Source organism: Halobaculum sp. MBLA0143, assembly GCF_041361465.1.
Lineage (GTDB): Archaea > Halobacteriota > Halobacteria > Halobacteriales > Haloferacaceae > JAHENP01.
The window spans coordinates 1,695,670-1,752,744 of record NZ_JBGKAC010000001.1; the positions used below are offsets into that span (position 1 = coordinate 1,695,670).

The 57,075-nt window shown below is 68.4% G+C and carries 53 protein-coding genes (2 of these 53 cut by a window edge); 26 read left to right on the forward strand and 27 right to left on the reverse strand.

What is annotated here, in order from left to right:
• The 4 genes from pstB to RYH79_RS08760 all read right to left on the reverse strand — a co-directional run.
• A protein-coding gene (pstB, locus tag RYH79_RS08745; protein ID WP_370900827.1) for a phosphate ABC transporter ATP-binding protein PstB crosses the window boundary here: on the reverse strand, positions 1–678 show its 5' portion. Its footprint begins 261 nt before the window's first position; the window shows 678 of its 939 coding nt (coding positions 1–678); its start codon is at positions 676–678; the stop codon falls past the left edge of the window.
• An 86-nt stretch (positions 679–764) separates the two neighbouring features.
• Positions 765–2,372, reverse strand: a complete 1,608-nt coding sequence (gene pstA / locus RYH79_RS08750; protein ID WP_370898213.1) for a phosphate ABC transporter permease PstA — start codon at positions 2,370–2,372, stop codon at positions 765–767.
• Positions 2,369–3,457, reverse strand: coding sequence for a phosphate ABC transporter permease subunit PstC (pstC, locus tag RYH79_RS08755; RefSeq protein WP_370898215.1), 1,089 nt, complete (start codon positions 3,455–3,457; stop codon positions 2,369–2,371). Before pstC ends, pstA begins: the two co-directional genes overlap by 4 nt.
• Positions 3,458–3,751: 294 nt before the next feature.
• A complete protein-coding gene (locus RYH79_RS08760; protein ID WP_370898217.1) occupies positions 3,752–4,819 on the reverse strand; it encodes a PstS family phosphate ABC transporter substrate-binding protein in 1,068 nt (355 codons plus the stop codon).
• A gap of 302 nt (positions 4,820–5,121) precedes the next feature.
• Between RYH79_RS08760 and RYH79_RS08765 the strand changes: the two genes are divergently transcribed.
• Both RYH79_RS08765 and RYH79_RS08770 read left to right on the forward strand, forming a co-directional pair.
• A complete protein-coding gene (locus RYH79_RS08765; RefSeq protein ID WP_370898218.1) occupies positions 5,122–6,138 on the forward strand; it encodes a PhoU domain-containing protein in 1,017 nt (338 codons plus the stop codon).
• 48 nt (positions 6,139–6,186) lie between these two features.
• A complete protein-coding gene (locus RYH79_RS08770) occupies positions 6,187–6,747 on the forward strand; it encodes a DUF420 domain-containing protein (RefSeq protein WP_370898220.1) in 561 nt (186 codons plus the stop codon).
• On the opposite strand, the gene RYH79_RS08775 is transcribed toward RYH79_RS08770, so the two are convergent.
• The 3 genes from RYH79_RS08775 to RYH79_RS08785 form a co-directional block, all read right to left on the reverse strand.
• Positions 6,741–7,175, reverse strand: coding sequence for a disulfide bond formation protein B (locus tag RYH79_RS08775; RefSeq protein ID WP_370898222.1), 435 nt, complete (start codon positions 7,173–7,175; stop codon positions 6,741–6,743). The two genes, RYH79_RS08770 and RYH79_RS08775, sit on opposite strands and share 7 nt — an antisense overlap.
• 81 nt (positions 7,176–7,256) lie before the next feature.
• Positions 7,257–7,913, reverse strand: coding sequence for a J domain-containing protein (locus tag RYH79_RS08780; protein WP_370898224.1), 657 nt, complete (start codon positions 7,911–7,913; stop codon positions 7,257–7,259).
• Between the two features lie 68 nt (positions 7,914–7,981).
• Entirely contained in the window at positions 7,982–9,922 is a 1,941-nt protein-coding gene (locus tag RYH79_RS08785) for a DEAD/DEAH box helicase (RefSeq protein WP_370898226.1), read from the reverse strand.
• Between the two features lie 263 nt (positions 9,923–10,185).
• Between RYH79_RS08785 and RYH79_RS08790 the strand changes: the two genes are divergently transcribed.
• Entirely contained in the window at positions 10,186–10,881 is a 696-nt protein-coding gene (locus tag RYH79_RS08790) for a diphthine--ammonia ligase (protein WP_370900829.1), read from the forward strand.
• A gap of 57 nt (positions 10,882–10,938) precedes the next feature.
• Here RYH79_RS08790 and RYH79_RS08795 read toward each other — a convergent pair whose 3' ends face one another.
• A complete protein-coding gene (locus RYH79_RS08795; protein ID WP_370898228.1) occupies positions 10,939–11,907 on the reverse strand; it encodes a nucleotidyltransferase family protein in 969 nt (322 codons plus the stop codon).
• A 105-nt stretch (positions 11,908–12,012) separates the two neighbouring features.
• Here RYH79_RS08795 and RYH79_RS08800 point away from each other — a divergent pair, with 105 nt between their 5' ends.
• A complete protein-coding gene (locus tag RYH79_RS08800) occupies positions 12,013–12,813 on the forward strand; it encodes an HD domain-containing protein (protein ID WP_370898230.1) in 801 nt (266 codons plus the stop codon).
• Here the strand turns inward: RYH79_RS08800 and RYH79_RS08805 are convergent, their stop codons facing one another.
• Entirely contained in the window at positions 12,814–14,166 is a 1,353-nt protein-coding gene (locus RYH79_RS08805) for a hypothetical protein (protein ID WP_370898232.1), read from the reverse strand.
• A gap of 208 nt (positions 14,167–14,374) precedes the next feature.
• Positions 14,375–14,854: a PadR family transcriptional regulator gene (locus RYH79_RS08810; protein WP_370898234.1), complete on the reverse strand. Its 480-nt coding sequence runs from the start codon at positions 14,852–14,854 to the stop codon at positions 14,375–14,377.
• Positions 14,855–14,982: 128 nt separating this feature from the next.
• Here RYH79_RS08810 and RYH79_RS08815 point away from each other — a divergent pair, with 128 nt between their 5' ends.
• Entirely contained in the window at positions 14,983–16,302 is a 1,320-nt protein-coding gene (locus RYH79_RS08815; RefSeq protein WP_370898236.1) for an MFS transporter, read from the forward strand.
• 1 nt (position 16,303) lies between these two features.
• Here the strand turns inward: RYH79_RS08815 and malQ are convergent, their stop codons facing one another.
• A complete protein-coding gene (malQ, locus tag RYH79_RS08820) occupies positions 16,304–17,794 on the reverse strand; it encodes a 4-alpha-glucanotransferase (protein WP_370898238.1) in 1,491 nt (496 codons plus the stop codon).
• Positions 17,795–17,845: 51 nt separating this feature from the next.
• Positions 17,846–19,072 (reverse strand): FAD-dependent oxidoreductase, encoded by a 1,227-nt coding sequence (locus RYH79_RS08825; RefSeq protein WP_370898240.1) that lies wholly within the window; start codon positions 19,070–19,072, stop codon positions 17,846–17,848.
• A 288-nt stretch (positions 19,073–19,360) separates the two neighbouring features.
• Between RYH79_RS08825 and glpK the strand changes: the two genes are divergently transcribed.
• From glpK to RYH79_RS08840, 3 genes are all read left to right on the forward strand, one after another.
• The gene (glpK, locus tag RYH79_RS08830) at positions 19,361–20,899 is read left to right on the forward strand and encodes a glycerol kinase GlpK (protein WP_370898242.1); all 1,539 of its coding nucleotides are present in this window, start codon (positions 19,361–19,363) and stop codon (positions 20,897–20,899) included.
• Positions 20,896–21,987, forward strand: a complete 1,092-nt coding sequence (locus tag RYH79_RS08835) for a DUF7973 family transport facilitator (protein ID WP_370898244.1) — start codon at positions 20,896–20,898, stop codon at positions 21,985–21,987. The genes glpK and RYH79_RS08835 overlap by 4 nt, the downstream gene beginning before the upstream one ends.
• 121 nt (positions 21,988–22,108) lie before the next feature.
• A complete protein-coding gene (locus tag RYH79_RS08840; protein ID WP_370898246.1) occupies positions 22,109–23,278 on the forward strand; it encodes a Cdc6/Cdc18 family protein in 1,170 nt (389 codons plus the stop codon).
• 145 nt (positions 23,279–23,423) lie between these two features.
• Here RYH79_RS08840 and RYH79_RS08845 read toward each other — a convergent pair whose 3' ends face one another.
• Positions 23,424–26,132: a phosphoenolpyruvate carboxylase gene (locus RYH79_RS08845; protein WP_370898248.1), complete on the reverse strand. Its 2,709-nt coding sequence runs from the start codon at positions 26,130–26,132 to the stop codon at positions 23,424–23,426.
• Positions 26,133–26,216: 84 nt separating this feature from the next.
• Complete coding sequence (locus RYH79_RS08850) at positions 26,217–26,972, reverse strand: DUF2797 domain-containing protein (protein ID WP_370898250.1); 756 nt, start codon at positions 26,970–26,972, stop codon at positions 26,217–26,219.
• Positions 26,973–27,071: 99 nt separating this feature from the next.
• On the opposite strand from RYH79_RS08850, the gene RYH79_RS08855 reads away from it, so the two are divergent.
• A complete protein-coding gene (locus tag RYH79_RS08855; protein ID WP_370898252.1) occupies positions 27,072–27,203 on the forward strand; it encodes a hypothetical protein in 132 nt (43 codons plus the stop codon).
• A gap of 185 nt (positions 27,204–27,388) precedes the next feature.
• Complete coding sequence (locus tag RYH79_RS08860; RefSeq protein ID WP_370898254.1) at positions 27,389–27,793, forward strand: ribbon-helix-helix domain-containing protein; 405 nt, start codon at positions 27,389–27,391, stop codon at positions 27,791–27,793.
• Here RYH79_RS08860 and RYH79_RS08865 read toward each other — a convergent pair whose 3' ends face one another.
• The 4 genes from RYH79_RS08865 to RYH79_RS08880 are packed head-to-tail and all read right to left on the reverse strand — an operon-like array spanning position 27,794 to position 32,797.
• Positions 27,794–28,975, reverse strand: a complete 1,182-nt coding sequence (locus RYH79_RS08865; protein WP_370898256.1) for an ABC transporter permease — start codon at positions 28,973–28,975, stop codon at positions 27,794–27,796.
• On the reverse strand, positions 28,972–30,138 hold the full coding sequence (locus RYH79_RS08870) for an ABC transporter permease (RefSeq protein ID WP_370898258.1): 1,167 nt from the start codon (positions 30,136–30,138) through the stop codon (positions 28,972–28,974). The genes RYH79_RS08865 and RYH79_RS08870 overlap by 4 nt, the downstream gene beginning before the upstream one ends.
• Entirely contained in the window at positions 30,135–30,995 is an 861-nt protein-coding gene (locus tag RYH79_RS08875) for an ABC transporter ATP-binding protein (RefSeq protein WP_370898259.1), read from the reverse strand. Before RYH79_RS08875 ends, RYH79_RS08870 begins: the two co-directional genes overlap by 4 nt.
• A 5-nt stretch (positions 30,996–31,000) precedes the next feature.
• Entirely contained in the window at positions 31,001–32,797 is a 1,797-nt protein-coding gene (locus RYH79_RS08880; protein WP_370898261.1) for a COG1361 family protein, read from the reverse strand.
• A gap of 135 nt (positions 32,798–32,932) precedes the next feature.
• Here RYH79_RS08880 and RYH79_RS08885 point away from each other — a divergent pair, with 135 nt between their 5' ends.
• Positions 32,933–33,169, forward strand: a complete 237-nt coding sequence (locus RYH79_RS08885; protein ID WP_370898263.1) for a DUF8145 family protein — start codon at positions 32,933–32,935, stop codon at positions 33,167–33,169.
• A 444-nt stretch (positions 33,170–33,613) separates the two neighbouring features.
• Here the strand turns inward: RYH79_RS08885 and RYH79_RS08890 are convergent, their stop codons facing one another.
• From RYH79_RS08890 to acs, 3 genes are all read right to left on the reverse strand, one after another.
• Complete coding sequence (locus RYH79_RS08890) at positions 33,614–33,745, reverse strand: hypothetical protein (protein WP_370898265.1); 132 nt, start codon at positions 33,743–33,745, stop codon at positions 33,614–33,616.
• A gap of 59 nt (positions 33,746–33,804) precedes the next feature.
• Entirely contained in the window at positions 33,805–33,969 is a 165-nt protein-coding gene (locus RYH79_RS08895; RefSeq protein ID WP_370898267.1) for a hypothetical protein, read from the reverse strand.
• A gap of 157 nt (positions 33,970–34,126) precedes the next feature.
• On the reverse strand, positions 34,127–36,100 hold the full coding sequence (gene acs / locus RYH79_RS08900) for an acetate--CoA ligase (RefSeq protein ID WP_370898269.1): 1,974 nt from the start codon (positions 36,098–36,100) through the stop codon (positions 34,127–34,129).
• A gap of 131 nt (positions 36,101–36,231) precedes the next feature.
• Here acs and RYH79_RS08905 point away from each other — a divergent pair, with 131 nt between their 5' ends.
• Positions 36,232–37,158, forward strand: coding sequence for an aminotransferase class IV (locus tag RYH79_RS08905; RefSeq protein WP_370900831.1), 927 nt, complete (start codon positions 36,232–36,234; stop codon positions 37,156–37,158).
• Here RYH79_RS08905 and RYH79_RS08910 read toward each other — a convergent pair.
• The 3 genes from RYH79_RS08910 to RYH79_RS08920 all read right to left on the reverse strand — a co-directional run bounded on the left by RYH79_RS08910 (position 37,140) and on the right by RYH79_RS08920 (position 38,076).
• On the reverse strand, positions 37,140–37,289 hold the full coding sequence (locus RYH79_RS08910) for a hypothetical protein (RefSeq protein ID WP_370898271.1): 150 nt from the start codon (positions 37,287–37,289) through the stop codon (positions 37,140–37,142). The genes RYH79_RS08905 and RYH79_RS08910 overlap by 19 nt on opposite strands.
• A 43-nt stretch (positions 37,290–37,332) precedes the next feature.
• A complete protein-coding gene (locus RYH79_RS08915) occupies positions 37,333–37,764 on the reverse strand; it encodes a universal stress protein (protein ID WP_370898273.1) in 432 nt (143 codons plus the stop codon).
• Positions 37,765–37,866: 102 nt separating this feature from the next.
• Positions 37,867–38,076, reverse strand: coding sequence for a DUF7511 domain-containing protein (locus RYH79_RS08920; RefSeq protein ID WP_370898275.1), 210 nt, complete (start codon positions 38,074–38,076; stop codon positions 37,867–37,869).
• Between the two features lie 439 nt (positions 38,077–38,515).
• Here RYH79_RS08920 and RYH79_RS08925 point away from each other — a divergent pair, with 439 nt between their 5' ends.
• From RYH79_RS08925 to RYH79_RS08945, 5 genes are all read left to right on the forward strand, one after another.
• The gene (locus RYH79_RS08925) at positions 38,516–39,577 is read left to right on the forward strand and encodes a glycosyltransferase family 4 protein (RefSeq protein WP_370900833.1); all 1,062 of its coding nucleotides are present in this window, start codon (positions 38,516–38,518) and stop codon (positions 39,575–39,577) included.
• Between the two features lie 186 nt (positions 39,578–39,763).
• Positions 39,764–41,326, forward strand: a complete 1,563-nt coding sequence (locus tag RYH79_RS08930) for a methyl-accepting chemotaxis protein (protein ID WP_370898277.1) — start codon at positions 39,764–39,766, stop codon at positions 41,324–41,326.
• The gene (locus RYH79_RS08935; RefSeq protein WP_370898279.1) at positions 41,323–42,078 is read left to right on the forward strand and encodes a bacteriorhodopsin; all 756 of its coding nucleotides are present in this window, start codon (positions 41,323–41,325) and stop codon (positions 42,076–42,078) included. Before RYH79_RS08930 ends, RYH79_RS08935 begins: the two co-directional genes overlap by 4 nt.
• Positions 42,079–42,254: 176 nt before the next feature.
• Positions 42,255–45,464: a carbamoyl-phosphate synthase large subunit gene (carB, locus tag RYH79_RS08940; RefSeq protein ID WP_370898281.1), complete on the forward strand. Its 3,210-nt coding sequence runs from the start codon at positions 42,255–42,257 to the stop codon at positions 45,462–45,464.
• 214 nt (positions 45,465–45,678) lie between these two features.
• On the forward strand, positions 45,679–46,155 hold the full coding sequence (locus RYH79_RS08945) for a DUF5793 family protein (RefSeq protein WP_370898283.1): 477 nt from the start codon (positions 45,679–45,681) through the stop codon (positions 46,153–46,155).
• Between the two features lie 18 nt (positions 46,156–46,173).
• Here the strand turns inward: RYH79_RS08945 and RYH79_RS08950 are convergent, their stop codons facing one another.
• On the reverse strand, positions 46,174–46,875 hold the full coding sequence (locus RYH79_RS08950) for an SDR family oxidoreductase (protein WP_370898285.1): 702 nt from the start codon (positions 46,873–46,875) through the stop codon (positions 46,174–46,176).
• Between the two features lie 711 nt (positions 46,876–47,586).
• Here RYH79_RS08950 and RYH79_RS08955 point away from each other — a divergent pair.
• Genes RYH79_RS08955 through cruF form a run of 4 tightly spaced genes read left to right on the forward strand, consistent with a single transcriptional unit; the run spans position 47,587 to position 51,053 of the window.
• Positions 47,587–49,107 (forward strand): phytoene desaturase family protein, encoded by a 1,521-nt coding sequence (locus RYH79_RS08955; RefSeq protein WP_370898287.1) that lies wholly within the window; start codon positions 47,587–47,589, stop codon positions 49,105–49,107.
• Positions 49,108–49,126: 19 nt separating this feature from the next.
• Positions 49,127–49,264: a hypothetical protein gene (locus tag RYH79_RS08960; protein WP_370898289.1), complete on the forward strand. Its 138-nt coding sequence runs from the start codon at positions 49,127–49,129 to the stop codon at positions 49,262–49,264.
• Entirely contained in the window at positions 49,261–50,142 is an 882-nt protein-coding gene (locus RYH79_RS08965; RefSeq protein ID WP_370898291.1) for a prenyltransferase, read from the forward strand. The genes RYH79_RS08960 and RYH79_RS08965 overlap by 4 nt, the downstream gene beginning before the upstream one ends.
• The gene (gene cruF / locus RYH79_RS08970) at positions 50,139–51,053 is read left to right on the forward strand and encodes a bisanhydrobacterioruberin hydratase (protein ID WP_370898293.1); all 915 of its coding nucleotides are present in this window, start codon (positions 50,139–50,141) and stop codon (positions 51,051–51,053) included. Before RYH79_RS08965 ends, cruF begins: the two co-directional genes overlap by 4 nt.
• Before the next feature lies 1 nt (position 51,054).
• Here the strand turns inward: cruF and RYH79_RS08975 are convergent, their stop codons facing one another.
• Complete coding sequence (locus tag RYH79_RS08975) at positions 51,055–51,585, reverse strand: hypothetical protein (RefSeq protein WP_370898295.1); 531 nt, start codon at positions 51,583–51,585, stop codon at positions 51,055–51,057.
• A 19-nt stretch (positions 51,586–51,604) separates the two neighbouring features.
• On the opposite strand from RYH79_RS08975, the gene RYH79_RS08980 reads away from it, so the two are divergent.
• From RYH79_RS08980 to RYH79_RS09000, 5 genes are all read left to right on the forward strand, one after another.
• Positions 51,605–52,393, forward strand: a complete 789-nt coding sequence (locus RYH79_RS08980) for an RNA methyltransferase (protein ID WP_370898297.1) — start codon at positions 51,605–51,607, stop codon at positions 52,391–52,393.
• 71 nt (positions 52,394–52,464) lie between these two features.
• Positions 52,465–53,523, forward strand: coding sequence for a phosphoribosylformylglycinamidine cyclo-ligase (gene purM / locus RYH79_RS08985; RefSeq protein WP_370898299.1), 1,059 nt, complete (start codon positions 52,465–52,467; stop codon positions 53,521–53,523).
• Between the two features lie 101 nt (positions 53,524–53,624).
• Positions 53,625–54,164, forward strand: coding sequence for a DNA-3-methyladenine glycosylase family protein (locus RYH79_RS08990; RefSeq protein WP_370900835.1), 540 nt, complete (start codon positions 53,625–53,627; stop codon positions 54,162–54,164).
• A 180-nt stretch (positions 54,165–54,344) separates the two neighbouring features.
• Positions 54,345–55,055 (forward strand): TetR/AcrR family transcriptional regulator, encoded by a 711-nt coding sequence (locus tag RYH79_RS08995; protein WP_370898301.1) that lies wholly within the window; start codon positions 54,345–54,347, stop codon positions 55,053–55,055.
• Positions 55,052–56,581: an MATE family efflux transporter gene (locus RYH79_RS09000; protein WP_370898303.1), complete on the forward strand. Its 1,530-nt coding sequence runs from the start codon at positions 55,052–55,054 to the stop codon at positions 56,579–56,581. Before RYH79_RS08995 ends, RYH79_RS09000 begins: the two co-directional genes overlap by 4 nt.
• A gap of 34 nt (positions 56,582–56,615) precedes the next feature.
• Here the strand turns inward: RYH79_RS09000 and RYH79_RS09005 are convergent, their stop codons facing one another.
• Positions 56,616–57,075, reverse strand: the 3' portion of a protein-coding gene (locus RYH79_RS09005) for a nucleoside deaminase (RefSeq protein ID WP_370898305.1). The gene runs 41 nt beyond the window's last position; the window shows 460 of its 501 coding nt (coding positions 42–501); its start codon lies beyond the right edge, outside the window; its stop codon occupies positions 56,616–56,618.

The following is a 57,075-nucleotide window of genomic DNA, read 5'->3' on the forward strand; positions in this document are numbered from 1 at the left end:
CGGGTCGACAGCCAGACACCGAGCGATACACAGTCGTTGTTGCTGGCCGCCCGACAGCCCGAGCGCGTTGTCGTCCAACCGGTCGCTCACCTCGTCGTACAGCGCCGCCTGCTTCAGTGACCGCTCCACGAGCCGTCGTTCCCGTTCGGAGTCGTCACGGCCCAGGAGCCGGGCGACCAGCCCGGTGTCGATCTCCCCGTGTTTCCGCGGGCCGTAGCTGATGTTCTCCCGGATCGACTTCGGGAACGGGTTGGGGTGTTGGAACACCATCCCCACCCGTTTGCGGAGTTCGACGAGGTTGACACCGTCCTGGTAGATCTCCTCCCCGTCCACCGTCACGGAGCCATCGATACTGGCACTCTTGATCCGGTCGTTCATCCGGTTGAGCGACCGGAGGAACGTCGACTTCCCGCAGCCGGAGGGGCCGATCAGTGCCGTGACGCTCTCTCGTGGAATGTCCACCGACACGCTGTCGATTGCCTGTTCGTCACCGTAGTGTACGTCCAGGTCCGTCGTGGAGATCGCCGCCGATCCGTCGAACTCGTACTCCGTCCACTCCGCCCGGGACTCCTCGTGACTCTCGCCTTCGGTCGTGACCCGACCCCCAGCGCTCGTCTCGACGCTCGGTGACTCCGTCTCCGTGACGGTACTGTCGCTGGTGGTGCCGCCGTCTGCCATCGCGTCCGTGTCGGTGTCAGCGTCGGTGTCACCCGGCGTCCCCGGGGTGTCGGTGCCCGTCGTGGTGCGTGTGTCGTCTGTCATAGTTACTGGTCTCTGTCGAGCTTCCGCCGGAAGTAGACGCGCGACGCGATACCGATCGCGTAGAAGCCGAGAACGACCAACAGCAACACGAGCGCCGTCCCCCAGCCGAACGCCTGGGTCTCGCCGACTCCGGCGGTGATGACGGCGTACAGCTGGTACGGCAGCGCCGACCCCGCCTCCAACAACGCCGGGTTGGTGACGAACGGCGGCGACGCCTGGAGCTGGAACGAGCCCAACACCGCCGGTGCGCTGGACGGGAACGTCGCCCCCGCCGCGACCAGGAGGATCGGAGCCGTCTCGCCGGCGATCCGGCCGACCCCGAGGATGACCCCCGTGATGATCCCCGGCATCGCCGCCGGCAACACCACAGACCGGATCGTCTGCCACCGGTTGACGCCCAAGGCGACGCTGGCGTCGCGGTACTCGTCCGGCACGCTCTTGATCGCCTCCCGGCTCGTGATGAGACACAACGGGAGGAGCATGAATCCGAGCACCAACTGCCCGACCAACAACGACCGCGTGTCGTTGAACCGGGGGACGAGGAAGGCGAGTCCGAAGAGTCCGTACACGACGCTCGGTGTGCTCCAGAGCCCGTTCGTCGCCACCTCGACGCCCTGGGTGAACCGGCCCTGCTCGGCGTACTCCGTGAGGAACACCGCCGCGCCGACTGCCAACGGGACGGAGAAGCTCACGGCGCCGACGACGAGCCAGACCGTGCCGACGATCGCCGGGAACACCCCGGGCTGAATCCCCAGCCCCTGTGAGGGGTTGGTGACGAACGGCCAGTCGATCCCGGAGAGACCCACGGTGAACCCCTCCATCATCGGACCGAAGCCGCGGATCGCGACGAACCCGATCAGCGCCGCCAACACGGCGATCATCGCGGCCGCGTTCATACTGATCAACAGGAACGACCCCTGTTGGCGGCCGCGGGTGCCGAAGCCGGCGTGCGCCTTCGCACCGCTCCAGGCCGCCAACAGCCCGCCGCCCATCGCGAACACCGGCACGACCGCCTGCGACGGGAACTCCGCGATCAGCGTCTCCGGGTCGTACACCCACTCGGGCCCGATCACGCCCGCCAGCAGCGACAGCCCGACGACCGCGACGAGCGTACCGACCGGAACCGTCGAGCCGACGTCCTCGCCGGCCCGGAGCCCGATCACGAACGCCGCGACGGCGGTCACGACCCCGAGCGCGACGCCACCGACCGCGCCCAGCCCCAAGACGGCGCTGCCCAACACCGACCCGGTCGCCAGCCACAGCAGACTGACGATCGCCATCGGCACCGCTCCGGTGTACGGGTCCGGCGCCGTGTCGGCGATCCCGGCCCGCGACACCAGCCCGAGGGCGGCGACGCCGACGCCGGCGACACCCATCGCCAGCCCGAACGACTGGTACAGTCCGAGTCCGAGGATCCGTGTGCTGCCGGTCTCCGTCACCCGGAACAACGTCGTCACGCCCAACGAGAAGGTGACGACGCTCAGCCCGACCAGACTCGCCGCCACCCGTTCGTACACCGTGGTGTCGCCGGTGACGAGTGCCGACTGTTCTTCGCCGTCCGTGACGCCCAGCGTCCCGCCGTCCGTTCGCGTGTCGTCTGGGTCGCTCATCCGTCACCCTCCAGGTTGCGCTTCATCCGCCACTCGACGAGCTGTGAGACGACGCTGATGACGGCGACCGTGGCGAACAGGATGACGCCCGCGCCGTACAGCGCACTCAACTGCGTCTCCGTCGCGTTGCCGTACTGGCTGGCGATCACACTCGTCAGGGTCTCCCCGTTGAAGAACACGTCGTACAGCGGCGCCGGGAGGTTCTGACTGTGACCCAGCATCACCGTCGCGGCCATCGTCTCGCCGAGAGCCCGACCGACGCCCAACAGGACGGCCGCGGTGATCCCCGAGAACGCCGCCGGCAGGGTGACGCTCTTCATCGTCTGCCAGTCTGTCGCGCCGACCGCCAACGACCCGGACTTCATCGAGTCCGGCACGGAGTCGATGGCGTCCTCGGCGACCGTGACGACCGTCGGCAGCGACATCAGCCCGATCACCAGCCCGACGGAGAACAGACTCCCGTAGCTCGTCCCCAACACGTCGAACGTGTACTGGTTGATGACGACGAAGCCGATGAACCCGTAGACGATCGACGGGATGCCAGCGAGGATCTCGACGCCCGGCTTGACAACCTCCCGGGCCCAGTCGGGGGCGATCTCTGCGATGAACAACGCGCCCGCGATGCCAAGCGGACCCGCGATCGACACGGCCAACAGCGTCGTCACCACGGTCCCGTAGATCATCGGGACCATCGAGAAGACCTTGTCGCGGGCCGCCCAGAACGGCTCCGAGGTCTTCGTCAACATCCCCAGTCCGGGGACGGAGACCCCCAAGACGGTGTCGCTCATCGCCCGTGCCGCCGGGATCGACTCGACGAACACGAACACCGCGATCAGTCCCAAGACGAGCACCGTCGAGACCGTCGCCACGAACGTCAGCGCCCGGGCGGTCGTCGCCTGGTGGCGGCCCCAGCCGTACACCACAGTGGAGACAGTAACGAGCAACGGGACGGCCGTCAGTGACGAGTTCAGTAAGAACAGTACGAGAGTCGCCACCAACGACAGACCACCGACCGCCTGCAACACGGCGCCTCGGTCGGTCACGTCCACGTCGGCGATGCGACGCCCGATCTCAGTCGTTGCCATCCGTTTCCTCCGTACCAGTAAGCTTCATTATGTCTTTCCCTCCGATTCGTGTTCGGGACTCACTCCCGAGTACCCACGGCGGCCCGGGCGACGGCACACGACGCCGGGGACCCGACCGTGTCGAAGCGAGGGTCCGCGAGGACTCGGCCGGTAGAACCGCGAGAACGGTCGCTCGTGACGTGGCAGGTCGCCGTCGATCCGGGTTGTCGTGTGGTCGCACGCACTGTCGCCACGGGTCTCGAGTCGGTTCACCGGGTGTGTGCCCGGGTGGCTGTCCTCGTCGACGACCGGTCGTCAGGACTGGTCCGGCAGCTTCGCCCGTTCCTCCTCGCGGCGGCTCTGTGGCAGCTTGAAGTAGTTGTTGGAGGCGACGAATTTCTCCTGGCCGAAATCAGTCAGGATCATGTTGATGAACGCGGCCTCCTTGTTCGAGGTGTCCTCCCAGGTGTAACAGTGGAGGTCACGCGAGAGCGGGTACCCCTTCGCGCCGAGGTTCTTGCCGTACTCGTACACCGTCCCCTCCAGCTCCAACGAGATCGGCGGGACCGCACCGTCCTCCTCGACGAACGCCAGCGCGATGTAGGCGATCGCGTTGTCCGTGTTGGAGACGAGCGTCTTCACCTGCTGATTCTGACCCTTCCGGACGTCCGGGCTGATCGACGCGTCCGGGCTCCCGTAGAGGTTGGAACGGAACGAAGTGTCCGTCCCGGAGCCTTCCGCACGGCCGATGGCCTGGATCTCCTTGTCCGGGCCACCGACCTCGCTCCAGTTGGTGATCTCCTTCTTGTAGATCGCGCGCAGCTCGTCGCCCGTCAGCCCCGTGACGCCCCCGTCGTAGACCTCCCGAGAGACGACGATCGGCTGGCCGTCGACGCCGACGACGTGGTCGACGAAACTGTCGAGTGTGGACTGCTCGGCCTCCGGCAGCTCGGCCGAGACCGGCGCCGAGGAGTCACCGATGTCGACGCGCCCCTTCTGGACCGCCTCGACGCCCGTCCCGGAGTGAGACAGAGCGACGTTCACGAGGAACGGCGGCGTCGAGCGCTCTCCGGTCGCCTCGAAGCCGTACTGTCCCGCGAAGTAGTCGGCCAGGTTCTGGTCCGTGTCGATGTCGTACTGTCCCGGGCCCCAGTACTCCTCGTCGGCAGCCGGCGGGTTCCCGTTCCACAGGGCGGCCGCGCCGTTGGTGATCGGGTACACCGTAGAGGAGCCGTCGGCCGTCAGCGGGCCCGTGTCTCCGCCACCCCCGCCGCTGCCGCCGGTCTGTGTGCTGGCACAGCCGGCCGCACCGACGACTCCCGCTGCGGTTGCTGTCTGAACGAACCGACGTCGTGACACCGAGTCGGACGCATCTTGCGTCATCGCTCTGACTCTCAGTTGGAATCGTTAAGTAGGCTTGTATGTCTTCTATATATGTCGCTGCGTGACAACTGTTTTCATGGACGCTGGAATCGACTCCGTGCCACTACCACAGGGTCGTACCACTGCATCCCGACAAACCGGCCGCCTCTGCCGGGAAACGAGAGATATCGAGATGTACCGAGACGCCGGCAGTTCCTATCAAGATTATGAAACGCGCGGGGACTGAAGTCTGTGGCCGACCCGGACGGCAGAATATATAGATATTCGGCAGGCTTTTACCCGTGGTCACAGAAGCGGCGGACATGGTCGAGACCCGGAAGGTCCAGGTCACGGGCGGATCGACGTACACGGTGTCGATCCCCAAAGACTGGGCCACCGAGAACGGCGTCAGCGCCGGGAGCGAAGTCGAGTTCTACCCGGAGGGTGACTCGTTGTTCCTCACGCCAGTCTCCGAGGAGGAGCGCACGGAGGGGACGTTGGACGTCGGCGAGCTCGCCGGCGAGGAGCTCACCCGGGCGGTGATGACGATGTACGTCTCCGGATTCGACATCATCGCTCTGGAGTCGTCACGGATCACCAACGACCAACGCCGGACGATCCGGGACGCCGTTCAGGGGCTCGTCGGGCTCGAAGTGCTGGAGGAGACCCGCGACCGGGTCGTCATCCGCGACCTGTTGGACTCCTCGGAGCTGTCGATCCACAACGCCGTCACCCGGATGCGGCTGATCGCCCTCTCGATGCTGGAAGACACCGTCGCGGCGCTCACCGAGGGGGACTCCGACATGGCTCGGGACGTCATCCAGCGCGACGACGACGTCGACCGGCTGTACATGGTGGTCTCTCGGATCTTCCGGTCGACGCTCCGGACACCGAAGGCCGCCGAGGAGCTGGGACTGGACAGAGAGTCCTGTTTCGACTACCACGCCAGCGCCCGGCAGCTGGAGCGCACGGCCGACCACGCCACCAAGATCGCACACCTCACGCTGGAACTGGACACCTCCGAGGACGCCGGACCCGTCCCCGAGGAGCTGACCGACGCCCTGGAGGAACTGCGCGTCAAGGCCGCCGCCGTCGTCAACGACGCGATGGACGCACTGTTCGAAGAGGAGCCGAACGACGCGAACCGACAGGCGAACCGAGCCCGCAGCCGCGTCCGCGAGATCGACCAGCGAGCCCGCGAGATCGACGAACTCCTCCGTGATCTCAATCCCGCACGCGCACAGTTGCTCGGGCTCGTCGTCGACTCCGTCTCCCGAGCGGCCGACTACGGCGGGAACATCGCCGAGACGGCGCTCCAGAAGGCCGCCCCGACGCCGTGACGCGGGGCGATCCCGAGAGGTGAAGTTCACCCCTGGCGTACGCCGAGTATGCGACTCCAGGTCCGCGATCACGTCCCGGCGGTCACGGCGATCCTGACGGTCGTGTCGCTGGCGCTCGTGTTCGGTGCCGCGCTCCAGGTGTTTCCCGCTTCTGCGATCCCCCGGCTGTCCGAGCGAGGGTTCGACCTGATCCCACACGTCAACGCCGTCGTCAGCACGGCCGCGATCGTGACGATCCTGGGAGGTGTTCGCGAGATCCGCCGCGGCAACGTCTCTCGCCACCGTGCGCTCATGCTCGCCTCGCTCGGTCTGTTCGCCGTCTTCCTCGTGTTGTACCTCTACAAGGTGACGGTCCAGGGTCCCGCCGACTTCCCCGGACCGGAGACGATCTACCAGTTCGTCTACCTCCCGGTGTTGGCGATCCACATCCTGCTCGCCATCGCGTGTATCCCGTTGCTGTACTACGTCGCCCTACTGGGGCTGACCCGCCCGATCGCCGAGATCTACGAGTCGAGTCACCGCCAGTTCGGCCGGGTCGCCGCGTCGCTGTGGCTCGTCTCGTTCGTGTTGGGTAACGTCGTGTACGCGATGATCTACGTGGTCTACTGACCCAGCCACGCTAGCAAGCTCCCGGCGCCGATCAGGAGAAACGCCGTCAGCGCCAGGTTCGGCACGGACAGCCCGAGCAGTTGGTACTGTACCGCGCCACACGACACGGCGCCGCCACAGGTCGTACTCGTCGTCGTCGCCTGGAGGTACGAGTGGTACGCGGCCGTCGCCGCTCCCAGCGTCGACAGGGGGAGCACGCTCCGCACGACGGTCGCTCGGCCCTCTACGGTCGCCACACCCAAGACGACGACCAACGGGTACGCGAAGATTCGCTGCACCCAACAGAGCTCACACGGGACCAACCCCAGCACCTCGCTGAGGTAGAGACTCCCGCCGGTGGCCGCGAGCGCGACGAGCCACGCCGCCCCGAGCAACGGCCGCGTGCCGAGTCGGTCGGTCAGTCCGGTTCCCGCCTGGAGTGTACTCACAGTGTATAGTTCATCGTATGCGTGTGAATAGTTCTGTCGCCCACGGCGGGTTCTGTCGCCCGTTCGCAGCCGGCAGCGTCGTCAGCCGCCGTCGGCGTGGTTGAGTGCGGTCGTGTACGCCTCCCGAACCTCGGTGAACGTCTCCCGGTCTCCTCCCTGGTCCGGGTGGACCTCCTTCACCCGTTCGCGGTAGGCCGCCTCCACCCGCTGGCTGTCCGCGGTCGTCTCCAGCCCCAGGGTGTCGAACGCCTCGGCGACCGGGTCGGGCGCCGACTCCGGGCCGAGGTGGACGTTCGGCACGTCGAACGGCAGCCGGCGACCGAGGTGGTGGCCCGGCATCTCCTCTTCGATCAGGACGACGAACAACCCCTCCGGGTCCGGCTCCGCGTCGAACTCCACGTTGCCGGTCGCGTCCGGGTCGGCGTTCGTCAGCCCGAAGTACGTCTGCGGGTCGAACGTGATCGCCACCTCCCGGTCCGGGAGGTAGAACGCGACCCGTCGGTCGAACAGTTCCACCTTCTCGGCGTAGCGTTCGTCGATCTGGCCGAGGTAGTCTCTGATCTCGGCGTGGCGACGCGTCGTCCCGTCGACGCGCCGGCCGTCCGTCCGTGACTCCGTCGCCGGCGACAGCCGGACGCCGACCGCGAACAACAGCGCGACCCCCGCAGACAGCGCAGCCCCCAAGACGAGCCCGGTGACGAGCCAGCCCGGGAGCGCGGCGAACAACTCGGCGAGCACACTCCCCCCTGTGTGCCCGGCGGATTTCAATTTCCCGGGAACGGCGGCGCCGTCGTCTCGGGAACGACTCAGAGCTGCCCGCGGAGCCGAGTGATCTCGGGGACGGACACTCCTTCCACGTCCGCCAGTGCCGCCGCGGCCCCCAACAGCCACTCTGCGCGTTCGACCCGCGACTCCAGGTCACCCGGGCCGATCCGGTACTCCGCCACCAACTCCTCGGCGCTCGCTCCCTCCGTCCACGCCAGGAGAATACGGGCGGTCTTGACCGACTCCAGCCAGGACTCGAACGCGTCGGGCTCGTCCATCCCGGTCGTCAACTCGTCGGCGTGTCGCCTGGCGAACTGGTACAGCGACGCCCGTTCGCTGTTGCCCAGGTACGTGTCGTCCATGTCCGGCGTGTCACACACCACCTCCAACACGGTGAGCGGGGTGACGCTGTCTGCCGGCCGGTCAGCAATCTGACGGAGTCCGTCGACGATCCGGCGGCCCGTCTCCGGGGTGACGTACTGGCGAGACACCTGTCGGCCCAACGCCGTCGCCGACAGTTCTACGCCCGGCTCGTCGACGGGCGCGAGGAACTCCGCCTCGATCAGCTCCGCGATCACGTCGCCGACGACGCCGCCCAGGTCCGGGTTCGGCGTGCGGTGGGCGTAGAACGTCTCCCCCAACAGTTCCAGGATCTCGGCCTGTGAGTCGGCGAAGCCGGCCGCGACGACCGCGAGGACGTGGGTCCGCAGCGCCGCCCGGTCTCGCAGTTGGCTCTCGACGGCCTCCGGGTCGGCGTCGACGTACCGCTCCCACAGCTCCTCGCGGCTGTCCGGGCTGCCGACGAGCACCGCCTCGCCGTACGGGTCCAGGCCGGGACGGCCGGCCCGCCCGGCCATCTGGTGAACTTCGAGCGTCGGGAGCCACTCCGTGCCGGAGCCGGTGTAGCGGCGTTGGTCGCGGACGACCACCCGCCGGGCGGGGACGTTCACGCCCGCGGCCAGCGTCGGGGTGGCGCAGATCACCGCCAGTTCCCGGTCGCGGAACGCCGTCTCGACGGTCGACCGGTGGTCCGAGCGGAGCCCGGCGTGGTGGAAGGCGACGCCCCAGGCGGCGGCCTCCGCGAGGCGGCGCCCCTGCTCCGTCGTCCCGGTCTGGCGCAGTTCCTCGGCGACCGCCGCCGCTTCCATGCCGATGCCGGCCGTCTCGGCGAACCGTTCTTCGGCGAGCCGCTCTGCCAGCTCCTCGGCCTCCCGGCGTGACCTGACGAACGCCAGCGCCTGCCCGCCGTCGGCGACGGCGGCGTCGACCAGGTCCGCCGTCGCCACCGTGTCGTCGGCCGGCTCGCTCGTCTCGTCGGACGGGAGTCGCCGACGCTCGCCGTCGTCGAACGTCACGAGGCCGTCGGCGTACACCCCGGTCCGGAGTTCGATCGGTCGCCACTCGGACTCTACGAGTTCGGCGTCCAGCCAGCCGGCGATCGCGGCCGGGTTGTCCACCGTCGCCGACAACGCCACCACCTGCGGGTCGTCCGTCCGGCGGCGGAGCGTCGCCAGCGTCACCTCCAGTGTCGGTCCGCGACCGGGCGACCCGAGGAGGTGGACCTCGTCGACGACGACACACGCCAGGTTCTCGATCCAGCCCGCACGGTTCCGGATCGCAGAGTCCACCTTCTCGGAGGTGGCGACGACCACGTCGTGGTCGGCCAACTCCGCGGCCGCAGAGTCGTAGTCACCGGTCGCGATGCCGGCGCTCACGCCCGGGAGTTCGGCGAACTCCTCGTACTTCTCGCGGGCCAGCGCCCGCAGCGGACAGACGTACAGCCCCGGACCGTCGGCCGACAACAGCGCCAACTGCGCGACGAGCGTCTTGCCGGAGGCGGTCGGGATCGCACACACCAGGTTCTGTCCGTCACAGACGCCGCCCTCGACCGCCGCCGCCTGCGGGGGGTACAGCTCCTCGATTCCCGCGGCCGCGAAGTGGTCCGTGTACCGCTCCGCGAGCGGGAGTTCGCCGACGTGCACGTTACTCACTGGGGCGTGATCGTACAAAAACCCGGGGTACGCCGGGGTTGGAGGCGACTTCCGGGTCGGCCGCGTGTGCTGCCGTTCGTCGGTGACTCCCGGGTCGGCCGTGTGCGCTGCCGTGCGTCAGCGACTTACCGGCCGACCGCGAACCGTCCGGCGTGACAGACGAGACGGACGCCGCGACCGTGGCGACGGACGGCGGGAGCGACGAGAGCGAGGCGGACGACGGAGACGGCACGCCCCAGGCGGACGGCGCCTGGATCTCCTTGTTCTCCGGGGGCAAAGACTCCTCGTGGGCGCTGTACCGAGCGCTCGAACGCGGCCTCCCGGTCGAGCGACTGCTCACCGTCCACCCGGGCGACGACTCGTACATGTACCACGTCCCGGAGACGGGGCTGACGACGCTGGCGGCCGAGAGCGTCGGCGTCCCACTGATCGAGGTGGACCCCGGGTCGTTCGACGCCGAGGAGGCGACGGACAGCGGCGCCCAGGGTGACCGGGAGCTGGAGCCGATGGAGGAGCGACTGGCGGCGTTCGCCGACGAGCGAGGGCTCGCGGGCGTCACCGCCGGGGCCGTCGAGTCGGAGTTCCAGACCAGCCGCATCCAGGCGATGTGTGACCGGCTCGACATCGACCTGTTCGCGCCGCTGTGGCAGCGAGACCCCGTCGAACTGGGCGAGTCGATGCTCGCGGCCGGCTTCGAGATCACGGTGATCCAGGTCGCCGCCGCCGGGTTAGACGAGTCCTGGCTCGGCCGCACGCTGGACCACGACGCACTGTCGGAGCTGACGGAACTCCGAGAGGAGTACGGTGTCCACCCGCTCGGCGAGGGCGGCGAGTTCGAGACGTTCGTCACCGACGGCCCGCACATGGACCGCCCGGTCGAGATCGACTACGAGACGGAGTGGGACGGCAGCCGCGGCCGGATTCGGGTAACGGACGCACGGCTCGGGTGACGCAACGACCCGACGACAGGGTCGTCGCCGTCGGTCACCGGAGGTGTTGCCGCGACCTCAGTCGTCGCTGTCGATCCGAGAGTGTTGCCCGATCAGACTCCCGGTCAGCGACACGCCCGTGACCGTCGCGGCCTCGTCGACGACGGACCGCTCGAGGCTCGCACCCCGAACGGTCGCGTCCGGGAACACGACCGTCTCGGAGAGGTCCGCGTCCTCGACGGTCGCGCCGGGCATGACGTGGACGCTCTCGCCCAACTGACTGTCCGTCACGGTCGCGTCGTCGGCCACGAGCGTCTCCCCGCCCAAGGCGTAGTCGACGGCGTCGAGGTACGACGACGCCGTCCCGATATCGAACCACGCGCCGTCGAAGGTGAACGCCTCGACCCGCTGGCGCTCCTGGAGCCACTGGAGAAGCCACCCCGGCTCGTCCGGGTTGTTGTCGTCCGAGAGGTAGGTGTCCAGCTCCGGCAGCGTCTCTCGCGGGAACGCGTAGCAGGCGATCGACACGAGCGTGCTCTTGGGGTCGTCCGGCTTCTCCTGGAAGTCGATCACCTCCGTCCCGTCCAGTTCGACCAGCCCGTAGCTCTTGGCCCGTTCGCGCGAGCCCACGTCGTAGGCCGCCAGCGTCGGCGCGCCGGCGTCCTCGAAGAAGTCCACGAACGACGCCACGTCGAACGACAGCATGTTGTCGCCCGCGACGACCATCAGATCGTCGTCGACCCCCTCCCGTTCGATCAACTGCGCCAGCGCCCCGACGACGCCGAACTTCTCCGACTCCTCGGTCGTGTCCTCGACGGACACCGTCGGCTTCTCGAAGTCGGAGTCGGCGAGGTACGACTCGAACTCGCCGGCGAACCGTTCGTTGGTCGAGACGTAGACGGTGTCGATCCGGTCGTCTGCCTCCAGGTCGGCGAACACGCCGTCGATCACCGTCCGGTCGCCGACCGGCAGGAACATCTTCGGTCTGTGCCGCGTGATCGGCCACATCCGTGTCGCGTACCCACCGGCGAGGACGATTGCCTCCATACTCGATGTGTCTGTGGGCCCCGTCAAGACGTTTGCCCTTCCGAGGCTACTCGGTCGGCGGTCGCCACCCGAGGCTACTTGGTCGGCGACCCACTCGGGGGAGACGTGAGTACAGAACACGTCAGAGAGCCGTACGATCCGGACGCCGACCACGCCTACCCGGACGACCGGCTCAACGAGATCCTGCCGGCGGTACGCGAGGACGCAGAGATCCAGACGTACCTCCGGGCGCAGAACGTCAACGCCGTCACCCGGAAGGGGTACAACGACCACGGCGCCAAACACATCGAGATCGTCCGCAACCGTGCGCTGACGCTGTACGACCTCCTCAAACGCGGCGGTGTCGCGTTCAACGGCGCGAGCGACCAGGGGTTAGACGAGGCGGACGAACCCGTGATCGTCGCCTTGGCCGCCACGCTCCACGACATCGGCCACGTCGTCCACCGCGACGAACACGCCTACTACTCCATCCCACTCGCCGCCGACGTGTTGGACCGGTTCCTCGCCGACTTCTACGACACGAGCGAACGCGTCCGGGTGAAAGGCGAAGTGCTCCACGCCATCCTCTGTCACCACACTCCCGAGGACCCGCTCACGACCGAAGCCGGCGTCATCCGCGTCGCCGACGCCCTCGACATGGAACGGGGACGTTCGCGGATGCCCTACCAGAAGGGCTCGCGTGGCATCGACACCCTCTCGTCGCAGGCGATCAAGCGCGTCTCGCTGCGCGCCGGGGAGGATCGCCCCGTCCTCGTCGAGATCGAGATGGAGGGCGCCGTCGGCGTCTACCAGGTCGACAATCTGCTGAAGGCGAAGCTGGCCGACTCCAGGCTGGAAGACGACGTACGGATCGTCGCCGTGAACGCGACGGAAGACGAGGCGTTGGTGGAACGGATCGAGTTGTAGTCACGGTGTGTTCACTCGCCGGATAGCGAAGGATCCGAGAACGAGGGCTGGGAGAAACGCACCGAGCGAGATAGCTCTGACTGCCGGCGGGGCGACCAACTGTGACGGTACGGCAACCGCTGCCGCGACGACCCCGAACAGCAGCCACTTCATCGTGTCGGCAGCGACTCGCTCCCAGTCGTCGAACTCCTCGGCAGTCCCGACACGGAGTCTGTTCACAGCTAGCGTAACTATCGTGACGAGCAAAAGCATCAGAATAACCTGCTGTGTGATACGACCGCCAAACCCAAACACCGAGTGAGCTAACGCGACGGCCGCCGACAGACCGACGGTCACATACACCGCAGGCGTAACACCGTACTCTCTGGTGACAGAGACGTACAACGGCCCGATCAGGCCCCCGACGAGAACACCCCGGGCGAGTGTGAGCGGCTGTCGAACGAGGCCGACGAAGAACACGAGCGGAAACAGTGCAATTACGCTCGAACCGAACAGCCAGGCCAGCTCGTCGCCGGTACACCGGTTGGCTAAGACGACAGTCGACCCGGTCAAGCACGCGCCGAGGGCTCCGAGCAGAGCTACTTCGGCCTCGTGTCCAGGCTGTGGATGTGTCCCGGTGAGTAGGAAGACACAGCCGACGAGCGACAGGAAAGCCGCCACGGACAGCGTCGACGGGCCTGAAATGGGGTCGGCCAACCGTCGAAAACACGGTGCAACCTCGTACGGCTCGAACTGAGAGTACACGTCACCCAGGAAGGACTGTGCCCTGTCGTTCTGGTCCTTCTGTGGTACGTTCGGATCTTCAACGAACTCGTCTAAGAAGAACACAGTCTCGATCTCTTCTTTTGGAAAGTACGTGTACTGTGCGTTTGAGTCCTCGAGTTGGACGTGTTCTGTGTCTCGGCTCTGGGCCGCCGGCCACCGGGACGTAGTCGTGTCCTGTTCGTCCCTGAACTCTTCTCTCACCGCAGCAGTGTCGTTCTCGTCCGCTGCGGTCGGATCGGTCAGCAAGACGCCTTCGCTCCGGTCGATCTGCGTTCCTTCGAGAATCTCACCGCTGATTTCCTTTCCACTGTTGGTCCTGACGAGTAGTTCCCCCGACTCGTACCGATCGAAAGCGAACTCCCAACTGTCGAACTCGTCTAGACCGCGTGCGGTCCCGACGTAGTTGTGAAAAAACGAGCCGACGGCGACGCCGATGACCACTGTGAGGAGGAAGTGAACGGGGACGACGGCGACGAGAGTGGCAAATTTCACCTCGTCGTCCGGGGACAGCGGCTCCCACCACAACAGAGACCACCCAGAGTAGATGATGAAGAAGGAACTACTACTGAACACGACGCTGTACACCACCTTCTGGAGACGCGACAGTGTGTCTCGGAGGCGCGCAGTCCACAGAGCCGGGCGGAGAGCGAGGAGCCCCGGGGCGAGAAACAGGATCGGGAAGAGGAGTGCCCGCAACAGCGGAACACCGACCGACGACTGTAACGGCGGCACGTCTGTGGTCGTCTATCCGAGACTAGACTAAACGCTTTTCGAACTTTGATTAGTTCGACGGGATTTACAACGAGTTCAGATCGAGTTCACTGTTTTCGGCGTAGTCCGGATAGTCGTCGTAGACTTCGTTGAGCAGCTTGAACAGTGGCGTGTCGTTGTACAGGCGCTTGACACTCCACAGTAGTCGCTCCTGCTCTTCTGGGATCGCGTCGTCCAGTGCCTGCTCTCCCTCGGGCTCGATGCGGTAGTCCTCCCGAGAGTTTCCGCTGTTCGTGCTCGCAGTCGACTTCTCGATCAGCCCTTTTTCCGCCAAGTCGTCGACAGTCTGTGCGAGTTCCTTGGAGAAGGGCCCGTAGTTGTACGGGTCAAAGTCGAACGCTTCGAACCCCTCGTCGTCGGGAATCGGATCGTCGTCTAGCCCACCGTTCTGCGCCAAGAACACGAGTTTCTGGAGACGAGTCTTCCCCTGCACCTCGCTCCCGTCGACGGCAGACAGGAGGGCGAGCGGGACTGTCTCGGTCTCACTCACGTTCTGGCGGCTCATACTTCTATCTCTAGTCCGAGGCATAATAACTCTTCCACTTATAACTACCGGGTAACGTTGCCGTCAGTTATCCGGCTGTGACCGCCTCACACACCCCTCCGCGAAGACGGGGCTTAAGACTAGCCGGGATGTTTCGATACGTAACAGTGGACTTCGGCAACTCCGTCGCACTCCTCCGGGACAGAGAGTTCGCCGCGCTCGCGGGGACGGCGTTCGCCCGCAGTCAGGCGTACTCCACGATTCTGATCGCGTTGGCGTTGTACGCCGACCAGTTCGGGACGACCGGGTTCGTCGAGGGGCTGTTCGGCACCGGCTTCGCGGTCGTCCAACTTCTGATCGTCCTGCCGCTGGGGCGGCAGGTGGACAAGGGTAACGCCAAGCGGTGGCTGCTGGGTGGGCTGGCGATCAACGTCGTCGTGTTCTTCGGGTTCATGTTCGTCGAGTCGTCCGTCCACGTCATCCTGATCCGGATGCTCCAGGGCGTGGGTGCGAGCATCCTCTGGATCACTGGCTCGACCGTGATCGGGACCATCGCGCCGGACGACGGGAACGGGCGCTGGCTGGGGTCGTACAACCAGGTGGCGGCGTTCTCGTCGCTGGCGGGCGACGCCGTCGGGGGGTACCTCCTGTACACCTACGAGTTCACGTTCACCTACGTCGTCCTGTCTGGGGTCACGATCGCGGCGTTCCTGCTCGTGTTCGCGTTCCTCCGGGACGATCCCGGGGGTGGCGTAGAGGGTGACGCCGGGGGTGGCCGGGCGACGCTACGGGCACTCCTGGACCTGCCGATGGTGAAGGCGCTCGTCACGTTCCGGATCGCCTTCTCCGTCGGCAAGATGGCGGTGATCATCTTCCTGCCGATCCTCGCCCGGACGGAGTTCGGGATCAACGCGCTCGTCATCGGGTGGATCCTCGCGGGCGGCAAGCTGACGAAGTCGCTCACACAGGGGTACGTCGGTGACCTCTCGGACCGCGTAGGGAAGAAACAGTACTTCGTCGTCGTCGGCGCACTACTGTACGGGCTCGGGACGGCGCTGATCCCGTTGTCGTTCTACTTCGAGGGAGCGATCACGCCCGTGTCGATCCAGGCGTTCGGCGGCGTCCAGGAGCTCGGTGGTGCCTTCTTCGCGTTGTTCGGGGCCTACTGCGTCCTGGGGGTCGCGGACAGTATCCGACTGCCCGCGAGCATGGCGTTGTTCGTGGAGGAAGGCGAGAAGTTCGACTCCGTCGCCTCCAGCATGAGCCTCCGGTCCATCTCCTGGAAGGTGGGCCAGGTGGCCGGCCCGGTCGGGGTGGGTCTGATCAAGGACTTCGTCTCCGTCGAGGCGGCGTTCTACACCGCCGCCGGCTTCATCGTCGTCGCCTCCGGGATCTTCTGGGTGGTGTTCACCCGGGCGTCGGCCGCGGCCGAGCAGTCCGCCGACCCGAGTGTCGACCCCGGAGACTGACTCACCGGAGGGTCGCGTCGGTGATCCGCGCCAGCCGGTCGGCGACCGCGCCGTCCAACTGCTCGGCGGTGACGCGCCACCGCCAGTTCCCCTCGGCGGTCCCGGGGGTGTTGAACCGCGCCTCACTGCCGAGCCCGAGCAGGTCCTGGACGGTCGTGATCGCCAGTCCGGCCTCGGAGTTCCACACCGCCTCGATCACGTCCCAGGTCACCTCCTCGCCGTCGGAGCCGAGGTTGTAGTGGAGACAGTCGCGCTGGTCGCCCGGGAGGTCGGCGTAGTAGCCCGCGAACGTGTCCGTGTCGTGTGTCGAGGTGTATCCGACGCTGTCGGCCGGGTAGTGCATCGGCTGGTAACGGTCACCCTCGGTACACCAGTCGGCGTACTGCGGCACCCGCATCCCGGGGAAGCCGAACCGATCCCGGAGCGCGACCGTCGACTGGTCCAGAAAGCCCAGGTCCTCGGCCAGGAACGGGAGGTCGCCGAGCTCTCGTTCGACCGTCTGGAAGAAGTCGGCGCCGGGACCGTCGCGCCACTCCCCGGCGGCCGGGTCGTCGGCGTCGGCCGGAATCGCCCAGAACTCGTCGAACCCTTTGAAGTGGTCGATCCGGGTCACGTCTACGAGGTCGAACAGTCGACGGAGGCGTCCCAGCCACCAGTCGTAGCCGCGGTCGGCGAGCCGGTCCCAGTCGTACAGGGGGTTGCCCCAGCGCTGACCGTCGTCACCGGGGTTCGGGGGGACCCCGGCGACCGCCGACGGCGTCCCGTCGTCGTCCAACAGGAACGCCTCCGGCGCGGCCCACACGTCCGCGGAGTCGAACGCGACGTAGATCGGGAGGTCACCGACGATCTCGATCCCGCGGTCGTGTGCCGCCTCGCGGAGCCGCCGCCACTGCTCGTCGAACAGCCACTGGCAGAACGCTCGAAACTCGACTTCCGTCGCCAGCTCCTCGCGGGCGTCCGCCAGCGCCTCGGGGTCCCGCCGGCGGACGGGCGCCGGCCAGTCCGTCCAGGCGGCGCCGTCGTGGCGCTCTCGGAGCGCGGCGAACAGGGTGTAGTCGGCCAGCCAGTCCGACTCCCGCTCGCGGAACGTCTCGAACGCGTTCCGGTCACCGTCGGCCGGGTGGTCGCGGAACCGCTCGAACGCCGTCCGGAGCCGGTCACGCTTGAACTCACGGACCGCATCGTAGGCCGTCTCCGTCGCGGAGACGCCGGCTGGCGGCTCCAGTTCCCCGTCGTCGAGGTAGCCCCGGTCGCCGAGGTCGTCCAAGTCGATCAGGAGTGGTTCGCCCGCGAACCCCGACAGGGTCTGGTACGGGGAGTGGCCGGCCGCAGCCGTCGTCGGACCGAGCGGACACACCTGCCACAGCGACTGGTCCGCGCGGTCTAAGAACTCTAAGAAGTCGACGGCGCCGTCACCGAGGTCACCGATCCCGTGCCGTCCCGGCAGCGAGGTGACGTGGAGGAAGACGCCGCTTCGGCGGTCGAATCGCATACTCGGGGGTTCGCCCGTCGGGTTCTTCGCCTTTCCGGTCGCCACGGGCCGTCAGTCGGCGGCGGCGACCACGTCGCTGTCCGTCTCTCCGTGTGCGTCGTAGCGGGTGACGAACTCGTCGAGGCGAGCGGGGTCGTCGGCGCCCGGCAGCTGGCGGTCGGCGGTGACGCAGTCCTCGTCGACGCCCAGCCGGTCGCAGACGTGGTCCGTGGTCGTCTCGGCCATCTGGCGGTGGGTGGTGAGCTTCCCGCCGACGACGCTGACGGCGTTGTCGACGCCGTCACGGGTGTGGTCGAGCAGGGTGAACCCCCGAGAGATCCCCCGACGGTCCGTGCCGTCCTCGTCCGGGGCGTACAACGGCCGGACCCCCCACCAGGTCCGGACCACGTCGGCGTCGGCGACCGGCGGGAGCATCGCCGCACACTCCGTCACGGAGCGGTCCACCTCCCACTGTTCGCGCTCGTAGTCGTCCGGGTCGGACACCGGGACGCTGGTCGTCCCGAGCACGGTCTCGCCCGCGTGCGGGACGACGATGTCGCCGTCGTCCGGCTCGCGACAGCGGTTCAACACGGGGTGTGGACCGTCGTAGTCGACGGACACCATCACGCCCTTCGCGGGTGCCATCCCGACGGAGACGCCGAACGTCTCCGCCACGTCGCCCGCCCACGCGCCGGTGGCGTTGACGACGACGGACGGCTCTACCGTCTCGTCTAACTCTCCCCCGACCGTGACGGAGGCGACGCGGCCGTCGGTGACGGTCGCGTCGACGACGGGGCTGTGGGTGTGGATCCGTGCGCCGGCGTCGGCGGCGTCGGCGGCGGTCGCGGCGACGAGCCGCGAGGGGTAGACCACGGCGTCGTCCACCCACATCGCCCGTTCCGTCTCCGGGGCGAGATCCGGCACCGCCTCGCGGGCCGTCGCCCCGTCGACGACCTCCGTCTCGATGCCGACGTCGGCACACGCCTCGCGCTTCCGTTCGAAGTAGTCGGCGGAGTCGGACGACAGCTGGACGAACAGCCCTCGAGTCTCTCGGACACAGGCGCCCGCGATCTCCCGGACCGTCGTCGACTCCGCGCGACACTCCGCGGCCCCCTCCGGGTCCGACTCCGCGTACCGCGCCCCGCTGTGGAGCAGCCCGTGTGAACGTCCGGAGGTGCCGCCGCCGAGCCCACCCGCCTCCGCGAGCGTCACGTCGACGCCTCGTAGAGCGAGGTCCCGTGCGACGCCCACCCCGGTCACGCCGCCACCCACCACCAGTACCGTCGTCGAGTGTGTCACGCTACGCCACTTCGGCCCCCGACCACTTCAGTTCACTGGCATTTCGCGGTCGCCAGTCGAGAAGACCGCGCGCGAGCCGAGCCCGGTGCGTACGCGCTGCCGAGGAGGGTAAAGAACGCTCGCTCTGGCGGGTAGAAACCGGTCTTTTCGCTTCGTGCAAACGATTCCCACGTCACTGAAGTGAAAATCTTCACTGACGGCCCCGCTTCGGCAGTAACTTTTATAATGATCCCTCAGAGTTGTCGGCGGTAAGCGAGCCCCACGGCGGGGGTCGCCAGGAGTCAACAGATGACAGACACGTACGTTGGCGCAATCGACCAGGGGACGACCGGCACGCGGTTCATGGTGTTCGACCACGACGGCCAGGTCGTCGGTAACGCATACGAGACACACGAACAGATCTACCCGGAGCCCGGCTGGGTCGAACACGACCCCGTCGAGATCTGGGAGAACACGGAAGAGGTGGTGCTCGCTGGCTTGGACGACGCCGGTGTGAGCGCAGACCAGCTGGCGGCGCTCGGAATCACCAATCAGCGCGAGACGACGATCGTCTGGGACCGGGAGACCGGTCGCCCGGTGTACAACGCGCTCGTCTGGCAGGACCGCCGGACGACCGATCGGGTCGAAGAGCTGGAGGCCGACGGTCTCGTGGAGGAGATCCGCGAGAAGACCGGGCTGGAGGCCGACGCCTACTTCTCGGCGACCAAGACGGAGTGGATCCTCGACAACGCGGAGCCGCTGAAGATGGAGAGCAGCCGGGCGCGTGACCTACGCGACCGGGCCCGCGACGGTGAACTGCTGATGGGCACCATCGACAGCTGGCTGATCTACAAGCTCACCGGGAACCACATCACCGACGTGACGAACGCCTCCCGGACGATGCTGTACGACATCGAGGCGATGGACTGGGACGAGGAACTGTTGGAGGAGTTCTCCGTCCCACAGGAGATGCTGCCGGAGGTTCGCCCCTCCGCCGACGAGGCGACGTACGGCGCGACGGACCCGGACGGGTTCCTGGGCGCCGAGGTGCCGGTCGCGGGTGCGCTGGGCGACCAACAGGCCGCGTTGTTCGGACAGACCTGCTTCGACGCCGGCGACGCCAAGAACACCTACGGCACCGGCTCCTTCTACCTCATGAACACGGGCGAGGAGGCGGTGTCGTCGGACAACGGCCTGCTGACGACCGTCGCGTTCCAGCTGTCGGGTGAGCCCGTCCAGTACGCGCTGGAGGGGTCGATCTTCGTCACCGGCGCCGCCATCGAGTTCCTAGAGGACATCGACCTGATCAACAACGCCGCACAGACGGCCGAACTGGCCTCTTCGGTCGACTCGACGGACGGGGTCTACATGGTGCCGGCGTTCACCGGGCTCGGCGCGCCTCACTGGGACGGCCGCGCCCGCGGGACGCTGGTCGGCATGACTCGCGGCACGGAGAAGGAACACATCGTCCGGGCCACTCTGGAGTCGATCGCCTACCAGACGCGCGACATCGGCGCCGCGATGGAGGCGGACTCCGGCGTCGAGACCACGACGCTGCGCGTCGACGGTGGCGCGGTGAAGAACGACTTCCTGTGTGGTCTCCAGGCGGACGTGCTCCAGACGGAGATCGCTCGCCCGGAGGTCGACGAGACGACGGCGCTGGGGTCGGCGTACGCCGCCGGGCTCGCCGTCGACTACTGGGAGGACCTGGACTCGCTGCGGTCGAACTGGCAGATCGACGAGACGTTCGAGCCGGATATGGACCCGGAGAAGGCCGACAGGATGTACGACCGCTGGGGTGACGCCGTCGAGCGTTCGCTGGACTGGGCACAGGAGGGTGACGAATGAGTCCGAGCCTGTTACTCCAGGTGCCGGTGTTCGGAATCGGTGTCGAACAGCTCCTGCTCCTGCTCGTCACGGCGCTCGCGGGCGGGGCGTTCGGCGCCGCCGTCGGCGCACTGCCGGCGTTCATCTTCACCGGGTTCGTCGTCTTCCTCGGCGAGGGAGTGGCGATCCTCCAGCGCGAGGTGGGCGCCGTCGCGGACATTCCGGCGGGTGAACTCGCTGCCGGGATCACCGGCGTAATCGGATTCGGGCCGATCACCGGGCCACACATCGCGTTCGCGGGCGGCGTCGCCGCCTCCGCGTACGCCGGCAAGAAGTACCCGGAGATGAACCCCGCAGACGAGGGCTACCACTTCGGGAAGGACATCACGTACGCCTTCGGGACGAAGCCGGACATCCTCGCCGTCGGCGCGATCTTCGGTGCGCTCGGGATGCTCCTGTTCCGGTTCCTCAACGGGTTGTTCATCAACGTCGTCGGCGTGATGCCGCCGACGGACTTCCTGGCCGTCTCCGTGTTCACGACGGCGTTCCTCGCGCGACCGGTGTTCGGCTACCCGCTCGTCGGCCGGCCGGCCGGCGACGGCCTGCTGGACATGGGGCCGTTCGAACGCGACGAGAAGCGGACGGCGACTGACGGCGGCGCCGTCTCCAGTCGCCCGGCGACGGAGCCGTGGCTCCCCCACCAGTACGAGTGGGCGGGCGTGACCGCAATCGGGCTCGTCGGTGGCGTACTCGCGGGGTTCATCTGGCTGGAGACGGGGAGCTTCTTCCTCGGCTACGGCCTGTCGGCGATCAGCCTGTTGTTCCTCAACCTGGGCGTCGAGAAGATCCCGGTGACACACCACATCACGCTGCTCGGCTCCGTCGGCGCCGCCGTTGCCGCTCCCGCCGTCGGGTTCGACCCGCTGATCGTCCTGGTCGGTGGGCTGTTCGGCGCCGCCAGCGCGCTCGTCGGTGAGGTGACCCAACGGATGTTCTACTCCCACTCGGGCACCCACGTCGACCCGCCGGCGATGGCGATCGGTATCATGATGCTGTTCGTCGGTGTCCTGGCGATTCTGGGGGTGTTGCCGAGCGCGGGCTACCTCTGAGCCCGCGGTACTCCCGACCGGGGTGACAACACATCGACACACACAGGCGTATCGGCGACGAGAGAGAGAGACGAGGCGCGGCCGAGACACACGTAGACCAACACACGGGGTCACGAGGACGATGGACATCGAGACGCGCGTGAGACGGCGGCGGACCGGGGGGGAGGAGACGGGGTTGATCGACCTGGAGGCGTTGTCGCCGGTCGCACACGTCCCGGAGCCGAGCGGCCGAGGACCGACACTGGAACGGTTGCTCGACCACCTCGACCCGGCGTTGGACGGCCGGCTCCCGCCGAACGCCTACGTGTACGGTCCGTTCGGCGCCGGGAAGTCGGCCGTCGTCCGAGCGTTGTTCGACCACCTCGCCGGTCTCTCGACGAAGGTGGGCGACATCGTCCACACGACCACCCGGGCGCGTACGCCGCCGGTGCCGTCGTTCGTGACCGTCGACACCCGGATCGCCGACAGCGAGTTCGGCTTCTACCACTCCGTCCTCGACGGGCTCGCCGACGAGGAGGTTCCCGAGCACGGCGTCGGAACGACACAACTGCGCGAACGCATCCACGAGCGGCTCGCCGACGCGACCGTCGGCGTCGTCGTCGCCGTCGACCACGTCGGCGAGCCGGGGAGTCTCTCGGGCGACCGGCTCGCGGAGCTGTTCGCCGGCCTCCCGAGCACGGTGTCGTGGCTCGCCGTCGGCCGTGACCCTCCCTCGGAGGTGTCGCTGACAGAGTACACCGCGCGGTCGATCCAGATCGACCGCTACGGCCGCCAGGCGCTCGTCGACGTGTTGACCGCCCGGGCGGACGACGGCACCGGGCGGCGGGTGTTGGCGTACGACCACGCTCGTCGGATCGCGGAGTGGGCCGACGGCAACGCACACCACGCGCTGGCGGCCGCGTTCGTCGCCGCCGACCGTGCCCGCCAGGACGGCCGGGCGACCGTGTCGGCGGCGGACGTGACGGGCGCCATCCGCGCCGTGCCGCGTGCGTCCGTCTCGCTCGGGCGGGTGCTGTCGCTGCCGGAGAACAGACGCCGGGTGTTGGCGGTCGTTGCCGCCCTCCCGGCAGACGAGCGCACCTCCGTGAGCACGACCACGGACGCGGTCGTCGACGACCCGTCCGTCGACCTGTCGGGGACGACCGTCCGGCGAGTGCTGTACGAACTGGCCGAGGTCGGGATCTTGGAACGGATCCAGGCGGAGGAGACGGCCGGGAAGGGCCGGCCGCCGAGCCGCGTGGAGGTCCGGTTCCCCGCCGTCGTGTTCCGTCGACTCACCCGCAGAGAGTAGCTCACCCGGTCGCCGTACTCTGCCGACCGGGAGTGGCTCACCCGGTCGCCGTGCTCTGCCGACCGGGAGTGGCTCACCCGGCCGCCGTGCTCTGCCGACCGGGAGTGGCTCACCCGGTCGCCGTGCTCTGCCGACCGGGAGTGGCTCACCCGGTGTTCTTCATCCCGGAGGCGATTCCAGTGACGGTGAGCCGCAGGGCGCGCTCCTCCACGTCCGTGAGGTGTGACCGCGAGAGCAGATCCACCTGGAGCAGACTCAACGGGTCGACGTACGGGTTCCGGCGGTCCAGCGTCTCCCGGAACCACTCCCGGTTCAGCGGCTCGTCTTCGTCCGTGACGACACCGACGAGCTCGAGGGCGCGGTCGTACTCCGCGCGGATCTCCGGGAAGAACCGTTCGCGGAGGTGGTCGGGCGCCAGGTCGGCGTACTCCGCGGCGATCTCCATCTCGACGCGCGCCAGCGACACGGAGACGTTGTCGATCGTCGTACGGAAGAACGGCCACTCCTCGTACATCTCCCGCAGCGTCGTCCGACGGGCGGCGGTGTCCACCGTCTCGTCGTCCGGGGCGAGGTAGGCGTCGATCCCGGCGGCGACGGAGAACCACCCCGGGATGATCGCCCGGGACTGCGTCCAGGAGAACACCCACGGGATCGCCCGGAGGTCCTCGACGGTGCGGTCGTCGCTCCGCGAGGCCGGCCGCGACCCCAGGTTCAGCTCCTCGATCACGCCGATCGGGGTCACCGTCTCGAAGAACTCGACGAACCCGTCCGTCTCCAACAACGAGCGGTAGCGCTCCCGGGCGGCCTCCGCCATCGTCGACATCGCGGCCCGCCACTCCTCGCCCACGGGCGGGGTGTCGCCTTCCATCGCGCGGAGCCGGGCGCGGATCTGGCCGTCCACCATCAGCCCGAGCTCTCGCCGGGCCACCTCCGGAGTGGCGAACTTCTCTGCGATGGCCTCCCCCTGTTCGGTGAACTTCACCTCCCCGGTGGCCGTCTCCGGCGGCAGTGCGAGTAAGGCGTCGTTCATCGGACCGCCGCCGCGGGAGATCGACCCCCCGCGGCCGTGGAACAGTCGGAGGTCCACGTCGAAGTCGTCGGCGACCCGAGCGAGCTGCCGGGCGTTGCGGTGGAGGTACCAGGAGGCCGCCAACGGCCCGTTCTCCTTGTTGGAGTCGGAGTAGCCCAGCATCACCTCCTGGGTGTCGCCGCGGGCCGCCAGTGCCGCCCCGTACGCCTCGTTCTCGAACAGCGTGCCGAGGATCTGCCTGGCGTTCGACAGCGCCGAAGCTGTCTCCAACAACGGCACCACGTCGATACCGCAGTGGTCCGGCAGCGACACCACGCCCGCGGCGTCCGCCAGGAACAACACCTCCAGGACGTGTGACACCTCCTCCGTCATCGAGATGCAGTAGGCGTCGATCGCCTCGACGCCGTACTCCGCCTGCCAGTCGGCCAGCGTGTCGAACCGCCGGGCGACCCGGGTCGCCGTGTCCGACAGCTCCTCGCGGTCCGTCAGCGAGACGACCGTCTCGTCGGCGACGATCGCGTCCGTGAGGAACCGTGTCCGTTCGGACTCCGACATGTTCGCGTAGTCGGCGTCCTCGCGGGCGAGGAGCTCCGTCACCGCCTCCGTGTGGTTCTGGCGGTGGTCACGCAGGTCCAGCGGCGCGAGGACGAACCCGAACGTCTCCACGCGCCGGGCCAACGGCGCCACTTCCTCGCGGGCGACGGCTGTCAGGCCGTTCGCCCGGAGGTCCGCCGCCAGCGTCTCCACCGCCTGGAGGAACTCGTCCGAGTCGTCGTAGCCCCCTGGGCGAGGGTCGTCCACCCGGGCCACCCGTTCGCGGACGACGGCGACGAACGCCCGGTGTGGCTCGCCCGGGTACGCCTCCGCGGCGCGCTCGGCGACCGTCGGCAACGCCTCTCGGTGGGCCGTCTGCACCCGTTCGAACGCCTCCGTGTGTTCGATCCGGTCACTGTCGCCGCTGACCGCCCCCGCCAGCGCCGCCAGCTCCTCGTCGTACCGTTCCAACACGGCCGTCCGTTGACTCGCCAGCGTCTCGCTGGTCGTCTCGACGGTGACGTACGGGTTGCCGTCACGGTCGGAGCCCGCCCACGACCGGAACGACAGCACGGACGGGACGGAGAGGTCGGCCCCGTGCTCGGCCAGCCGGTCGGAGAGGTCCGTGTACAGCTCCGGCAACACGTCGTACAACGGCCCCTCCAGGTACCACCGGACGTTGCGCGCCTCGTCGCCGGGCGTCGGCCGTCGCTCGCGCACCTGACGGGTCGACCAGAGGCTCTCGACGACTGCCTCCACGTCCGCCCAGACGGCCGCCTCCTCCTCGTCCGTCAGCCGGCGCTCGTCCAACTCTCGGACCGCGTCCGCGACCCGACGGAGCTTCGCTTTCACAGTCTTGCGGCGGGCCTCGGTCGGGTGAGCCGTGAACGTCGGCTCGACGGACACGTCCGCAAGCGCCTGCCGCGCTACCTCCGGGTCGGCGTCCGCGAGCGCGGCCGCGGCCGCGTCGACGCCGTCGGGCAGCTCCTCCGCCGCCCGTCCGGCCCGCACCGTCCGGACCCGCTGGCGTTCCTCGGCGAGGTTGACCAACTCGAAGTAGCTCCCGAACGTCCGGGCGACCGTCCGGGCCGTCTCCGGATCCAGCCCGGAGAGTCGTTCGCGCAGCGGATCACGGCTGTCGAGCTCCCCACGACGGTAGTCGATCGCGTCCGTCCGCAGTCCCTCGACCGTCTCGAACGCCTCCCGCGAAGCCTGCCGCTCTACCACGTCGCCCAGCAGCGCCGCGAGCTCCCGTACGTCGTCTCTGATCGACCGATCACTGTGTGACACCTGTTGACACCTGTGAAGTAACGTTCGGGGCATTCCACTCAAAAGGCTTCCTCTGAGGCGAGAATTTGCCGTCCCGTCTGGCGGTCAGAACGCACCCAGGCTGGACTGGAGCTGTCGGTCGTCCGTCTCCGACCGGAGCTCGTAGCCGACGAGATCCCGGAGGTCGACGGCGTACGCCGTCCCGCTGCGGTCCAACACGGCCACGCGGCCACGGGCACCCCGGACGGTGCCGCTGGCGAGCGTCTCCGCCACCGGGCGCTCGTCCAACGACAGCCCGTAGTCGAAGGTGAACGTCTCTCGCGGGTCGAACTCCGACAGCAGTTCCGTCCAGGCCGTCTCGTCGACGGCACGGCCGAGCCCGTCGACCTTCGTCGACACCCGGACGCGGTCGGACATCGTCTCCGCGACCCCGGCTTCGATCTCGCGGGCGATCCGGCCGTTCTCGACCGTCCGGAGGTGAGCGGCCCTGACGGCACCCTGTTCGCGCAGCCGGGTCTCCAGCCGTTCGCGCCGGGTGACCCCGACTTTGAACGCCGCCGGCGGGAACGCCGCGAGGTAGATCGCGTGGTCGTCGTAACAGTCCATCTCGTCTTTGAGACACGTTCCGGTGCAGCGAGCACACACCCACGTCGACGTGTGGTGGTCGCAGTGTGGCGCCGCCGGAGCGTCACACGACCGGTGTCCACCGTCGGTGACGACCCCGGCACAGTGGCGCTCCCCCAGCGACCACGACAGCTCCCGACCGGGCTCCAACGGCTCGAACGTCACCTGCCGCTCGCCGTCGCGCTCGCGGGCGACGTACAGTCCCGTCTCCGGGGTGGCGTAGCCGACGACCTGCACGTTCCAGAGTACGGCGTCGTCGGTCAAATGCGTGTCTATCCGACCCACCCCGACAGCGGACGGGCAAAGTACTTGTCGTCGGCCGGTAGACGTGTGGGCGTGACACCGACGACGCTCGTCGCCACCACGACCACCTCGACGGGGACGGCCGTCGGTGCGGCCGGCTTCGGATTCGTCGTCGCGGTGGTCGCCGTCGCGGTGGCGGCACTGCTGTCCCGACGCCGAGAGTGAGTGGCGTGGCCTCCGGGCGCACCGATATCGTCAGTTTCGCGTCTGCCGCGCGTCTGCTCGGCGTCTGACGCCCGTCTGACGCCGTGAAAACCGCCAGCAGGCGTCGGAGCGGGCTGACGGGCCAGTGGGGCGTCCTCCCCCGAACTTTCTTTACCGCACGCCGTGAATCTCCGGTAGAGACGAGTATGGCGAAGGACACCGTGCGGTACCCCGACGAGGTCGTCGACGAGATCGACAGTCTCGTCGAGAACGGGGTGTTCGAGAGCAAGTCGGAGTTCTATCGCTTCTCCGCCGAGTACGTCCTGGCGCTCGTCGACGACGAGTACGACCCCTCCACGTTCAACTACGGAGAGCTGAAGGACGAACTCGACTTGGACGAACAACCGCGGCTGTTGGGAGCCGACGGCGGCCGAGACTTCCTCGACGCCGTCATCACGGTGCGACAGTACGGGCTCCGCAACGACTTCGAGGCCGCAGAGGCGTACATCGACGAGAACTACGACGCCACGGACCGCCCGGGGATGATTCTCGAAGAGCTGTTGCGGGTGTACCGTGACCGCGCGGACGAGAACGGGCCGGCCGGGCTCTGACTACCCCCGGAGCGCCTCCACCGGCCGGTCGTTGGCCGCCCGCCAAGCCGGGTAGATCCCGGCGATCAGACTGATCAACACTCCGAACACCGCCGAGCCACCGAGGTACAGCAACGCCTCCCGGGTGAACGCGAACGGACCACCGAGGAAGATCTGGTTGGCGATCATCGTCGCCACGGTCGCCAACACCACCCCGACGGCCGTGCCGATGGCGCCCAGCATCGCCGACTCCACCAACAACACCCGCAACACGTCGCCGCGCTGGTAGCCGACGGCCCGTAAGACGCCGATCTCCTCCCGGCGCTTGATGACGGCCATCAGCATCGTGTTGGCGATGGCGACGCCGGCCACGATCAACGAGATCGACCCCAGCGCAACCAGGAACAGGTTGATCGAGTTGACAAGGTTCTTGAAGAAGTTGACGAGCGACGACAGCTCTAGGATGAACAGCTCGGACTCCCGCCCGTTGAACTCCCGGTCCAGTTCGTCGGCGATCGACTCGGCGGCGGTCGCGTCCGCCGCCGCGATCTGCACCTCCGTGAAGGCGTCCGCCGGAGCCTGCTCCATCGGGAGGAACACCTCGCTGGCGCCGAACTGACTCGTCGGCGCCAACACGGCAGACACTCGGTAGGTGCGCTTGCGGGTGACCGTCTGGCCGCCGAGATCCTCTTCGACGAACAACGTGATCCGGTCACCGACGCCCAGCCGGTGCTCGCGGGCGAACTCGTCGCGGATCACGACGCTGTTGCGCCAGTTGACCGGCAGTTCCCCGCGGCCGATCTCGTACAACACCCGAGGGTCTTCCGTGTACGTCGTGCTCACGTCCGTCCGTCGGCCGGCACGCTCCCGGAACTGTGCGCTCCCGCCGTAGTTGCCGACCACCCCCTCGGCACCGACCGTCTCGCGGATCGCGAGGAGCTCCTCGCGGTCGAACGTGCGGTCGTCCGCGTCGAAGCCCGGCTGGACGTAGACGTTGTTGGCGCCCTGATCCTGAATCAGCTCGAACGTGCTCTGCTTGAACGCGACGCTGCCGCCGCCGATGGCGCCGATGGCGACGACACCGATGACGATCGCCAGCGCCGCCAACGCCGACCGGGTCTTCGCCCGCGAGATGTTCCGGCGGGCGATCACGAGCGCCGGGACGCGGCCGAACAACCGGTACAACAGACCGTCTCCGCTCATCCTAACGCCTCCACGGGTCGTTTGTTCGCCGCCCGCCAGGCGGGGTACAGTCCGCCCACGAGGGCGGTCAACACGCCGAACGCGACGCCGACGCCGATGTACCACAGGCCGGTCTCGGTGAACGCCAACGGATTGCCGACGAGCAGTTCGTTGGCGACGACACCGACACCGAGCGCCACGGGCGCGCCGATGGCGACACCGAGGACGCCCAGCAACGTCGCCTCCGCGACGAGCAGCCGGACGACCGCGAACTTCGAGTAGCCCACCGCACGCAGGACGCCGATCTCACCCTCGCGCTCGATGGCGGACATCAGCATCGTGTTGGCGATGGTCACCGCGGCGACCAGGAGCGAGATCCCGCTGATCCCCAGCAGGAACTGGTTGATCAGTTCGAACTGCTGTTCCTGTTGCTCCTTCCGGCTCTGGCTCGTCGTCACGGAGACGGTGTCTTGCCGGCCGTTCAGCTCCGACCGGACGTTCTCGGCGACCGTCTCGATCCCGGCGACCTGGACGTTCGCCTGGATGATGAGCCGGTCGTACGTCTCTCGGTCGAACTGGGAGTTGGGGACGAACACGCTGCGGTCGGCCCGCAACGGGTCACCACTCCCCTGTTCTTTCAGCACCGCCGAGACGCGGTACTCCTTGTCGATCTCGCCGACGAGCCGGAGCTTGTCGCCGACGGACACGTCGTTCGAGTCGGCGAACCCCGAGCCGACGACCACCGTCCGGTCGAAGTTCTCCGGAATCTCACCCGCCTTCGCCTCGTAGAACTTCGACGGATCGTCGATTCCGGTCGAGCTGGCGAAGACGATCGGGTCGCCGTCCGGACCGTTCACGAGCCCGTTGAACGAGCGTGTCTTGACGATCTCACCGCTGCCGGCCGCCTGTCGAATGCGGTTGATCTCCTGTTCGTCGAACGTCCGGCCCCCGGGGTCGCCCGGGCGAAACACCGGCGTCACCGTCGCCGTCCCGCCGAACCCCTCGTAGGCCGCCAGTTGGTCCTGTTTGAACGCCTCGCCGCCGACGCCGATCCCGCCGATTGCGACGACGCCGATGACGATCGCCAGCACCGCCAGCGCCGAACGGGTGGTCGCACGCGAGACGTTCCGACGTGCCAGCACGACCGTCGGAACCTGTGCCGTCAGTCGCCGGAGCAGACTCACCCCGTGTCACCCCCGTCCGGCTCTGGGCCTCTGGCAGCGCCCTGTGCGGCGTCACCGCTCTCGCGGAGTTCACCGTCGATCAGGTTGACTACGCGGTCTGCGGCCTGTGCGACGTAGTCGTCGTGGGTGACGGTCACTACCGCCACTCCCTCCTCCTCCCGGAGCTCGTCGAACAGGTCGAGGATCTGGTCGCCGGTGTCGCGGTCGAGGTTCCCGGTCGGCTCGTCTGCCAACAACAGTTGCGGGTCGTTGATGAGCGACCGCGCGATGGCGACGCGTTGCTTCTGTCCGCCCGACAGCTCGTCCGGGTAGTGGTCCAGTCGGTCACCGAGTCCGACGCGTTCCAACAGCTCCGTGGCCCGCCGACGAGTCTTCTCCGGCGTCCGGTCGAGCATCCGCGGCATCTCGACGTTCTCCAGGGCCGTCAGCGTCGGGATCAGGTAGAAGCTCTGGAAGACGAAGCCGATCACCTGTTTGCGCTGGCGGGTGCGCTCGGCGTCGTCGAACGACGCCACGTCTCGCCCCTCCAGCGTCACCTCGCCGCGGGTCGGCACGTCGAGGAGTCCCAGGAGGTTCAACAACGTCGACTTCCCGCTGCCGGAGGGACCGACGACGGCGACGAAGTCGCCCGGGGCGATTCCGAAGTCGATCCCCTTCAGCGCTCTGACGAGCTGGTCACCCGTCTGGTACTCCTTGACGACGTTGCGCCCGCGGAGGATGGAGTCGTCCGGGATGACTGCCTCCACGTCGCCGGCCGACTTCCGGTCGAACCCGCCGGTGGCCGGGGCGTCGTCCCCGGCTGACTCCGTCCCACCGTCCGCGCGTGTCGCGTCGTCCGTCGGTTCGTCTCCCGGCACGAGAGTCACCCCCGAACCCGGTACGCGACCGCCAACACGATCACGAGTACGCCCACGGCCGCAATGGGGATAAGCGGAACGCCCCCACCGCTGCTCGACGAGCGGCTCGGCCGTTGGATCGTCTGTCGCTGGACGGGGACCTCCGCCGTGAGTGTCTTCTCGACGTTGTCGACCACGTACGTCACCTCAACGGGGAGCGTAGAGACGTTCTCGCCGGCCGTCGTCGACACCGTGAACGACGAGAAGTCGCTGGCGTCGACGCCGCCGACGAAGTAGTCCGTCCCGGTCACGTCCGCCGAGTCGGGGATCGTCACCACGACGGAGTCGACCGACTCCGATCCGACGTTGCTCGCGGTCGCCGACAACTCGACGGTGTCGCCGCGCGCGACCGCCTCGACGCCGGTCAGTGTGATCTGCCCGGGGTTCGAGGGCGCACTGAAGTCCGCCTGGAACGTTCGAGTGACGCGCTGTTGCACACCGTCGTCACGGTACACCAGCGTCACGTTCACCGGGTAGTTGCCGGCCTCCTCGGCGACCGCCGAGAACTGGAGCTGTGTGGTCCCGCCGGCCTGGAGCGTCGACCGCACCTGCTCGTTCGAGTTGAACCTCACTGCCGGTGAAGACACCGTCACGCCCACCTGGCGTACGCCCTGCTCCAGCCCGTTGGCGACCGTGACGTTCACCGATCGGGTCGCTCCGGGGACTGCCTCCTGTACGTCCAGCTGGAGCTGTGGGTGCTCCGTCGGTTCGACGTCCGAACTGAAGTCCGTCTGCAGCTCGTAGTCCACCCCACGGCGCTCACCGTCGGTCGTGTACGCGAGCTCGATTCTGACCGGGAGGCTCGTCTCCGCCTCCGGCGTGACCGTGAACTCGAACGTCTCGGTCGCGCCGCCCGACACCGCAGCCGACACCCGACGCGTGTCACTCACGTCGATCCGGTCACCCGCGAGTCGTAGCTCCACGTTGCGGACTGTCTGCTCCAGCCCGTTCGAGAGGTTGACCGAGACCGTCCGGGACTCTCCCGGCTCGCCCGCTTCGGTGTCGACCGCCACCTGCGGGTGCTCCACGTCGCTCGTCGGCGTGAAGTCGGGCGTGAGCTCGTACGTCGTCTCACGCCGGTCGCCCTCGTAGGTGTAACGGACAGTCACGTTCACCGGCTGAGTCGTCTCCGCGGCCGGCGTCGTGCGGAAGTCGAACGACATCGACGCGCCCGTGCCGATCGTCGCCACGACGCGCCGCGGGTTGCGAATCTCCACGGTGTCGCTGTCCACGGTCAACTCCACGTTGTTGACGGCCGCCTCCAGCCCGTTGGAGACGCCGACGGTCATCGTCTGGTCGTCACCCGGCAGCGCCGCGTCCGTCGACACGTCCGTCTGCGGGTGGCCCTCGATCACCTGGACCGTCACCGGCTGGACCAGAACCCGCCGGTCGCCCGTCCCGTCGCGGAAGATCAGCCGAACGAACACCTCGTGGGTGCCCGACTCGTTGAGTGTCGCGTCGACGTCGACCGTCGTTCTAGTGCCGGGACCGATCCCGGCACGGTACCCCTCCTCGGAGACGAGGTCCGCGTTCGGCCCGGAGCCGCGTCGCACCTCCGCCTCCACGAGTCGGTAGTCCGTCGTCGTGTCACTGGAGGAACTGATCGTCGTCTGTATCGTGAACTCCTCTTCTGGGACCGGCTGTGACGGCTCCACCGCCGTCGAGACCGAGACGAAGCCGTCCGCCGCCGCCGGAGCCGTCCCGGCGGGGATCGCCGCCGCCATCAGTACTAGTGTCAGTACGGGAACGAGACTGCGTTGCATCTCTCGGATACCTCTCCGTCACTGTTCTCTATAAACCGGAGCCGAGGAATTCACCCCCCGTGAACACGGGAAACGCTTAACAGTCTCCGGTAGCCCGTCGGGTTACTTTTCACCGCCCCGAACCTCTCCCGGCGTATGTCGGATCCGAGTGACGGCGACGACCCGACCGTCCCGCCTGCCGGCACCGGTGCCTGCCACGAACCGGGTGACTCGCCAGACGACTGTCCCGTCTGTGGTGACGGTTACCACTCCGTCACCGACCACACCGGCGGGCTCATGGTCAACCTCGAACCCAACGAACGGTTCGACCGGGTCTGCTTCCAGCCCGTCGGCGGCGGCGACGAGCCGAAGATTCGGTTCTTTCACCACTGACCGGTCTTCTCTCCGTCGGGTGCGCGCCTGCGGCGCCCACCACTCACGGTAAAAAGCTCGAGCAAAAAGAGCGCTCGCTCGGCCCTACGGGCCTCGCTCGCGTCCCGATTCCAGTGCTGTCCCGCACCGCCACCGCACCGCTACCGCTCCACGACTGATCTTCTCGGAGTCGTCCGCGCTCCCCTCGCTCGTATCGAGCGGGTCACGGATCGTGGCCGTACTGATTCGATCCGTGGCGGGACCGGACAACGTCGGAGACGGGAGTCTCACTCGCCGTCCCGATCTGTGACGGTCTCCGCCCGTGCTTCGATCGTGTCTAGATCGCGGTCGTACGCGGTCGGACGAGGGCCGGCTCCGATACAGTACAGCGTCGATCCGTCACGGACGAAGAAGAGTCGAAAGTCGCCCTGTCGGCGTCTGTAGAGTTCCTCGTCGTCTGTGTCGTCAGAATCTCCACCGCGTCAGTCGGCGACCGGTCCCAACTGTGAGTTTCTCCTCCAGGTCGCCGATGTCTTCGAGAACCTCGGCAGTGACTTCGTCGGTGAAGACATCACCGGACAGGTCGTCTGCAGTCACTCTTCGATAACGACGACGGGTTCGACTCCGGTCGTGCTGCACCCCTCCGACCGGGGGAGTCAGAGGTCCAGGCGGTCCCGGAGTTCGTCGGTCGTGCAGGTGTCCTCCTCGTCGAGCGCGTCGAGATCGATCTGGTCGACTCGCTCGGAGAGCGTGTCGCCGTTCCCGAGGAGCACCTCGTCGGGGCCTTCCTCGGGCTCGGCGTCCTCCGAGTCGACTGCCATACATCACCGCTGCCGTCTCCATTTGTAATCTCTGGGGCCCGTCGTTACTGCGGACTGATACACGAGCGGTGGCTCACCGTGCGGACTGTCCGCGTGCGCGTGCTGCAGCGACTAATGGGTGCCGCGAGAGGGACAACCCGACGACCGAGCCGTCTCCCTACTCCAGATTCTCCACGACCTCCGGGTTCCGGAGTGTCGAGGTGTCACCCAGTTCCTCGTCGTTCGCCAGATCCTCCAACAATCGCCGCATGATCTTCCCCGAGCGCGTCTTCGGGAGTTCCGGCGTGAACACGACCGACTCCGGCCGCGCGATCGGGCCGATCGCGTCCTCGACTGCGGCGACGATCTCCTCGCGGAACGCCTCCGTCTCCGCTTGCCCGTCTTCCGTGATGACGTACGTGTAGACGGCCTCACCTTTCATCTCGTGGTCGCCGCCGACGACGGCCGCCTCCGCGACCCCCTCGACGCCGACGATCGCCGACTCGATCTCCATCGTCCCCAGCCGGTGGCCGGAGACGTTCACCACGTCGTCCACGCGTCCGAGCACTGTGACGTAGCCGTCCTCGTCCACCTTCGCCCCGTCCTCCGGGAAGTACACCCAGTCGTCCGGGTCGTCGCTGTCGGTGTCAGAGTACTCCGCCCAGTACTCCTGCACGTACCGCTCGTCGTTGCGGTACAGCGTCCGGAGCATCCCCGGCCACGGCCGTTGGACCGTGAGGTAGCCCGCCTGCCCCGCCTCGACGGGCTCACCGTCCGGGCCGACGACCTGCGCGTCCACGCCCGGCAACGGCGGGCCAGCCGCGCCCGGCTTCATCGTCTTGGCACCCGGAAGCGTCGTCACCATCATGCCACCCGTCTCCGTCTGCCACCAGGTGTCGACGATCGGGCACTCCTCGCCGCCGACGTGTGTGTAGTACCACTTCCAGGCCCGCGGGTTGATCGGCTCGCCGACCGTCCCCAGGAGTCGCAGCGACGACAGGTCGTGTCGATCGGGGTACTCCGTCCCCCACTTCATGAACGCCCGGATCGCCGTCGGCGCGGTGTACAACTGCGTCGCCTCGTACTCCTCGACGATCTCCCACAGCCGATCCTGCTCCGGGTAGTCCGGCGTCCCCTCGTACATCATCGTCGTCGTCCCGAGCGCGAGCGGGCCGTAGACGATGTAGCTGTGGCCGGTGATCCACCCGATGTCCGCAGAACAGAAGTAGGTGTCCTCGGGCTTCACGTCCAACACCGCCTGCGAGGTCCAGGCCGTCCACGAGAGGTACCCGCCGGTCGTGTGTTTCACCCCCTTCGGCTGTCCGGTCGTCCCGGAGGTGTACATCAGGAACAACATGTCTTCGGCGTCACGGGAGACCGGATCCACCGTCGCCCCCTCGTGGGCGGCCATCAACTCGTCCCAGTCGTACTCGTCTGGACCGAGGTCGTGCCCGAATCCGTCGCCGTCGCGGAGCCGGTCGGCCACGACCGTCGTCGTCTCGTGGCTCACGTCCGCCAGCCCGGTCTCGGCTTTGTCGAGGTGGTCCAACGGGTCCCCGCGGCGGTAGTAGCCGTCACAGGTGACGAGGTACGAGGAGTCGGCCGCCTCCATCCGGGTCGCCAACGCCTCGGCGGAGAAGCCCGCGAACACGACGCTGTGGGGGGCACCGATCCGCGCACACGCCAGCATCGCAATCGGGAGCTCCGGGATCATCGGCATGTACAGCGTCACCACGTCGTCCGCCTCGACCCCCAGCTCCCGCAGCCCGGCCGCGAACTCGTTCACGCGATCGTGCAGCTCCCGGTAGGTGTACGTCCGGTTGGCCTCCTCGGTCGGCTCTCCCACCCACTCGATTGCCGTCTCGTCGCCCCGCTCGTCCAGGTGACGGTCGAGACAGTTCGCGGAGGCGTTCAGCGAGCCGCCCGTGAACCACTCGAAGAACGGCGGGTTCGAGTCGTCCAACACCTGGTCGTACGACTCCTCCCAGTCCAACAGTTCGGCCGCCCGTTCCCAGCAGTCCGGCCACTCCGCCTCGAACGTCTCGTAGATCTCCGGATCGGTGACGTTCGCGTCCTCGACGAACGTCTCCGGCGGCTCGAAGGAGTCCTGCTCGGCGAGTCGTGCCTCCAGTTGTGGCTCCGAGTCAGTCATGTAGCCGCATCGTTCCGTGGGACGGGCTTAAATCTACCCGCAGTTCCGGAATCCCAGAAAGACGACTCGGAGCCGAGTACCCGCTGGTGGGAGCCGCTGGATTCACCTTCGCCGGCGACGACTCACGGACGATGGCCGAGGAGGCGACGGGAGACCTGCAGTACCACGTCGACGGGGAACTGGTCGCGGCCGACGAGGCGACGGTGAGCGTCCACGACCGCGGGTTCGCGTACGGCGACGCCGTGTTCGAGACGATCCGGGTGTACGGCGGCGTCCCGTTCCGGTGGGACGCCCACGCCGACCGCCTCCGCGCGTCCGCCGAGGCGCTGTCGCTGCCGGTGCCCCTGTCGGACGCCGCGCTCCGCGGCCGGATCGTGGAGACGGTCGCCGCGAACGACCTCCGGGAGGCCGCGGTGAAGCTGTCCGTCACCCGCGGCCCGGACACGCGCGGGCTGACTCCGCCGACGGACCCGGACCCGACGGTCGTCGTGACGGTGTCGCCGCTCGCGCCGGGCGGCAGCGACGGGGACCGGGCGTGGGGGGAGCCGGCGCGGCTCCAGACGGCCAAGACCCGTCGCGTTCCCGACCGCGCGCTCCCGGCGGGCGCGAAGACCCACAACTACCTCAACCCGATTCTGGCGCGATTGGAGACACGCGTGAGCGACGCCGACGAGGCGCTCGTGTTGGACGGGGAGGGGTACGTCGCGGAGGCGGCGGCGGCGAACCTCTGGTTCGTCGACGAACGGGGGCTGTACACGCCGTCGCTGGAGGGGCCGGTGTTGCCGGGGATCACCCGCGAGACCGTGGTGGAGATCGCCGAGTCGGAGGGGATCCCGGTGACGGAGGGGCGGTTCGAGCCGGACGACGTGCGCGACGCCGAGGAGGCGTTCCTCACCTCCTCGATCCGAGAGATCCGGCCGGTCGAGACGGTCGACGGCGTCGCCGTCGGCGGCGGCCCGGTGACGAGCCTGCTGACCCGGCTGTACGACGCGCGTGTCGACGCCGCGTGTTACGACGGGGACGACACGGACGGCGACGGTCAGGCCAACGGGCCGTAGGCGAACGCCCACACCGCGGCGATTCCGAGGAGTGCGATCAGCCCCGCGAACAGTGTCAGTCCGACGAGCACTCGCGCGGTCGCGCCCGTCCCGTCGTCCGTCGCCTCGTTGCCGTCCGCCTGGCGTGTCATACCCGTCGTAGCGTCGCCGGCGACATGAACCGTACGCCTCGGGCTACCCCACGACGGTGACCGGCACGTCCGTCCGGTCGAGCAGCCCGACCGCGACGCTACCCAGGACCCGGTCCGAGGCGCTCGACTGCCCACGGTGACCGACGACGATCTCGTCGGCCCGTTCGCGGGCGAACGTCGGAATCGTCTCCGTCGGCTCCCCGTACAGGAGGTGCGTGTCGGGAACCGTGACGCCGTCACCTCGGAGCCGCGCGGCCGCCTCCGAGACGGCGGTCTCGCCGCGCGCCGCCGCCGTCTCGATGTCCGGGGACCGGCTGTCGTCCGTCGGCGCCGGGGAACACGCCGCGGCGTACTCCCGCGGGGTGACGGCGTGAACGACCCAGACGCGTCCGTCCGTCGCCGCCGCGAGCCGCCCGGCGTGTCGAACCGCCGGGTCGCTGTCCGACGAGCCGTCGACCGCTACGAGGTACTCCACGGCCGACGGTTCTCGCGGCCACACCTCACACCCCACGACGATATCGAGTCGGTGAGAGCGGACAGAACAGTTATGACGGGCTGTGTGCGATTCGGACGAAACTCACCGCATCTCCGAGAGGTCCCGCAGCACGTCGGCGGAGACGGTGAGCCAGTTCGTGACGAGGTCAGCGTCGTCGGCGTCGGCCGGCGCGACGGTGTAGGCGTCCGGTCCGTCGGACCGCGGCTCGAGGTAGCCGACGAGCGCCGACTCCGCCGCGGCGGCTTCCGCCCGGTCCGTGTCCGTCTCCGTCTCGCGGGGGCTGGCAGCCATCTGAGACACCTACGCGCTCGTTGCGGGCAGGCCCACCTAATACCGTGGTGTGGTTCCCAGGCCCTGGAATCGAGTGGCTCGTCTCGAGCCACCCCGCTCCGGTCGGTCGGCGTGGCGACCGTCGGAGGCCGCGAGTTCGTCGTCCGGTCGGAGCGTCGGGTCGGAGACGGACGACGAGGACGCCAGCGTCGAGGAGCCGACGGCGAGTCGTGTCGGATCGGCTGCGGTCGGTCCGTGGGGGTCGTCGCCCGCTTCGCGGACAGACGTACTCCGGGACTCCCGTCGAATCCACCCGTCAGTTCCCGCCCGGACAGAGCCGTCACGGGCTCGCGGTGACGACCGGAGAGTCGCGTTCCGGGCCCGAGCTCGTGTGTCGCTCCCGTGCGACCCATTAAGTGGGAGCCTCGCCACGAGGGAGACGATGAGCTACACCGTGCTGATGCTGGGATGGGGGTTCCCACCGAACGTCACCGGCGGGCTCGACACGGCCGTCGGGGAGCTGTACGAGCAGTTCACCTCGGACGAGGAGGTGACGGTGGAACTCGTGTTGCCTGCGGAGTACGCCCCCGCAGACCGTCCGGGGATTCACGGCGTCGAGACCGGCGACGGGGACATCGTCACCCGCATCGGGCAGCTGTCGGAGACGTTCGTCGACCACGCCGCCGACGCGGACCTGATCCACACGCACGACTGGTTCGGCTACAACCCCGGTTCGCGCGCACAGTCGGAACACGGCGTCCCCTGGGTCACGACGTTCCACTCGCTGTCGTCCGACCGGAACGCGGAGCCGCCCGACCGGGAGCGCCGGACGGAACGCCGGGTGGTCAACCGCTCGGACCACCTGATCGCCGTCAGCGACTACACCGCCCGGAAGCTCCGCCGGGAGTACGAGGGGGAGGCGGCGGTGATCCACAACGGGTTCCCACGGGTGGAGCCGAGCGATCGCGACGTGAAGGCGGAACTGGGGATCGACGGGCCGATGTTGTTCTTCGTCGGTCGTCACACGGACCAGAAGGGGATCGAGTACCTCCTGTACGCCCTCTCGGAGCTGCGCCGGGACGACGTGACCCTGGTCGTCGGCGGCACCGGCCACCTCACCGCACAGCTCCGGAAGTTCGCCGAACTCGCCGGCGTCGCCGACCGGACGGAGTTCGTCGGCTTCGTCCCGGAGGCGGAGCTGCCGGACTACTACGCCTCCGCGGATCTGTTCGTCTCCCCGTCCCGGTCGGAGCCGTTCGGGATCACGGTCGTGGAGGCGCTGTCGGCCGGCACCCGCGTCGTCTCGACGGAGTGTGGTGCCGCCGAGGTGCTGCCCGACGACTGTCTGATCTCCGTCGACCGCGACTCGACGAGCATCGCCGCCGGGATCGAACGGGGTCTCGCCGCCGAGGGACCCGTCGAGTACGAGGAACGCGGCTGGGAGGCGGTCGCGGACGACCACCGCGCGTTCTACGAGGCGGTGTTGGACGAGGAGGACCCTCACGCCGCGCTGGAGGGGTGAGCTACCCCCCAACAGTCGGTGTCGACCGCGCCGGAAGGCCGTGTGCGACTGGGACAGAAACCTTTGTCTCTGCTCAGCTCGAACTTCTGTAGAAATTCTGTACTTATCGAACGAACGGTGCTCTATCTATCATTTTTGATAAATCGTCGAGAACGCTGAAGTGGTGGGCGGAGGAACCGGAGATTTATGCCACGACCTGTGCGAGACAGATACGGGGTGAAGCTGGCAGTCGGTTACACGGGCGTCGGAGGGGTGATCGTCGCCACTGGGGTAGTGACCGGGAGCGTCGCGACGACGGTGTTGTCGGGGCTCGTCGGGTTGCTCGTCCTCGGGTCGATCACGGGGACGGCGACGGTCACGACGCTCCGGTTCCTGGAACGGCGGACGGCGGCCATCGCCGACGGAGAGTTCGGAGAACGCGTCCAGACGGACCGGACCGACGAGTTCGGGCGGGTCGCCGACTCCGTCGACCGGATGCGGCGGAAGCTGGCCGACCGGATCGAGGCGGCCGAGACGGCACGCGAGGAGGCGGAGGCGGCACGCGAGGAGGCACGGACGCTGGCCAGACAACACCGGGAGATCGCGGAGCAGTACGCGGAGACGATGGCGGAGGCCGCGACGGGTGATCTCTCCAGCCGGATCGACGTCGAGCAGGTGGAAGCGACCGAGGAGTTCGAGTCGATGGAGGTGATCGGCGAGCAGTTCAACACCACTCTCGACGAGCTGGAGGCGGCGTTGGCGGAGGTGGTGTCGTTCGCGGAGGCGGTCGACGACGGCACCGTCGCGGTGGCGGACGCCGCCGAGGAGATCGGGACGGGCACCGAGGACGTCGAGGCGGCCACCGAACAGACGACGACGGCAGTCGACGACCAACGACACCAGCTCCGCGAGGCGACCAACGAGATGGACGACCTCTCGGCGACGGCAGAGGAGATCGCCGCCACGACCGACGAGGTGGCCCGCGAGACGACCGCGGCCGCGGAGGCGGCCGACGAGGCACAGACGACCGCCGGCGAGGCGATCCAGACGGTCGAGACGGTCCAGTCGGAGATGGCCGACGCCGTCGACCGGATCGAACGGGTCGACGAGCGCACGGCGGAGATCACCGAGGTCGCCGAGATCATCGGCGACATCGCCGAACAGACGAACATGTTGGCGTTGAACGCCTCGATCGAGGCCGCCAGGGCCGGCGGGAACGGCGGTGGCGGCGACGGGTTCGCAGTCGTCGCGAGCGAGGTGAAGAGTCTCGCCGAGGAGACGGCCGAGCAGGCGGACGCCATCGGCGATACGATCGAGGAACTGCGGGCGGAGACGCGCGCCGCGACCGACCAGATCGGGACGACCAGCGAGTCGTTGGCCGGGAGCGTGGAGACGACCCGGAGTGCGGTGTCGGAGATGGAACGGGTCTCCGAGACGGTGGGCCGGATCGACGACGGGGTCGCCGAGATCGCGGACGCGACCGACGAACAGGCCACCTCGACCCAACGGCTCACGAGCAAGGTGGACGAGGTGGCCGCGGTGGGTGACACGATCGCGGAGAACACGGAGGCGGTCGTCTCGGCGACGGACACGGCTGGCGACGCCGTCGAGGCGGTGCTCGACACGAGCGACGAGCTCCGGGCACGGACGAGCGACCTGACGGGGGAGTTGGCCCGGTTCGACCTGGCGGTCGACGGCCAGCCGTCGCCCGCGACCGGCGACGCGGAGCCGGCGGCCGTGCGGTCCGACGGGGGTGATCGACGGTGGTGACCGCCGAGACGGTCTCGTTGTCGCTGGGTGTCGTCGGGATGGCGTTGGGTGCCGTGGTCTGGTACCGGCTGTGGGCAGACAGCGACGCCGCGACCCGCGAGCGCGGGGCGTTCGTCTGGATCGCGGTGATTCCCGTGGCGGCCGCAGTCGCGTACGCGCTGATGGCGCTGGACGTCGGGTTCGTCTCCGTCGGTGGCGTCACGGTGCCGGTGCCGCGGTACGTCGACTGGCTCGTCACCACGCCGGTGTTGATCGGCTACACCGCCCACGTCGCTGGCGCGAGTCGGCGGACGACCGGGTGGATCGTCGCCGTCGACGTGGCGATGGTCGTCGTCGGCTGGGCGGGCGTCGTCACGGGCGGGACGACCCGGCTGGCGGCGTTCGCAACCTCGTCGCTGTGTTACGTCGGGCTGTTGTACGCGTTGTACGGCGTGTTACCGGACGTGGCCGCCGAGCGGAGCGGCTCCCGTCGACGGTTGTTCGAGGTGCTGCAGAACCACGTCGGACTGTTGTGGGTCGTCTACCCGGTCGTCTGGGCGGCTGGCCCGCTCGGGTTGGGCTACGTCGAGACGATCGGCGTCACGCTGCTGATCAGCTTCGTCGACGTGATGGCGAAGACGCCGTACGTCTACTTCGTCTCCGTGCACCGGTCGGCGTTCACCGACCCCACCGAGACCGCCGCGACCGAGTCGGCCGAGACGCCGGCCGGGACGCCCGCGGCCGCCGACGGCGGGGAGGCGACCGCCGACTGACCGGCGGCTGCGGGCTCGTCCCCGAGGCGGAGTGTCTCGCGACACCCGACCGGAGCGGCCCGCACACCGGCCGTCACCACCCCACGGCCGGCCGTGTCTTTCGAAATTCGTAATCTACTTCGAATCGCGTCTCAGATTCGCGGGTCTTATTACGATACACGGACCACCACGGGGTAATGGACGACGGACGGACGATCCTGCTCGTGGGGAGCGGCCCGATCCAGATCGGACAGGCGGCGGAGTTCGACTACTCCGGGGCACAGGCGTGTCGCGCCCTCCAGGAGGAGGGCGCACGAGTGGTGTTGGTCAACTCCAACCCGGCGACGATCATGACGGACCCGGAGACCGCAGACCGGGTGTACATCGAGCCGATCACGCCCGACTCCATCGCGGAGGTGATCGCCGCGGAGGAGCCGGACGGCGTGATCGCCGGGCTCGGCGGCCAGACGGGGTTGAACGTCACCGCAGAGCTCGCAGAACAGGGGGTGTTAGACGAGTACGGTGTCGAGATCATGGGGACACCCCTGGAGACGATCTACGCGACGGAGGACCGCGACCGGTTCCGCGACCGGATGGAACGGCTGGGCCAGCCCGTGCCCCGCTCGCAGACGATCACGGACCCGTCGGAACTCGACGACGCGGTCGCGGCCGTCGGCGGGCTCCCGGTGATCGTCCGGACGACGTACACGCTGGGCGGGCAGGGCTCCAGTGTCGTTCACGACCGCGAGGAACTGGAGGAACGCGCCCGCCACGGGCTGCGGCTCTCCCGCAACGGCGAGGTGATGGTGACGGAGTCCATCGACGGCTGGGTGGAGCTGGAGTACGAGGTGATGCGGGACGCCGACGACTCCTGTGTCATCATCTGCAACATGGAGAACCTGGACCCGATGGGGATCCACACCGGGGAGTCGACGGTCGTCACCCCCTCGCAGGTGATCCCGGACGACGGTCACCAGGAGATGCGGGACGCGGCCTTGGAGGTGATCCGCGATCTGGGCATCCAGGGTGGGTGTAACATCCAGTTCGCCTGGCACGACGACGGTACCCCGGGCGGGGAGTACCGGGTCGTCGAGGTGAACCCCCGGGTGTCGCGGTCGTCGGCGCTGGCGTCGAAGGCGACCGGCTACCCGATCGCCCGGGTGACGGCGAAGGTGGCGCTGGGCAAGCGCCTCCACGAGATCGACAACGAGATCACGGGCGAGACGACGGCGGCGTTCGAGCCGGCGATCGACTACGTCGTGACGAAGGTGCCGCGGTGGCCCATCGACAAGTTCCCCGAGACGGAGTTCGAACTGTCGACGGCGATGAAGTCGACCGGGGAGGCGATGTCGATCGGCCGGACGTTCGAGGAGTCGCTGACGAAGGCGCTCCGTTCCAGCGAGTACGAGCCGGCGGTCGACCTGACGGCCGTCGACGACGAGACGCTGCGCGAACAGTACCTCGAGCGCCCGTGTCCGGAGCGGCCGTACGCGATCTTCGAGGCGTTCGAGCGCGAGTTCGACGTGGCCGACGTCGTGGAGGCGACCGGCATCTACGAGTGGTACGTCGAGCGGTTCCGGCGTGTCGCGGACGCCCGGGCGACCGCCGCGCAGGGCTCGTTCGGCGACGCCGCCGCGGCCGGGCTGACGAACGACGAGATCGCGGCCGTCGCCGACACGGACACGAGCAGCGTGGAGACGACCGTCCCCCGGCGGTCGTTCAAACAGGTGGACACCTGTGCCGGTGAGTTCGCGGCGTCGACGCCGTACTACTACTCCGCGCGCCAGCCGGAGTACCTCGTCGACGCCGCCGGAGGAGTGGTTGCCGAAGACGCTGACGCCGCCGGGACGGCAGCCGACGGGGACACCGACACGCCGTCGTTGGTCGGGCCCGCGGGCGACGAACTCCGGATCGACCGCGACGCGGACAGCGTGCTCGTGGTCGGCGGTGGGCCGATCCGGATCGGCCAGGGGGTGGAGTTCGACTACTGTGCGGTCCACGCCGTCCAGGCGTTCCGGGCGGCAGGACTGGACGCGCACGTCGTCAACAACAACCCGGAGACGGTGTCGACGGACTACGACACCTCCGACGGGCTGTTCTTCGAGCCGCTGACGGCAGAAGAGATCGCCGACGCCGTGGCCGCGACGGACGCCGACGGCGTGGCGGTGCAGTTCGGCGGCCAGACCTCGGTGGAGGTCGGGGAGCCGTTGGCGGCGGAGTTGGACCGTCGGGGCCTGGACTGTGAGATCCTGGGGACGAGCCCGGAGGCGATGGACCTCGCGGAGGACCGCGACCGGTTCAATCGGTTGTTGGACGAGCGGGGGATCGAACAGCCGGAGGGTGGCAGCGCGGAGTCGGTCGACGAGGCGGTCGAGTTGGCCGCGGAGATCGGCTACCCGGTGCTCACTCGGCCCAGCTACGTCCTCGGCGGGCGGGCGATGGAGATCGTCCACGACGAGGCGGAGCTGCGGGAGTACGTCGCCGAGGCCGTCCGAGTGTCGCCGGATCGCCCGATCCTGATCGACGAGTTCCTGGACGACGCCGTGGAGTTGGACGTGGACGCCGTCGCCGACGGCGAGGACGTCCTCTTGGGCGGGATCATGGAGCACGTCGAGTCGGCGGGGGTCCACTCCGGCGACTCCGCGTGTGTGATCCCGCCGCGGTCGCTGTCGGCGGCGACGGAGGCCCGGGTCCGGGAGGTGGTCGAGGAGATCGCGGACGCGCTGGACACGGTCGGTCTCCTCAACGTCCAGTTGGCCGTCCGGGAGACCGACGGCGACGGCGCCGGCGAGGTGTACGTCCTGGAGGCGAACCCGCGTTCCTCGCGGACGGTGCCGTTCGTGTCGAAGGCGACTGGCGTCCCAGTCGCCAGACTCGCCGCTCGGGTGATGGCCGGCGAGTCGGTGGCAGAGTTGGACGCGACGGAGCAGGTACCGGAGGCGTACAGCGTCAAGGAGGTCGTGCTCCCGTTCGACCGGCTGCCGGACGCCGACCCGCGGCTCGGCCCGGAGATGAAGTCCACCGGCGAGGTGATGGGCACCCACGAGACGTTCGGCCGGGCGTACGACAAAGCCCAGATCGCCGCCGACGCCGCCGCCCCCGCGGAGGGGACGGCCGTCGTGGAGATCGACGACCCCGAACTGCGCGAGCAGTTCGGCGAACACTACGAACTGTTGTCGCCGACAGACACGACGACGGCGATCCGCGAGGGGGAGGTGGACTACCTGGTCTCCGACGAACGGGCGTCGCTGCGGGCGGCCGTCGACGAGGACGTGCCGTACGTCTCCACCGTCGCCGCCGCGGAGGCGGTGTCGACCGGGCTCGAGCACCGCGACACGGAGCTGAGCACAGTCGCGGTGACGGACCGGCCGCGGCGTCGCAAGCAGTGGGGCGAGCGAGGGCAGTGAACGGTACGGGGTGAACACCGGGGGAGTGCGACGTAGCAGCGTGCGCGGCGCCGCCGAGTGAGTCGTCGGGGCCGGGCGAGTCGTCGGCGCTGCCGACGGCCACGGACGGGTCGTGCGAGTTCGGCGTCTAGCCCCCGAGCGGGCCGTCGTCGGACGCCTCGGCGGTCGACAGCGTTACGTACTTACGGCGGCGACGCGAACCGAGAGGTACCGAATGAGGCGCGACTACTTCGAACTGGAGGTGGACAGCGTCGGTTGGGTCGAGAACGACGACGACCCCAGACGCCCCCACGTCTACATCGACTTCCACGGCCCGGAGGACCTACTGCACGACCGCCTGACTGACCCCGGCGGCGATCTGTTGGACGCGGCGGAGACGGACGTCGCCTTCCGACTCCAAGAGGCACACGAGAGCAACCCGGAGGCGCCGGGTGTGGTCGGCGTCACCAACCGCGTCACCGGGGAGTTCATCGTCGAGCTGAACGAGGAGGCCGAGGACGTACTCCAGTTCATCCGCGCGGCCCGCGAGTTCGGCGAGAGCGTCGGCGACGACGACGGCCAGTTCGCGGTGGAGATCGCCGTCGACGGCGAGGAACTCGTCACCTACGAGAAGGAGACGTTCTTGGTGTACGACGCCGAGGGGAACCTCCTGCGGACGGAGAGTCTGATCCCCTCCGGCGTCGAACTCTGACCGGAGCTGTTCTGTCCGTCAGCGGCTCGCCCGCTTCCAGACCCGCAGGTCGATCACGTCGCCGCCGTGTTCCTCGGGGTCGGCCTCCCGGGCGGCCCAGGTGAACATCGCCGCGACACGCTCCGGGTCGCGGCCGCTCTCGTCGCCCGTCAGCTCCGTGGCGACGAGCCCCAGGTCCAGCACGAACGCGTCGGCGTCGGCGTCGGCGTGGAACTGCCGGACGACCGCCTCCGCGCCGGCCTTCGAGACGGCGTACGCCCCCAGCCCCGGCTTGGCCTCGCGCGCGACGGCACCCGACGGCACCAACAACCGCGCACCCTCGGCGAGGTGGGGCAGCGACTCACGGAGCGTCCCGAACACGCCTCGGACGTTCGTCTGGTAGCTGTCGTCGAACCTGCTGTACGACGCCTCGGTGATGGGCGAGTCACCGGGGGACCCGTGGAAGACGGCGGCGTTGGCGACGACCACGTCCACGCCGGGCGTGCCGTGTTCTGCGGCCGTCTCCAGCAGTCGTTCTAGGTCGTACTCGTCGCGCACGTCCGCCCGCTGGCCGGTCACGCTGCCGGCCGCGTCGGCGTCCAGTTCCTCTGCCGTCTCCGTCACCCGCTCGGGGTCGCGGGCACAGATCACTACGTCTGCGCCCTCGTCTGCGAACTCCGCGGCGACCGCTCGTCCGACACCTCGTGTCGCACCCGTCACGACGACTGTCTGCTCGTCCATAGGTGACGGTGGAGCGGGAGGTACTTAGCCGCGGCGTAGACGGACGAGTGTGCGGGGACACGACTGTCGTCGTGATTCCGTTCGGGACCGTCGTTTGAACTCAGAAGGCGAAGCAGAGTGTGACGGTGCAGACACCGGGACGACTCTCACTCGAACTCGTCGCTGTGCTCGTTTTCGTCGTCCCGGGACCGATCGGACTCCAGGCGTAGTTCGGGGCGTCACGGCGGTCGCGCGACCTCTCTCGGACGCGACTCGTCGTCTATAGTGCGGCGATCGGCCTGGCCTCACTTCTCGTCTTGTGACTCCTCTCGGCTCCGTTCCTCTGGGGCACGAGGATGCCGGGTAGGTGGGTGAGCAGGACACAGTCTGTGGCTTCGGCGGCTGTCCCGACCACACCGGAGACTGAGTTCAGGTTCGTCTCTGTAGTGATACTGTACGCGATTCACCTCCGTCTGGGCGTGCTCGTCGGAGTGGTCTCCGGACTGGGACGTAACTACGTTCTGGGTCGCGGCGTCTCTCGTGACCGCCGTGACCCGTGGGGGTGGCGTTCGAAGAGGAGACGGCGGAAGGTGTGGAGAGTCTGGCGGGCACGGCGGCCTCGCTTCGACACCTCCGGGTCGAAGACCGCCTGGGGACCCCCACACTGTCACTCGCAACCACACCACGTCCGGCGTACCACGTTTTATACACGCCCCGCTCGTAACCCGTTCTATGTCACGACCAGCCTCCAGTCCCGGACGCGAGCCCCGCGATCTCTCCGGGGTCGCGGGCGACGACGTGGTCGTCGTCGGGAGCGGCTTCGGTGGTCTCTCGACGGCCTGTTATCTCGCCGACGCCGGGGCGAACGTCACCGTCTTGGAGAAGAACGAGCAGTTGGGCGGTCGGGCGTCCGTGCTCGAACGGGACGGCTTCCGGTTCGACATGGGGCCGTCCTGGTACCTGATGCCCGACGTGTTCGAGAACTTCTTCGGCCACTTCGGGAAGTCGCCCGACGACTACTACGAGTTGGAGCGGCTCGACCCCCACTACCGGATGTTCTTCAAGGACGGGGATCGGGTGGACATGACGCCGGATCTCGAACGCAACAAGGAGCTGTTCGAGTCCTACGAGGACGGCGCCGGCGAGGCCTTCGACGAGTACCTCGAGAAGTCCGAGCGTAACTACGAGATCGGGATGGAACACTTCGTGTACGAACACCGCGACCGGCTGCGGGACTTCGTCGACACGGACGTGTTGCGCCACTCCTGGGGGTTGTCGCTGATCGGGTCGATGCAGGACCACGTCGAGGACTACTTCGACAACCCGAAGCTCCAACAGATCATGCAGTACACGCTGGTGTTCCTCGGCGGCTCGCCGAACAACACGCCGGCGTTGTACAACCTGATGAGTCACGTCGACTTCAACCTCGGCGTGTTCTACCCCGAAGGTGGGACCGGCGCGGTCGTCGACGCGATGGTCGATCTCGGACGCGAGTTGGGTGTGACCTACCGGACGGACGCCCCGGTGTCGGAGATCGCCGGCCAACGCGGTGGGTTCGCCGTCCGGACGGAGACCGGCGAGACGCACCTCCCGGACCGTGTCGTCTCGAACGCGGACATGGCCCACACCGAGCGAGAACTGCTGCCGGAACGGAAACGCCAGTACGACGACGACTACTGGGACTCCCGGACGTACGCCCCGTCGGCGTACCTGTTGTATCTCGGCGTGGAGGGCGACGTGGACGATCTCGCCCACCACTCGCTGGTGTTGCCGACGGACTGGGACCCGCACTTCGACAAGATCTTCGACAACCCGGAGTGGCCCGACGACCCGGCCTACTACCTGTGTGTCCCGTCGAAGACGGACGATACGGTCGCGCCGGAGGGCCACTCGAACCTGTTCGCGCTCGTCCCGATCGCCGCCGGGTTGGAGGACACCCCCGAACTGCGCGAGGAGTTCCGCGACCTGGTGTTGGACGACATCGCCGAGAACACCGGGGTGGACCTCCGGGACCGGATCGTCGTCGAGGAGTCGTTCTCCGTCGAGGACTTCGCCGGACGGTACAACTCCGAGCAGGGGACGGCGCTGGGAATGGCCCACACGCTCCGCCAGACCGCGCCGTTCCGACCGGGTCACACCTCCTCGGAGGTGGACGGGCTGTACTACACCGGGTCGTTCACGACCCCCGGTATCGGCGTGCCGATGTGTCTCATCAGCGGACTCCTCACCGCCGAAGTGATGGGTCGCGAGTGACAGCGACGAGGTGACTCGCGTGAGACGACACGGCCCCGGTCGAGACGCGAGCGACCGCGCCCCAGAGAGGGGCGCCGAGGCGGACACTGACGCGGACACGGGCACCGAAGCGGGCGCAGACGCGGACACTGACGCGGCCGCGGAGGTGGCGGCGTGAGCGCAGCGACCACCACCCACGGGGCGGCGTTGCCGCGGCTCCGCTACCTCCTGAAGCTGTCGCGTCCACGCTTCTGGCCGTACCTCGCCGGCCCGGTCGTCGTCGGCGTCGCCGGCGCGGCCGCGAGCGTCCCGGAGCTGTTCGCCCCGTTGAACTTCCTGTTGTTCGGGTTCTTCCTCGTACCCGCGAACGTGCAGTTGTACGGCGTCAACGACGTGTTCGACGCCGACGTCGACGAGGACAATCCGAAGAAGGACGATAAGGAGGTGCGGTACGGCGGCGACAGGCTCGTCCCCGCGGCCGTCACTCTGACGTCGTTGGCCGGGCTGGCGTTGTTCGCGCTCGTCCCCCGGGTGGCGTGGCCGTACCTGGCGGCGTACTTCCTGTTGGCAGTGGAGTACAGCGCGCCGCCGTTCCGGTTCAAGACCACGCCGTTCCTCGACTCCGTCTCCAACGGGCTGTACATCCTCCCCGGGGCGGTGGCGTACGCGACTGTGACGGGCACACACCCGCCGGCGTCGGCGCTCGTCGGCGGCTGGCTCTGGTCGATGGGGATGCACACGTTCTCCGCCATCCCGGACATCGAGCCGGATCGGGAGGCGGGCATCCGGACGACCGCGACCGTCCTCGGTGAAGAACGGACGTACGCCTACTGTGCGGCGACGTGGCTGGCCTCCGGGGTCGCGTTCGCGTTCCTCGACACCCGGATCGCGCTGCCGCTCCTGGCGTACCCAGTGGTCGTGTTCGGCATCTACTGGTCGGACGTTCCGGTCGACCGGGCGTACTGGTGGTACCCGGCGTTGAACACGCTCGTCGGCGCGCTGCTGACGATGGGGCTGCTCACTCGGATCGTCCCGCCGGAGGCGGTGTTGCCGTGAGCACCCGCACCGAGGTGTCGGAGTGGCTGCCAGACTCCCGTCGGGAGGCCGAGCGCCGGTTCGACCGACTGGTTCGGGAGAATCGCTTCACCATCTCCGCGTTCTTCCCGCTCAACGGGATCGTCCTGCTGGTCGCCAGCGCCGAAGGCTGGCTCCCGGAGCCGTTGGCGTTCCACGGTCTGTTGATCCTCTCCGGCACACTCGTCATGCGGTCGCCGCTCGTCGCCGGGGTCGCCCCCGTGGCCAAGCGGAAGACCGTGGCCGCCGTCGGTCTGCTCGCGGCGTACGCCTACGGCATCGAGTACGTCGGCGTCCACACCGGCTGGCCGTACGGTCGCTTCGAGTACGTCGTCGATCTCGGACCGGCGTTGGCGGGAGTCCCCGTCGGTCTCCCGGTGTTCTTCATCCCGCTCGTCGTCAACGCCTACCTCCTCGTGTTGCTCCTCTTGGGCGACCGCGCGGACGGCGGGCTCGGGGCCGCCGCGGTCCGGCTCGGCGCCGTGATCGCGCTCGTGCTCACGATGGACGTGGTGTTGGACCCCGGCGCCGTCGCACTGGGGTTCTGGCGGTACTTCGAGCCGGGCGCGCCCGTCCTGGGGGGGCTGTTGTCCTCCGCCGGCGGCTTCTACGGCGTCCCACTGTCGAACTACGCCGGCTGGGTGCTGTCGTCGGCTGTCGCCGTCGGCCTCCTGGACTGGGGGTTCGACCGAAGAGCGCTGCGCGAGCGGATGTCGGAGTGCGAGTTCATGCTCGACGACATGGTGAGCTTCGTACTCCTGTGGGGCGGGCTGAATCTCTGGTTCGGGAATCTGGTGTCGGTCGCCGTCGCTGGGGTGATCGGCGCCGGGCTGTGGCGGACTGACCGGTTCGACGCCGATCTGATCGCGTCACAGTTTGGAGAGGGGTCGTAGCTCAGTCGTCTCCCTCCAGCCACTCGACGAACTCTCGGCCGCCCTTCGGCGTGATCCGGAACGGGACGTTCCGTTGCTTGTCGCTAGTTGGGTCGTTCTTGATCAGCCCGTCCTGTCGGAGCCCGTAGAGGAGCGTCCCACCCCAGTTGTCGATGTCGAGCATCTCGTCTTCGATCAGGGTCTGCTTCGTCTCCTGATTGTCGAGGTACGGGTCGCCCGTCCGCTCCTTCTCGATCGGGCCGTAGCCCAACAGCGCGTACTTCGGGTCGATCCCCAACGGGTCGTCGACGTGCGTGCCCGCGTCGTCGACGTAGAAGTGCTCCGCGAGTGCGACTGGGTCGACGTCGAGAGTGTCTGTGGCCTCTCGGAGTTCGTCTTCGGTGTCGACTCGCTCTTCGTCGGACGACGACCCCGATTCGAAGTCGTCGAGTTCTGAACTCTCGACCGAGACGTCTTGTCCGAGTTCGTCATCGTTCGTCTCCTCCGTCCCACACCCCCCAGACGAGCACCAAAATCGACGGTCGTATTCCACTCCAACGACCACACCGCCCATGAGCGAGTACGCCGTCGTCGTCGTGGAGCCGGAGACGCCGGGCAACGTCGGCACGATCGCGCGGTCGATGAAGAACTTCGGGCTGTACGATCTGAAGCTCGTCGACCCCCCGGAGATCGGCGAGGGGACGGAGGCGTACGGCTTCGCGGGCCACGCCCGCGAGGACGTGCTCCCGAACGCGGACAGCGTCACCTTCGACGAGGTCGTCGAACGGTACCACACCGTCGGGTTCACCGGGATCACGGGCGAGGACGCGACGAGCCACACCAGGTTCCCGTACACGACGCCGGCGGAGCTCCGAGACGACCTCGCCACAGTCGAGGCGGACACGGCGCTCGTGTTCGGCCGGGAGTCGCGCGGGCTGAACAACGACGAACTCGCGCGGCTGGACCAGGTAGCGTCGATCCCAGCCAACCCGGAGTACCCCGTGTTGAACCTGGGGCAGGCGGCGACGGTGACGCTGTACGAACTTCGAGAGCTGTTCTTAGACGACACCCACCTCCCGGACAGAGAACACGAGCGGGCGACGGAGGCGGAGATCGAACGGCTGTACGAGCAGTTCGAGCGGTACCTGGACGCGGTCGAGCCGCGGGATCACGTCCGCGCCCGGGCCGGGCGCCTCCTCCGACGGCTCGTCGGCCGCGCGCACCCGACGGACCGCGAGACGACGACCCTGACGGGGCTGTTCCGGAAGACCGCAGATCGGTGGAACGTCGTCGACGACGGGGCAGAGGGAGACGAGAGCGACGGGAGTGACGCCGGCAGCGGCGACGACGAGGCTGCCTGACGCGCACTGCGGCACCCGCCGCCCCGACCGGCTCCGTCGGCTTTTTCTCGGGTGGCCACACCACCCCGGGTATGGACGACGACACCGCGGACGGGAGCGACGACGGGCGCGTGGACGGAGACGACGCGGGTGACACGACCGAGACCGACGACACGGCCGAGGGGCTCACCTACGCCGAGGCGGGCGTGGACGTGGGCGCGAGCGAGGCGGCGACGGCGGCGTTGGTGTCGGCCGCGGACAGCCAGGGCGCAGACGGGACGTACGCGGGGCTGATCGAGGCGGGCGACGGCTACCTCGGGCTGGCGACGGACGGCGTCGGGACGAAGCTGCTGGTTGCGGAGGCGCTGTCGGACTACTCCACCGTCGGAATCGACTGCGTGGCGATGAACGCCAACGACCTGGTCGCGGCGGGCGTGGAGCCGGCGGCGTTCGTCGACTACCTCGCCGTCGAGGAGCCCGGCGAGGACGTAGCCGAGCAGATCGGCGAGGGGCTGGCGGTCGGTGCCGAGCGGGCGGGCGTCGCGTTGTTGGGCGGCGAGACGGCGGTGATGCCGGAGGTGATCCGGGACCTGGACCTGGCGGGCACCTGCGCGGGCTTCGCCACGGACGCGGACCTGTTCCCGGGCGTCGCCCAGCCGGGCGACGCGCTCGTCGGGTGGCCCTCCTCGGGGATCCACTCCAACGGGCTGACGCTGGCCCGCGAGGCGGTGACCCGCGATCACGAGTACACGGATCCGTGTCCGTTCGGGGACTACGACACGTTGGGCGCGGCGTTGTTGGAGCCGACGCGGATCTACGCGGATCTGTTGGAGCCGATGCGAACCCACGGGGTCCGGGCGGCCGCTCACGTCACCGGCGGCGGCTGGGGCAACCTCGAGCGGCTGGGCGACCACGCCTACCGCGTGGACGACCCGTGTCCGGCACAGCCCGTCTTCGAGTTCGTCCGAGAGGCCGGCGGGGTGTCCGACGCGGAGATGCACCGCACGTTCAACGTCGGCACGGGGTTCGTCGCGGCGCTCCCGCCGGCCGAGGCCGACGACTTGGCGGCCACAACCGACGGGCGCGTGGTCGGTCGGGTCGCGGAGACGGACGGGGACGCGACCGTGTCGATTCGGGGGTTGGAGCTGTGAGCGAGGGGTTCGATCCGGCAGAGGCCGACCTCCAGTCGGCCGACGCCGCGGACGCGGAGACGGCGGTCGCGGCCGCACGGGCGCTCCACGGGGACGACCGCCTGGGACCGCTCGTCGCCGAACACGGTCCGTTGACGCTGGACCCCGCAGACGACGCGTTCGCGCGGCTCGTCGTGTCGATCGTTCGACAACAGGTGTCGACGGACGCCGCCGCGGCGATCCGGGAACGGGTGTTCGACGCCGTGACGGTCGCGCCGGCGAAGGTGCTCGCGGCCGACCCAGAGGCGCTGAGAGAGGCCGGCCTGTCCGGCCAGAAGGTTCGGTACGTCCGGGCGGCCGCCGAGGCGTTCCGGGACCACCCGGAGCGGTACGCCCGGGAGACGCTGGCCGAGCAGTCGAACGACGAGGTTCGGGAACGACTGACTGAGATCACCGGGGTCGGCCGTTGGACCGCCGACATGCAGCTGTTGTTCACGCTCGGTCGGCCGGACGTGTTCCCGGTCGGCGACCTCGGGGTCAGACGCGGGGTGGAACGCCTCGTCGACGCGGAGCTGTCGCGGGCGGAGATCCGCGAGCGAGCCCGCCGGTGGGCGCCGTACCGCAGCTACGCGAGCTTGCACCTCTGGGCGAACGAGGACTGACGACATCTGCCCTGTGACAGTTTCGCACGCTCCCTCGCGACCGAAAGCCTTGACTGACTGGCCAGTCAACTAACGTGTGAGCGAGTGGTCCCGCGTCGGTCCCCCGCGGGCCACACACGCGGGGCGGCCGACCGGCCGCCCGGACACGACGCTGCGACGATACGAGGATACGACGATACGATGACAGAGACCGAGACAGAGACGACGACGGAGACGGACGAGGCCGGTCCGGAGGCGGACCGCGAGACAACGGTAGAGGCGGAGACAGAGTTCACGGAGGCGCAGGCGGCCATCATGGAGGCGACGTACTGTGCGGTGTGTGAGTACGGTTACGCCGACGTGACGATGCAGGACATCGCCGACCGGACGGACCGGAGCAAGGCGGCGCTCCACTACCACTTCGACGGGCGCGACGACCTGTTCCGTCGGTTCCTCTCGTACCTCCACGACGACTTCGTGGCGACGACCGCCGACCCGCCGGGCGACACCCCGGCCGAGCGGCTCGTCGCCCTGCTCCAGACGGTGTTGTCGACACCCGACGACGTCGACGACGAGGGTGTGGAGTTCACGACCGCGTTCCTGGAGATGAAGGCACAGGCGCCGTACAGCGAACCGCTCCGCGACGGGCTCCACCGCATCGACGAACACCTCGTGGACCAGGTGGCCGAACTCGTCGCCGCGGGCGTCGACGCGGGCGAGTTCCCGCCGGAGACGGACGCGGAGGCGGTGGCGTCGTTCGTCAGCACGTACCTCCACGGCACTTGGACCCGGTCGGTCGCGGCCGGCAGCGACGTGGCCAGCATGCGCGACCGACTCGTGGCGTACGTGACGGAGGACCTCCTCGCGCCGGAGGCGACGGTCCGGACCGACCTCGTGGAGGTGGGAGAGTGAGTCTCCGCGAGCGCGTCGGCGCTCTGTTCAAGGGGCGCGACGAGTTCGACCTGACGAGCGGCGAGATCGGGAAGCCGTTGTTCTACCTCTCTCTGCCGATCGTCGTGACGAACCTGCTCCAGACGGCGTACAACCTCGCCGACACGTTCTGGCTGGGGCAGTTCAGCACGGAGGCGCTGGCGGCCATCTCCTTCGCGTTCCCGATGGTGTTCCTGTTGATCGCGTTCGGGATGGGAGTGTCGGTCGCTGGGTCCGTGCTCGTCGCCCAACACACCGGCGCAGACGAGCCGTCGGCCGCGGAGTACGCCGCTTCACAGACGGTGACGTTCGCCGTGCTCGTCGCGGGAGTGTTCGGGCTGATCGGCTTCCTCGGAGTGGAGACGTTCGCCGGCGTACTGGGCGCACAGCCGGACGTGGCGCCGTTGGTCGGCGACTACATGCGGGTCATCTCCGCCGGGCTCCCGCTGATGTTCGGGTTCTTCGTGTTCATCTCCCTGATGCGGGGGTACGGCGACACGATCACGCCGATGCTCGTCATGTTCGGGACGGTCGTCGTCAACATCGTGATCGACCCGTTCCTCATCTTCGGGTTCGAGAACAACCCCGTGTTCGGGATGGTCGCCGCCCGCGGGCTGGAGGCCCAACTGCTGGCCGCGACGGGCTACACCGGCAGTGGGGTCGCCGGCGCCGCCTACGCGACCGTCTTCTCGCGAGGTCTCGCGTTCGTCGTCGGCACCGCGATCATGTTCCAGGGGACCCGGGGCGTCCAGATCAACCTCGAGGACATGGTGCCGGACTTCTCGTACGCGGTCAAGATCCTGCGGATCGGCGTCCCCGCCTCGATCGAGGGAACCGGCCGGGCGCTGTCCGTCAACCTCCTCCTGGTCGTCGTCGGCTTCTTCCCGACGACCGTGGTCGCGGGCTACGGGATCGCCGTCCGGGTGTTCTCCGTCGTGTTCCTGCCGGCCATCGCCGTCGCACGGGGCGTCGAGACGATGACCGGCCAGAACATCGGCGCCGACGAGCCCGACCGGGCCGCGGCCGCCGCCAGGCTCGCGGGGAAGGTGATGTTCGGGGTCCTGTTGGGCGTCGGCGTCGTCACCTGGGTCGCCGCCGCCCCTATCGCAGCCGTGTTCACGGACGACCCCGCGGTGATTTCCGTCACGGAGGAGTTCCTGCGGTGGGTCGCGCCCACGTTCGGCTTCATCGGCGTGATGCGGGCCTACACCGGGAGCTTCCGCGGGGCCGGCAAGACGCTCACCGCCGCCGTGATCTCCATCACGATGCTGGGCGTGATCCGGCTCCCGCTTGCGTACTTCGGGGTCCGGCCGCCCGCCTTCCTCGGGATCGAGTCGCTGGGCACCGTCGGGCTGTGGGTGGCGTTCGCCGTCTCCAACACCGCCGGCGCGATCATGGCGTACCTCTGGTACCAGCGGGGCACCTGGCGCGACGCGGACGTGCGCGGTGAGCCGGCCGTCGACGACGACGGCGGCACCGACCCGGACGCCGTCCCTGTCGACGACTGAGCGAGCGGCACCGACCGATCCGTTCTTCCGACGCTCAGCGGTACTCGCGGTGGATCTCTGCGCCGGCCTCGGGCAACACTGGACCCAGTGACTGCACGGCTGCGCCGGTGCGGTCGTACACGACCCGCGAGGGGAGGGCGTCGTCGTGGCCCGCCAGCTCGGCGGCCCGCTCGGCGGACACGGAGTGGACGACCGCCGCCAGCCCGGCGCTCCGAATCCCGCCGGCACACATCGGACACGGCTCCGTGCTCGTGTACATGACCGTCCGCTCACGCACCGCCGGGTCCAGTTCTCGTCCGGCCCACTCCGCGAGGTGCAGCTCCGGGTGTTCCCGCAGGTCGTCGTCGGTGACGACCGCGTTGCGTGCCTCGGCGACGACCGTCGGGCCGTCCGGTGCGTCCGGGTCGACCAACAACGAGCCGTACGGATCGTCGCCGCGCTCGGCCGCCTCGCGGGCTAGTTCGAGTGCGCGCTCCGTGTACCGTTCGTGGTCG

What these genes read in the sequence shown, in the direction of transcription:
- pstA (WP_370898213.1), bottom strand. Translation starts at nt 2,372, where the DNA reads ATGAGCGACCCAGACGACACGCGAACGGACGGCGGGACGCTGGGCGTC.
- pstC (WP_370898215.1), bottom strand. Translation starts at nt 3,457, where the DNA reads ATGGCAACGACTGAGATCGGGCGTCGCATCGCCGACGTGGACGTGACC.
- RYH79_RS08760 (WP_370898217.1), bottom strand. Translation starts at nt 4,819, where the DNA reads ATGACGCAAGATGCGTCCGACTCGGTGTCACGACGTCGGTTCGTTCAG.
- RYH79_RS08765 (WP_370898218.1), top strand. Translation starts at nt 5,122, where the DNA reads ATGGTCGAGACCCGGAAGGTCCAGGTCACGGGCGGATCGACGTACACG.
- RYH79_RS08770 (WP_370898220.1), top strand. Translation starts at nt 6,187, where the DNA reads ATGCGACTCCAGGTCCGCGATCACGTCCCGGCGGTCACGGCGATCCTG.
- RYH79_RS08795 (WP_370898228.1), bottom strand. Translation starts at nt 11,907, where the DNA reads ATGGAGGCAATCGTCCTCGCCGGTGGGTACGCGACACGGATGTGGCCG.
- RYH79_RS08810 (WP_370898234.1), bottom strand. Translation starts at nt 14,854, where the DNA reads ATGAGCCGCCAGAACGTGAGTGAGACCGAGACAGTCCCGCTCGCCCTC.
- RYH79_RS08815 (WP_370898236.1), top strand. Translation starts at nt 14,983, where the DNA reads ATGTTTCGATACGTAACAGTGGACTTCGGCAACTCCGTCGCACTCCTC.
- malQ (WP_370898238.1), bottom strand. Translation starts at nt 17,794, where the DNA reads ATGCGATTCGACCGCCGAAGCGGCGTCTTCCTCCACGTCACCTCGCTG.
- glpK (WP_370898242.1), top strand. Translation starts at nt 19,361, where the DNA reads ATGACAGACACGTACGTTGGCGCAATCGACCAGGGGACGACCGGCACG.
- RYH79_RS08835 (WP_370898244.1), top strand. Translation starts at nt 20,896, where the DNA reads ATGAGTCCGAGCCTGTTACTCCAGGTGCCGGTGTTCGGAATCGGTGTC.
- RYH79_RS08840 (WP_370898246.1), top strand. Translation starts at nt 22,109, where the DNA reads ATGGACATCGAGACGCGCGTGAGACGGCGGCGGACCGGGGGGGAGGAG.
- RYH79_RS08860 (WP_370898254.1), top strand. Translation starts at nt 27,389, where the DNA reads ATGGCGAAGGACACCGTGCGGTACCCCGACGAGGTCGTCGACGAGATC.
- RYH79_RS08865 (WP_370898256.1), bottom strand. Translation starts at nt 28,975, where the DNA reads ATGAGCGGAGACGGTCTGTTGTACCGGTTGTTCGGCCGCGTCCCGGCG.
- RYH79_RS08880 (WP_370898261.1), bottom strand. Translation starts at nt 32,797, where the DNA reads ATGCAACGCAGTCTCGTTCCCGTACTGACACTAGTACTGATGGCGGCG.
- RYH79_RS08885 (WP_370898263.1), top strand. Translation starts at nt 32,933, where the DNA reads ATGTCGGATCCGAGTGACGGCGACGACCCGACCGTCCCGCCTGCCGGC.
- RYH79_RS08895 (WP_370898267.1), bottom strand. Translation starts at nt 33,969, where the DNA reads ATGGCAGTCGACTCGGAGGACGCCGAGCCCGAGGAAGGCCCCGACGAG.
- acs (WP_370898269.1), bottom strand. Translation starts at nt 36,100, where the DNA reads ATGACTGACTCGGAGCCACAACTGGAGGCACGACTCGCCGAGCAGGAC.
- RYH79_RS08905 (WP_370900831.1), top strand. Translation starts at nt 36,232, where the DNA reads ATGGCCGAGGAGGCGACGGGAGACCTGCAGTACCACGTCGACGGGGAA.
- RYH79_RS08910 (WP_370898271.1), bottom strand. Translation starts at nt 37,289, where the DNA reads ATGACACGCCAGGCGGACGGCAACGAGGCGACGGACGACGGGACGGGC.
- RYH79_RS08920 (WP_370898275.1), bottom strand. Translation starts at nt 38,076, where the DNA reads ATGGCTGCCAGCCCCCGCGAGACGGAGACGGACACGGACCGGGCGGAA.
- RYH79_RS08925 (WP_370900833.1), top strand. Translation starts at nt 38,516, where the DNA reads ATGCTGGGATGGGGGTTCCCACCGAACGTCACCGGCGGGCTCGACACG.
- RYH79_RS08930 (WP_370898277.1), top strand. Translation starts at nt 39,764, where the DNA reads ATGCCACGACCTGTGCGAGACAGATACGGGGTGAAGCTGGCAGTCGGT.
- carB (WP_370898281.1), top strand. Translation starts at nt 42,255, where the DNA reads ATGGACGACGGACGGACGATCCTGCTCGTGGGGAGCGGCCCGATCCAG.
- RYH79_RS08945 (WP_370898283.1), top strand. Translation starts at nt 45,679, where the DNA reads ATGAGGCGCGACTACTTCGAACTGGAGGTGGACAGCGTCGGTTGGGTC.
- RYH79_RS08950 (WP_370898285.1), bottom strand. Translation starts at nt 46,875, where the DNA reads ATGGACGAGCAGACAGTCGTCGTGACGGGTGCGACACGAGGTGTCGGA.
- RYH79_RS08955 (WP_370898287.1), top strand. Translation starts at nt 47,587, where the DNA reads ATGTCACGACCAGCCTCCAGTCCCGGACGCGAGCCCCGCGATCTCTCC.
- RYH79_RS08980 (WP_370898297.1), top strand. Translation starts at nt 51,605, where the DNA reads ATGAGCGAGTACGCCGTCGTCGTCGTGGAGCCGGAGACGCCGGGCAAC.
- purM (WP_370898299.1), top strand. Translation starts at nt 52,465, where the DNA reads ATGGACGACGACACCGCGGACGGGAGCGACGACGGGCGCGTGGACGGA.
- RYH79_RS08995 (WP_370898301.1), top strand. Translation starts at nt 54,345, where the DNA reads ATGACAGAGACCGAGACAGAGACGACGACGGAGACGGACGAGGCCGGT.